The organism is Clostridium hominis, from assembly GCF_014287825.1.
Classification (GTDB): Bacteria; Bacillota; Clostridia; order Clostridiales; family Clostridiaceae; genus Clostridium; species Clostridium hominis.
Window position 1 is genome coordinate 1 of record NZ_JACOOO010000033.1, and the last position, 57671, is coordinate 57671.

Below are 57671 nucleotides of genomic sequence, written 5' to 3' on the forward strand. Positions count from 1 at the left end.
AAATCTTTTAAATATAATCTAGTAATTTCTCTTTTAGAAAACAATGTATATCCACTTATAGTAATATCCTCTATTTCTAAAGAGCTACTATCTAAAAGAGCTATATATCTATCTATTATAGTTTTAAATATTAGATTTCCCTTTACCTTAGAGGAATTAACCATAAATTTTCTTAAACTCTCATCTTCTGTTTCAATAATATCCTTTAACTTATCATCTTTAGACCTTATCTTTCCTTTTAATTTTAATTCTTTAACAACTAAATCTTGAAAAGTAGTTTGGGCAACATCTTTACTACCAAGGCTAGGTAAAATTTCTGATATATAATCTAAAAATATTCTATTAGGTGCTAAAACTAATATATCTTTACCTTCCATAGATTCCCTATATCTATATAAAAGATATGCCAATCTATGTAATGCTATAGTTGTTTTACCTGATCCTGCTGAACCTTGGACTATAATAGGTAAATTTTTAGGCCATCTAATTATATCATTTTGTTCTTTCTGGATAGTAGCTACTACTTCCTTTAACTTTTTACCTTTACTTTCCTCAAGATTTATTTTTAAAAATTCATCTACAAGGTCTACTCCCTCTTCTTCAGCTATAAATAACTCATTTATACCCTCATCAAAGATTCGCTCAATCTCATCATCATTATAAAGGAATCTTCTCTTTAAATATAATTCACCTTCTATAACTCCTGATGGTGCTTTGTAATAAGCTTCTCCACCTGTCCCACTATAATAAAGATCTGCAACTGGAGCCCTCCAATCTACCACTACCTCATCTCCATCTTTGCTAGAAGATATTCCTTGTTTTCCTATATATATTTCCTCTAAAGCTCCTAATTTTTCTCTAAAATCAACTCTAGCAAAATAGGGAGTCCTTATAGCCTCCTCATAGCTTTCTATATCCTTTTTCAATACATTATATATTTTCTCAGTGTTTTCTTTCTCTTGGTCATAGCTTCCTTTTGCAGCTTTTGTTAAAGCTTTAAGCTTTGACTCTATTTCTTGCTCATATTTAAGCTTTTCATTTATTTCATGTAAAATTAATTCTTTTTTTTCTTTCAGCACTTGCTTTGCTTTACTTAAATCATCCATCCTTATATTATCCCTCTCAAATAATTACAATATGAAACAAATTATGAATACATTCAACATCACCATTCTATATAACTATTATAACTATAATTTGTTATCATTTACCATATACTAATTATTTTTAACATTTTAACTTAAAAATATAAGCATATAGTATATTTTCTTATATTAACAATAATATCATAAAATATATTTTCTTCAATTAAACATACTAAAAAATAGAGGATGGTGTTAAAATGACAGACAAAAATTTAAATAACAACTCAATACCTATATCTCAAGTTGGGAATTTTACAAAACATGCCATAGAAACCTTTGAGGAAAATATAGTTAATCAACATAATTATTTAGAAAAAGTGCAAAACAATTTATCAAATAAGAAATAATATATAAAATAGGCTGTACTAATAAGTACAGCCTATTTTATATATTAATTAAATGCTGAATATAAATCTTTTCTTTGAGCTTTAGCCATTGCTTTACATAACACAAATGATATAACAGCATCCATAGCATGATGTATTATAGTTCCTAACGCTACTACTACTAACATTTCATATAAATTAAATCCAAAAGGAATTACTATTAACGCTTCAAGTATTCCATGTAATGGTGCAGTAATAAGCATAGCTTTCTTAAAGTTTTTTTCCTTCTGAACAATTTTAGCTCCAATAAATCCTACTGGTGCATGCATTAATGCTCTCGCTGCAATATAAGGTGGTAACCCAGTAATAAAAAATCCTATTCCAGATCCTATCCCAACAACAATAGCAACTACTGGTGAAATAAGCATTGATAGGAACATAGGTACATGTGAACATAATGTTGCACTAAAAGGTCCTAAGACTATCTTTAGAAATCCAAATTGTACCGGAATTATTATTGCTAGCGCTACTAATAAACCTGCTAAAACTATTTTTTTGACTCTGTTATTCATTTTAAATCCCCCATCTAAAAACAAAACATTTACACTATATATACTAATGTATATACACTAGTATATATTTATATTTCTCCATTGTAAATAGATGAATGTCATATTTCTTATAATTTACTTAATTTTTCTTTTATCTTTTTTGTATATCTTGGTGTAGTGCCACAACATCCACCAATAATTTTTGCTCCTTTTTTAATGCATTTTAATATTTCCTCGGAAAATTCATTTTCAGATATCTCTATAAAATCCTTTAAATTATCTATATAGCATCTAGTATTAGGTTGTACCATAATCTCTTTTTCTGTTAACTCTTTTATTTTTTCAACAATTATGTATATATCCTTTACTCCTGGTGAACAATTTATTCCTACTGCTTCTATATCTAGTTTATTCACTTCCTTTATTGCATTTTCAATAGAATTTCCATCAAAAAGTTCTCCATCCACATTTAATGTAAATGTACAAAGTACTGGTAATTTACTGTAATCTTTCGCAGCTTTAATTGCAGCCTTACATTCTTCTAAATTAAGTATTGTTTCTATTAAAATTAAATCTACTTCATTTTCTTCTGCAATAATAATTTGCTTTTTAAAAATTTCATAAGCTTCATCAAAAGTAAGAGTTCCTACTGGTTTAACACCAACTCCTGTAGGTCCAATATCGTAAGCAATTAATATTCTATCATTACCATCTCGTGCTTCTTTAGCAATTTTAATTCCCTTACTTATTACCTCTTCAATATCATATTTATCATTTTTAAATCTAATTTTATTTGCTCCAAAGGTATTTGTAGTTATAATATCTGCTCCTGCTTTAATATAGTCTCTATGAATTCTCTTTATTGTTTCTTCCTCAGTAAAATTGTAAATTTCAATGCTATTATTTATATTCAGACCATAACTTTTTATCATCGTCCCCATTGCTCCATCAAAAAGTAATACTTTATTTTTCTTAACCACTTGATAATTCATACCTAGCCTCCAATTTATTTTATTATTTATATATTACCATTTTATAGCTTAATAACTTCCTAGAATAAAGTAAGTAAACCATAAAATATATATTTGATCTAATATACAGAAAAACTCATAGATACCTTACATATCTATGAGTTACTTTAAAACTTAATTATTAAAATTATTATTGATATTATACTAAAGGTTAAACTTATTAAAGTTATTGAAGTAACTACTTCCGTCGTAGTTAATCCTTTCTCTTGTAACCTATAATGTATTTGACTTCTATCTGCTTGGTAAACAGGTTTTCCTTCTGAAAACCTCTTAAATATAACAAAAATATTATCAAAAATAGGAACTGCTAAAGCTAATATAGGTATTAACAAACTTAATATTGTAGCTTGTTTAAATGCTCCATCTAAAGCTATTATACTTAAAATAAACCCTAAAAAGTTAGCGCCTGAATCTCCCATAAATATTTTTGCTGGATATTTATTATATAATAAAAATGCTAATACACATCCGGCTGTTATAAGCGAAAATATTAGTGATGGCGGTTGAGCTAAAACAACTGCAGTAGCTGCAAATGTCATTGCAGATATAAATGATAACCCTCCAGCTAAGCCATCCATCCCATCAGACCAATTTATAACAGTTGTAACTCCAAATATCCAAGTAACAGTTAATATATATTGAACTAATATAGGTAACGATACATATGCCTCTGTAAATGGATTAGTAAATCCGTTAAAAGATACTCCAGAAAAGAATACTATTGTAGCTGCAAATAACTGTACTATAAGTCTTGGCATAATTCCAAATTCTTTTCCTATACTCTTATAATAATCATCAACAAGACCTATTCCAACAATTAAAGTTGCTCCAATAAAAATTCCATACTTTTCATCAAATGGGTGATTCCAAAAAGAAATGAAATAAGCAATAAAAAAACCTATATACATAGCCATACCACCACACAACGGTGTCTCTCCTCTATGTATTTTTCTCTTTGTAGGCTTATCTGTAAAATTATATTTAAATGACATTTTCATTAGTATAGGTATAATAAAATACACTATAGAAAATGCAATAATCATCGCTAGTAAATAATTCATCAATAGTACTCCTTAATTAATTTAGTCTATAACTTTTGTCAATCGTCTATTGTATATAAGAATTATACTATTGTTTTCTATCTTTAGCAATTACAAAAGTGTTACAATAGAAAAAGCTGTGTTTCCACAGCTTTTAATTATCCTCTTGATTGAATCATGTCTTTAACCTTCATTAATCTAGTTAAAGCTCCTCTTTCATTTTCATCTAACTTCATTCTTATATATTTTATAGTTTCTTGAAGCTGAGGTATAGTCATATACTCAAGAGCATTAACTCTTCTTCTTGTCTTTTCAATTTCATCAGCCATAAGCTGAGTAGATTTTTCAACTTCTGCAAGTTCAAGTAATTTAGGTAATATTGTATATAATTTTGTTATAGCATCATCTAATTCACTTGAAGTATTTGCAAAACCATATGGGAATATACTTCCCTCATCATCTTGAAGTTGTCTACGGAAAGTCATTTCTGGAACATTAACACTCATTATATTCTTAGTTCCTACTTCAACAGATATACTTTCCTTAGGATAAGCTACTGCTTCCTCTAAGAATTCAGAGCTCATTACAGCACTTGCCATAACGAAATCTTTAAATGAACCCTCAAGTTCTTTTTCTACTGACTTTCTAAGTTCATTATTATATTTAACAAGATTAATAAATTGTCTCATTAGCTCATCTTGCTTATCCTTAAGAAGTTTGTGCCCTCTTGTAGCTGTAGATAGTCTTTTCTTCAGCTTTGTGAGTTCCATTCTAGTAGGATTGACATTTAATCTTGCCATATTCTACTCTTCCTCTCTTAACATATACTTTTCAAGATATTCATCTCTAATTCTCTTAAGCTCTGTCTTTGGAAGAATCTTAAGTAATTTCCAACCTAAGTTTAATGTTTCTTCTATAGTTCTATTAGTTTCAAATCCTTGAGAAACATACTCTTCTTCGAAAGCTTCTGCAAATTTAGCAAATTTTTTGTCTGTATCTGATAAAGCTGATTCCCCTAAGATAGCAGATAATTCTTTTGCTTGCTTACCTTGTGCATAAGCTGAGAATAATTGGTTCATTGTATCAGCATGGTCTTCTCTTGTCTTCCCTTTACCAATACCTTTATCTTTAAGTCTTGATAGCGAAGGAAGTACATCTATCGGAGGCATTATACCTTTTTTATATAGCTCTTTTGTAAGAATTATTTGCCCCTCTGTAATATATCCAGTTAAATCTGGAATTGGATGAGTCTTATCTTCTTCTGGCATTGTAAGTATCGGAATTTGGGTTATAGATCCTTTTCTACCTCTAATTCTTCCTGCTCTTTCATATAATGTAGAAAGGTCAGTATATAAATATCCTGGATATCCTCTTCTTCCTGGTACTTCTTTTCTTGCAGCTGATACTTCTCTTAAAGCTTCTGCATAGTTTGTTATATCAGTCATAATTACAAGAACGTGCATGTCTTTTTCATATGCTAGGAATTCAGCAGCTGTTAATGCCATTCTTGGAGTAGCTATTCTCTCGATAGCTGGATCAGATGCTAAGTTCATAAATAGAACTGCATTATCTATTGCTCCAGTCTTTTTAAATTCATCTACGAAGAATTGAGATTCTTCGAAAGTTATACCTATAGCTGCAAATACAACAGCAAAGTTAGAATCTGAATTTAAAACCTTCGCTTGTCTTGCTATTTGAGCAGCTAATTGTGCATGTGGAAGCCCTGCTGCTGAGAACACAGGTAACTTTTGCCCTCTAACAAGAGTGTTTAATCCGTCTATAGCAGATATTCCAGTTTGAATAAATTCAGCTGGAAAATCTCTTGATACTGGATTTATAGCTTCTCCATTTATGTCTTTATAAACTTCTGGAATAATCTTTGGTCCTTTATCTATAGGGTTACCCATACCATCGAATACTCTTCCTAACATGTCTTCAGATACGCCCAGTTGAAGAGGCTTTCCTAAGAATTTTACCTTTGTACCTTTTAGGTTTATTCCTGTAGAACCTTCGAATAACTGAACCATAGCTCTAGATCCATTTACTTCTAGAACCTTCCCTCTTCTCTTCTCGCCAGTTTGTATTTCAACTTCTACTAGCTCATCAAACTTTACACCGCTAACTCCTTCAACAACCATTAAAGGACCTACAACCTCGGTTACAGTTCTATATTCTCTAAGCATTTAGAACCCCTCCTTTGCTTATCAAATCATCAATAGCATCTTTAAGCTCTTCTGCAATTTCATCTGTTCTCTTTATATCATCTTCATTAATGTACTTAGCTCTCGCTATCTTATCTCTTACTTCTAATTCTAATATCTTATTTAAGTATACACCTGCTTCAAGGGCTCTTTCTGCTTCTTTTTTAAATAAAAGAACTAATTTTAACATTCTGTATTGCTTTTCTAATGAAGTATAAGTATCAATTTCATGGAAACTATTTTGTTGTAAATAGTCTTCCCTTATTGATTTAGCTACTTCTAATTTTAATCTATCTTTTTCAGATAATGCATCTATACCTACTAATCTAACTATTTCATCAAGGCTAGCTTCTTCTTGTAAAAGTGCCATAGCTTCTATTCTTAACTCTGACCAATCTTCAGCAACTTCCTTATTAAAGTATGCATCTATTGTATCAGCATATAAAGAATAAGAAGATAACCAGTTTATTGCAGGGAAGTGTCTCTTGTATGCTAATTGTGCATCTAATCCCCAGAATACTTTTACTATTCTTAAAGTAGATTGTGTAACTGGCTCTGAAAGGTCTCCACCTGGAGGAGATACTGCACCAATTGCAGTTACTGATCCTTCTCTACCATCTTTACCTAAACAAACAACTTTACCAGCTCTCTCATAATATTCAGCAAGTCTTGATCCTAAGTATGCTGGATATCCTTCATCACCTGGCATTTCTTCAAGTCTACCAGACATTTCTCTTAATGCTTCTGCCCATCTTGATGTTGAGTCTGCCATTATTGATACAGAGTACCCCATATCTCTAAAATATTCAGCTATTGTTATACCTGTATAAATAGAAGCTTCTCTAGCTGCAACTGGCATATTTGAAGTATTAGCTATAAGAACTGTTCTCTTCATTAAGCTTTCACCAGTTTTGGGGTCAATAAGTTCTGGGAACTCATTAAGAACGTCTGTCATCTCATTTCCACGTTCTCCACATCCAACATAAACAACTATTTCAGCATCTCCCCATTTAGCAATTTGATGTTGAGTTACTGTTTTCCCAGCTCCGAAAGGTCCTGGTACTGCAGCCGCTCCACCTTTAGCTACTGGGAAGAAAGTATCTATAACTCTTTGTCCTGTAGTCATTGGAACTGTTGGCTTTAATTTAGTTTCATAAGGTCTACCTTTTCTTGCCGGCCATTTTTGCATCATAGTAAGTTCTTTATCACCTTTTTCAGTTTCTAAGACACAAACTATATCTACAACTGTAAACTCACCTGATTTTATTTCTTTAACTTTACCACTAACTCCGTATGGAACCATTATCTTGTGTAATACAACTGTAGTCTCTTGAACTGTACCAATTATATCTCCTGAAGATACTTCATCCCCAACTTGTACTGTTGGCTTAAAATCCCATACTCTTTCTCTATTTAATGAGTTAACTGAAATTCCCTTCTCAAGGAAAGGAGAATTTGCAGCTTTCTCAAAAGCATCTAATGGTCTTTGAATACCATCAAACATTGATTCTATAAGTCCTGGCCCTAGCTCTAAGCTTAACGGTTCTCCAGTAGTTTCAACTGGGTCACCTGTACCTATACCTGTTGTTTCTTCATAAACTTGGATTGAAGCCTTATCTCCTCTCATCTCAATAATTTCACCGATAAGACCTTTTTCTCCAACTTTAACCATATCATATATATTAGCTTCATCCATCCCTTCAGCAACTACTAAAGGTCCTGAAACTTTAATTATCTTTCCAGTCTTCAACTCTCTAACCTGCCTTCCTATAATATATTGACTCCTACAGCTTTCTCCACTGAATCACTTATCCTCTTTGAACCTATATTTAAAGTTCCTTGATTGCTTGGAATTAATATTACAGCAGGAAGTACTTGTTTATTATAACGCTCTATTGTTTCTTCTATTGTAACTGCAACTTGTTCTGTTATAAATATAACTGCGTAATCATTCATAGCCATCTTATCTACTGCTATTCTAGCTTCATCTTCATCAACAACTGGAAATACATCTATTCCTAATGCCTTAAATGCTAAAACTGAGTCCTTATCTCCAACTACTCCTATTTTCTTATACATAACTATCACGCAGCCTTTCTCTTATTACTTCCTGAGAAATATTATTAAGCTTACCTACCATAATAATTCTAATAATTTTAATCTCTGTTTCCTTTGCATAGATATATGATAATATTCTATCTGGTCCAAAAGTAACTAATCTAGCACCTTTCATTAAATCCATAATATAATTATCACTTAACTTTTCTAAAAGACTTGCAGAGTTAGATTCCTTAAAACTTTCTATTCCTTCTTTTATAATATCTGAGTATATTGTAGTACTTAACTTAGTTATTATATTTTCAGGAGTTTCATTTATAATTGATATTAAAGTATCTTTATCAATTGCTCCACCAGATATTAATACTTTTGCTGCAAATTCTCTTCCTTGCCCTTGCTTCTTAAGTCTAATTAGAGTTCTAATATTAGTTAGATCGATTGTTGCTAAGACAAGTTTATCAGTAAATTTATAGTCTAATTTTTTCTTTATATCTTTCATCTCATCAAACATATATCTATCTACAATAATATCTATTTTTTGTGGATCTTTATTTTCCTCAAAATCTTTTACAACTTCAATAACAGCTTTTTTAGTATATCCTTTTAAATCATCAAAGTTATCTAAATCAATTATACTTTTTAATTCCTTTAAATCTTCTATCCCTAAATCTATTAAAAGATTAGATAAATCCTTTGAAAGAAACTTTCCTTTTAGTAATACTTTTAAGTTATGATATCTATATTTTACACTCATTAAATCTACTACGTCTTTAACTGGACAAAGTTCATACATTAATTCGTAAACTCTCTTTAATTCATAAGATAAAATATTTTCGTAATCATTAACTCTTTTTGCTTTACTTAATATATTAGAATATTCCGTTTCATTAAGAATCTTTAAAGCTTCTTCTGCTGAAGGTGCTTCGATCATTCTTTCAATTTTAGTTCTATCAAGGAGTCTAGTTTCAAATACCCAAATTCTTGAAAGAGCTTGAGTAAACTGCATTACATCCATAGTTACCCTCCTTAACTAAATAACACCTTTGCAACTTCAAATTCTAATTCATCTCTTAATGAGCTTATTAAAGCTTCGTATGTGTTATTAATTTCTATACCATTTTTTTCTAATATAAATCCACCTCTAAAACTTCCTTCTTTTTTAAGAAGTCTTATTTCACCCTTAAGTCCTTTATCCTTTAGGTCAGCATTTAATGAATCCATAAATTCTAAGCCAATCACTTTTAACCCTTCATGGTTTAAAACTAAGTTCTCATCACCTTCTAAATCCATTGATAGAATGCTTCTTCTAATAAAGTTACTTAATTCATCTTCAGATAGTGTACATAATTTATTTAAAGCTTCATCAAAAACGCCATCTATTACTGATTGCTTTTGAGCTAGCTTATCATTCCTTACTTTTAATTTTGCTGAAGAAATTATTCTATCTTTTTTAGACTTTCCTTCTTGCTCTGCCTTAGATAATATTTCACTTTCTAAGGCTTTGGCACCATTAACTCTTTTAGAGATTATTTTATTCTTCTCATCCTCTGAAGCAGCTAAAATACTATCCCTTTCTACTTCAGCGTCCTTCAGGATCTTAGAAGTAATATTCTTCACATCTGACATAGCTTTCTATCTCCAATCCTAGAATGTTTTCATAACTAACATAAATGAAATAACGAATCCTAATAATGCATATGTTTCAACCATAGCTGATAATATAATACCTTTAGTGTTATGTTCTGGTCTCTTAGCTAATATTTGAATACCAGCAGCAGCAACTCTACCTTGAGCTATAGCTGAGAAATATCCTGCTAAAGCAATTGGAAGGCAAGCTCCAAAAATATATAATCCTTGAGAAAGTGTCATACCTGCTGATAATTTAGTAAATGCTAAAAATCCAACAACGAATCCATATAGACCTTGTGTACCTGGTAATAATTCTAGAACTAATGCTTTACCAAACTTTTCTGGCTCTTCTGTTACAAGCCCTGTAGCTGCTTCCCCTACTAATCCAACACCTTTTGCTGAACCTATTCCTGATAATCCAACAGCTAAAGCAATACCTAATGCTGCAAAAATTATTCCTCCACCATTTTCCATTAAAAATTGTATCCATGTCATATTATTCATTTTTTATTCCTCCTAATTATTCTTTAAATTAATATATTTTTCTGATGATTTAAATGGAGTAAATGGTTTTCCTCCACCTTCGTAGAACTTTGAGAAGTATTCTACATATTGTAATCTTGCTGTATGAACATAAGCTCCTAATAATCCTAATAAAAGATTAAATACATGAGCTAAAACAAAAATTATTGGTCCTATTATTATTGCTACTATTCCTTGTGGTAATTGTGCAATAAGCATATTTAATGCTCCTGCAATACTTCCACCAGCTAAACCTAACGCCATAAGTCTTGTATATGAAACTAAGTCTGATACATAACCAGTAATTCCATATAATGCATAAAGTCCTTGACCTATTTGTGCTCCCTTAGTTTTTTCTGTTCTACCACCAGTTAAAACTATAACTACAGAACCAAGTATTAATCCACCTATACTTACATATTTCATAATTGGCGGCCATTTAAGCATAATGCTTCCTGCTAATAGTCCTATTGATATTAAAGTTATAAGCCATGCACCTACATCATAGAATGCATCCCTCTTCTTACCAGCTTTTATAAGAACAAATGCTTTTATTCCAAGTCCAAAGAATATTTGAATTACTCCTAGGACTATTGACATCCCAAGTATTGTATTAATATCCCTTGAAGGATCTATAAGTCCTGGTATTTTCACTGCATCACCAAAGAATGATCCATAGATAAAACCAAAAAATATAGTTGGAAAACTTAAATAGAAAAAGAATCTTGCAAAATCTTCATTTTTCTTTGTAAGCTTTATAAATTTCATTGCACAAAATGATGCTATTAGCATTACAAGGCCATATCCAGCATCTGCTACCATCATTCCAAAGAATACAAGGTAGAAAGGCACAAGTAATGGTGTTGGGTCCACTTCATTATATTTTGGATAACTATACATTTCTGTAACAGATTCAAATGTTCTACTTAACTTATGATTGCTAAGCTTTATAGGAACATCATCAATTTCTTCTTCTTTTACATCTTCAAAAGTTATATAATAATCATCTTTTAACTCTTCATTACATATCTTTTTTAAAGTTTCATTATCCTCAATTGAACACCATCCTTGAATTGTAATAGTGTTATTTGTTTTTAGGAAGTTTGTTGATACAGTTTTTCTACCTAACTTGTTAGAATAATAATCATATACTAACCTTAATATCTTATACTCTTCCTCTAAAGAAGCTATTTCTTCCTTTACGAAGAAGATATCAGATCTTATTTTTTCAATTTCTGCAGTATAATCCATAACTAATTTTTGCGGACTATCCTTATGTTCTGTTTTAAATGGGCTAAATCCATATCCTCTAATAGTAGCTAATACTTCATCTTCCTTATCCTTATTGGTTATTACTAATATATTAGTACCATTTGAATTTCTAGATATTATCTCAACATATGAATCTTGTAACTCTTCCATTAACTTTTCTTCATATTGTTTTGCAATACTACCTAAAAAGTAAGATGTCTTTTTTAATTCTTCTAAAGCTTTGAAGGTTGTATCAAGTGGTTGCCATGGAGTTAATACCTCTATTTCTCCTTGAAGCTTAACTATTATATTTTCTAGAGACGTTAGCTTCTCTTCCTGTTCCTTCACCTTAGTATAAATATTAAGCCAATTAGATGATTCTACTTTTTTGTCTAACTCATCGATAGTCAAATACTCTTTATCATCTTCAAAAGCCTTAATTCCAGACCTTTTAGGCATATAGCTATTTAAGAATTCAAGAGCGGATTTAGCTTTTGATAAATTTTCCTCTAACTCTGCACTCTCAGGACTAATCTCATCCTTTGCAAGATCTTGTAACTCCTCATTTTTCTCTAAGATATTTTCATCTTGTAAATTTATAAATTCAACCTTTGAAAATTCCTGTAGTTTACGAAGAAGTTCTTCCTTATGCGATTTAAAAGTTAGCAAAGTGAATTTATTCATCTTAACTATTGCCATAACTCTTCACTATCCTCTCAACAACTATATTTACAGCATTTTCTTTAACATCATTAGCTATATTTTTAATAGCATTAACCTCTTCTGCACCTTTTTCTAATATAGGCTTAGCTTCTGAATTTCCTTCTTCAGTAGCAAGATTTATTATCTCATTAGCTTTTTCCCTTGCTTCTTTTAGAATTTCATTATACTTAGAATCAGCTTCACTTTTAGCTTTTTGAATCATTTCTGATGCATTTTTCTTAGCTTCATTAATCATTTCATCAGCTTTTTGTTCAGCATTCTTAATTTCCTTAATTGCTTCTATCGCCAAAATATCACCACCTTTTATTAACTTTTAATGATATAAATATTAATACTTTATATAGTATTAATTACTTTTTAATATTTATAATTATACACTCTTTTCCTTATTATTCAACTAATCTTTTGTAAAGAAATTATTATAATTCTTCAAATTACATAATAAGTAAACGATTTGTACTCTGTTTTTTATCGCTAAACTACGATATTTTATCTGTTATTTCAACACTTCCACCATTATATCCAAATAAATAATAAGTATTTTTGTTAATTATTGTGTTATTATTTATAAATTCTTTTATATCTATGCAGAAGCTTTCAATATAGTTTTCTTTAAATGAATAATATTCTCTTAGCTTATTTTTTATTTCTATTTCCTCCTCCTTAGTCATCCTACTTTCTAAAAATTCAGGCATACCTCTTCTTTTATTAAAAGTTAGATAATCATATTTAATTATATCTCTTAAAATAGAATTATCACTTTTTAACACTTTTTCATTAAACTCTAGGAACACTTTATAGTATTCGCTATTACCTATATTTCTATTAAAATAATCTTTCATTTCAAAAAATTCTCCTAGACTTAAGAAAAAATCAAAAGGTGTTTCAAACTTATCTATAAAGAATTTAATTACATTATTAAATTTTTGTGAATTATAATATTTATCAACCATATGTTCTACTTTTTTAAGCACCAATAATTCATCATATGAAATATCTTTTGTAGAAAGAATCTCATAAGGTGGATATGGTGAATATTTCATATCATAAAGTTCAGCTTCTTCCCTCATAGAAGAACCTCTAAGTAGCTTTAAGAAACCTAACTGAATCTCTTCTGGCCCTATACTATATACGTCATTAAATGATTTTTTAAAAGATTTATAATCTTCTCCAGGAAGACCTGCTATTAAATCTAAATGTTGTTTTATATTTTTTATAGCTAGTAGCTCTAGTACTTTTTCTTTTATATCACTAAAGTTTACAAATCTATTGATTTGTCTCAATACATCATCGTTAGTAGTTTGAACTCCAACCTCAAATTGGAACCTATCTTTTGGAGCTTTTCTTAAAATCTCTAACTCCTGTGGCTTTAATATATCCGCAGAAATTTCAAAATGGAATTGAGTTTTTGTATCACTATTAATTAAAAACTCCCATATAGCTGTGGAAAATTTAAAATTACAATTAAAAGTTCTATCAACAAATTTTACTAATCTTACTTTTTTGTCTATAAAAAATTGCAACTCTTTTTTTACTCTTTCTATATCCAAGAATCTAACTCCATGAGTAGTAGATGATAAACAATATTTACAATTAAATGGGCATCCTCTAGATGCTTCATAGTAAACTATCTTATTGTCTAAGTTTTCATCTTCTTTATAGGGGAATACTATTTCATCCATATTCATAAGCGGCCTATTTCCGTTAAATATTACATCATTACATTTTTTAAAATATAATCCTCTAATAGATTCTAATTTCTTCTCTCCTAACTTGTACTCTACAAACTCTCTATATGTTTTTTCCCCTTCTCCTTGGATTATATAATCTCCATTTAGCTCCTTTAATATATTAAAACTATCATAAGATACTTCTGGTCCTCCATAAAGAATTTCTATATTCTTATCTACCATTTTTATTAAGTTAGATAGTCTAGTAATCATCTCTATATTCCATATATAAGTTGAAAATGCTACTACATTAGGCTTTTCTTTAATTATCTCTTCTAATATCTTCTCTTCTCTATCATTTATAGAAAACTCCCTTATAGAACACTCATAAGATAAATCATCCGTAAATGCTTTTAGGTATCTAACAGCTAAATTGCTATGAATAAACTTTGAGTTTATAGCTGTAAGTAAAATCTTCATATTTCTTCTTCCTTTCTTTCTCACTGGTTATAGTTTTTCACCTTTTACAAAGTAAATATCTTCCCATATTTTTTCTTCTGTAATCTTGTAATTAGACTCTAACAACTTTTTTGTGTCTTCTAAGTTAGACTTTGACATTATATTTAGGTTTTTAAAATCAAACTCTTTAACATTTTTAGATGGTAACACAGCTCTTATTTTATTATTAAAGACCTTTCCTATATCTTTATTAATATCCCATATATAAACACTTCCACCTTTTTTAACGAATCTAGTTACATCGTCAATAAGTTTAGCTTTCCCACCTTCTCTCCATATATTGCTTAGATAAAAGAATATTGTACATGTATCATACCCTTCCGATAATAATATTTCTTTATTATCATCTTCTATATAATCTATAGCTAATTCATCAAAAGCTTCTTTAGACAGATTATATATTACTCCATAACTTTCACCAACATCTAAAATATCTCCTTCTAAAATCACATTAGATAAATTTAATATTATTGTTTTACCCATAATTTCTCATCCCCTTTAAAATAATTTTACTATAAGTGAAAATCTAAAGCTAGGATTTACTTTATTCTGTATTTTATAGATAAAAAGAACCAGCATTATTTGCCAGTTCTTCTTATCTTCTTATTGTATTTTATTACTTCAGTTATTATTAATGTTACAACGAATATTACTACAAATCCCCATATTATTAACGGCAAATTAAATATAGTAGTATTAACTTTACTTTCTAACTTATATAAAAATCCAACTTTACTATCTAAAACATATATACCATCCTTATAGCATTTAATAACCTCGATTTTGCTATTATCCCCTAAATCAACAATTTTATTAGCTACATTATTTTTTCCTAAAGAGTATAGATAATTCTCCTTATTATCAGCAAAAACTATTACATCTTCTCCTAAAACATCTCCATTTCTATCTACAGCTAATCCTTTTAAAGAAGATAAATTATAATGTTGATAAGTTGGTCCATAAGGTGTTTTAGTAGGAGGATTGCTTATAACTGCCTCTAATTTATTTTCGTTATCTGAAAATCTTGGTGAATTAATTGGATCCCCTCCACTATAATCTGGCCATCCATACCAAGCATTTTCCTTTATTTCATATATATAGTCTTTATCATCTTTAACAGCCCTACTTCCTTCATCTTCCATACCACCAACAATAGCAACTATGTTCCCATTATTATTAAAATCTATTCCTTCAACATTTCTAATCCCAGTGGCAAAGGTGCTTACCTTTCCAGAAGATAAGTCATAAGATATAATACTTCCGTTGCTAATTATACCCTCTTTTATTTTTTCACCACTTTTGTTTTGTATTCCATATTCAACAAAAGCTCCTGTGTTATTTGCTCCATAGTTCTTACCTGTAAGAATCCATTCAAATGATGGTACATCACATTCTGTGCTATCTTTATCTAATATTCCAGAGTTTGTGTTTGTTCCTATAGTTATATAAAGTTTCTCATCTTTTACTAATAATTTAGTATACTTATTTTCTCCTAAATTAGGTAAATCTTTTATAAGCTCTACTATTTCATCATTTTCATAATTATACTTAACTATATCTCTACCTGTTGCAAGTATTATTTCATTTTTATAGATTACCATATCGTAGATATTAAAATCTTTTCTTTTTATTAAAGTTTCTTCTTTGTTATCTTCCTTTATAATTTTAAGAGAATCACTAAATGCTATGTATAAATTGCCAGCCTCATCAAACTCAAAACTTTTTGCATCTTTTATTCCTTTATGATTTATGCTCCATTCAATATTTTTATTTATTATGTCTATAGTATATTTATTATTTATTTCGTAGACTCCAAAAGATATTGATACAACTAGTATAGAAAATGCTAAAAACTTCAAAAATCTTTTCATAATAATTCACTCCCTCTCTAATTAATTTATATTTAGTTACCTATATAAATTATTACTTAATTTTCACTATAATTTATTTGACTTAACAAAAAAGAAACTGCCTATTAATAAACAGTTTCTTTTTTTGTTTTTCTTTTATTTACTTTTATCTTTATAATGAGTATGCAAAAGCTCATGAGCTTTTTTACTATTTGGTTTACCTAAATACTCATCATAAAGCCTTAATATTTCAGGATTTTCGTGCGATTTTCTTAGCTTCTTATCTTTATCCTCATTGTATAAAACTTCCATTCTCTTTTCTAAGATATCTATATCTGCTCTAATAAACGGTTGCCCACCTCCGTCTATACATCCACCAGGACATGCCATAATTTCTATGAAGTCATACTTATTATGTCCCTCATCAATGTCATCCATTATTTTTTTAGCATTGCCTAAAGAATTAACTACAACTATACTAACATTTTTATCTCCAACCTTTATCTTAGCTTCCTTAATTCCATCTAAACCTCTAATATTTTCAAATTCTATTCTATATAACTCATCTCCAGTTATCCATTCATATGCAGTTCTTAGGGCAGCTTCCATTACCCCTCCTGAAGTACCAAAAATAACTCCAGCCCCTGTAGACTCTCCTAAAGGATTATCAAAATCCTCTTCCTTCATATTTCTAAGATCCATTCCAGCTTCTTTTATCATCTTAGCTAATTCTCTAGTAGTGATAACTATATCAATATCTTGTATCCCATCTCTTCCCATCTCTTCTCTAGAGGCTTCATATTTTTTAGCAGTGCAAGGCATAACTGATACTACAACTATTTTTTCTACTGGAACCCCTAACTTTTCTGCTAAATACGTTTTAGCTATAGCTCCAAACATTTGCTGAGGTGATTTACATGTTGATGGTAAATTTAAATGTTCTGGATAATTTTTTTCTATAAAGTTTATCCATCCCGGACAACAACTAGTAATCATAGGCAAATTTTCACCTTTAGTTACTCTTTCAATAAATTCTTTTGCTTCTTCCATTATAGTTAAATCCGCTGCAAAGTCTGTATCAAAAACCTTTTTAAATCCTAATGCCTTTAATGCTCCAACCATAAGCTTTGTTACAGATGTTCCTGGCTTTATTCCAAATTCTTCACCTAAAGCCGCTCTTACTGCTGGCGCCGTACTAACAACAACATATTTATCTGCATCGCTTAATGCTTCCCATACCCTATCATAGTCATAAACTTCTCTTAAAGCTCCTGTTGGACACACTGAGACACATTGCCCACAATAGGTACATTCAGTTTCACTTAATGGTTTGGAAAAGAATGTAGATATAGTTGTATCAAATCCCCTATCTATAGGTGTTAATGCATGAACTTTTTGTATATCATTACATACCGTTACACATCTTCTACATAATATACATTTCTCCATATCTTTTACTATTGCAGGTGAAGAATAATCTCTTCCATAAGTATTTCTTTCACCTTCATATTTTATTTCATATACTCCTAAATCTGCAGCCATCTTTTGAAGTTCACATTTTAGATTTTTTTCACACTTTAAACAGTCCATTGGATGATTTGAAAGTAATAACCCTACGATATTTCTTCTTGCTTGAATTGCCCTTGGTGTATTTGTCTTTATTACCATTCCATCAAAAACTGGAGTTGAACATGCAGGAGCTAAATTTTTTCTACCTTCAACTTCTACAACGCAAACTCTACAAGTACCCTTACAATTCTCACTTTTACCATCTTGCATATACATATGACAAAGTGTTGGTATTTCTATATTCATTTGCTCTGCAACCTTTAATATCATAGAGCCGTCTTCTACTAAAATATTCTTCCCATTAATATTAACTGATACCATATTCATACTAACACCTCCTATTCTCTAACTATTGCCTTAAATGGACATATAGCTTCACAAGCACCACATTTAATACATTTACTTTGATCTATAACATGTTTTTCTCTTGGTTTACCTTTTATACAACCAGATGGACATCCCTTTGCACACTTAGTACATCCAAAACACTTATCTGTAATTCTATATTTTAATAGCTTCTTACAAATTCCTGAATAACACTTATGCTCTTTAACATGAGCTTCGTACTCATCCATGAAATACTTCATAGTTGATATTATAGGATTTGCAGCTGTTTGCCCTAGTCCACAAAGTGCTGTATCTTTTATTGATTCAGATAAAACTTGAAGTTTTTTTAGATCTACTAATGTAGCCTTTCCTTCAGTTATTTTCTGTAACATTTCAAGTAACCTTTTACAACCTACTCTACAAGGTGTACATTTTCCACAGCTTTCATCAACTATAAATTCCATATAGAACTTAGCTATATCAACCATACAGTTATCTTCATCCATAACAATCATTCCACCAGAACCCATCATAGACCCAATCTTTAATAAAGAATCATAATCTATTGGCACGTCTAGTAATTCAACAGGAATACAACCTCCTGATGGTCCACCAGTTTGAACAGCTTTTAACTTCTTACCATCTTTTACGCCTTCACCTATTTCATATATTATTTCTCTTAATGTAATTCCCATAGGAACTTCAACAAGCCCAACATTATTAATCTTTCCAGCCAAAGCGAAAACCTTAGTTCCCTTTGATTTTTCTGTTCCTATAGAACTATACCAGTCTGCACCTTTATTTAATATTGCAGGAATATTGGCAAAAGTTTCTACGTTATTAACTGAAGTTGGCTTACTCCATAATCCTGAAACTGCTGGAAATGGTGGTTTATTAGTTGGTTCACCCCTTGAACCTTCAATTGACTTTATAAGAGCTGTTTCTTCACCGCACACAAATGCTCCAGCTCCATATTTAATTTCAATATCAAAATTAAATCCCGAATTCAAAATATTTTCTCCTAAAAGTCCAGCTTCTTTTGCTTGCTTTATTGCAACTAACAATCTACTTACTGCTAAAGGATATTCTGCTCTAATATAAATATATCCATTTGAAGCACCTATTGAATATCCTGCTATTGCCATAGCCTCTAAAACAGAGTGTGGATCCCCTTCTAGTATTGATCTGTCCATGAATGCTCCTGGGTCACCCTCATCTGCATTGCAAATAATATACTTAACATCACTTTTACTCTCACGAGCAAATTTCCATTTAACTCCTGTTGGGAATCCTCCACCCCCTCTTCCTCTAAGTCCTGATTTAGTTATTTCGTTAATTACCTCAATAGGCTCATAGTTTTTAAGTACATTTCCTAAAGCTTTATATCCGTCTGCTGCAATATACTCTTTTATATTTTCCGGATCTATTACACCACAATTTCTTAATGCTATTCTCATTTGCTTTTTATAAAAAGGGATATTATGCTGAGATTTTATTTTTGAATTATCGCTTGGGTCTGTAAATAGCAATCTTTCTACAACGTTTCCATAGACAATATGATTTTTAATAATATCTTCTGCATCTTCTGGAGTAACTTGAATATAAAAAGTATCATCTGGTTCTATCTTTACTATAGGCCCTTTTGCACAAAATCCAAAACACCCTGCCATAATTACTTTCACTTTATCTTGTAAGCCATATTTTTCAATACTTCTATTTAATTCACTTAATATTTTGTCTGCATTCGCAGATTTACACCCTGTTCCTCCACAAATAAGTATATGTTTTTCTCCATTTTCGTTCACACAACTTTTATCTACTCTTAAACTTATATACTTTTTATATTTTTCAGCTTTGTCTAATAACTCCTCATAAGATGATATTCTTCTCATATTACACCTCCAAACGTTTATGCTCGTTTATAACTTCTTCAACATTTTTCTTAGTAAAATGTCCATAAACTCTATTATTCACCATAACTACTGGTGCAAGTCCACAAGCCCCTACACACCTTAATGTATCTAAGGTAAATAATCCATCCTCTGTAGTTTCACCTACTTCAATACTTAAGTACTTTTTAAACTCATCTATTATTTCTCCAGCACCTCTTACAAAGCAAGCTGTCCCAGCACATACGTTTATTACATATTTACCTTTAGGCTCAGTAGTAAAAAATGAATAAAATGTTATTACTCCATAAACTTTTGATACTGGCACCTCTAACTTTTCTGATACAAATAATTGTACCTCTTCTCCTAAGTATCCAAATAATTCTTGAGCTTTATGAAGTACTGCTATTAAGTCATTCTCCCTTAAATCATTTTTGTCGATATAATCTCCTAACTCTTTAAATTTCTCTTTGCTTACATTAGAAATACACATACTTTTTCCTCCCTTCATTTTATTAATTTACTATACGTTAATTTTATCACAATATAATATATATTTTCCAGTTATTGTAATAATATTCATAATATTATGTTTATTATTAATGATTTTTATATTTAAAGAAAACTTTATATATAACATAATTATTAGTTTTCCAGAATATGTATTAAGGAAACACAGTATTCATATTTCTCTACAGAGATAAGTTCAATCTAATATATCTTAGATTTTGGGTTTCGTTTAATGTAAATCAAAGAGGTGAATTAATTGGAAAAAGATAATTTCTTTAAAAATTCGTTTTTTTTAACAGCAGCAAATATCACAACAGGTATCTTAGGATTTATCTTCTCTATATACCTATCAAAATTAATAGGACCAGAAGGAATAGGACTTTATGGACTAGTAATGCCTATCTACAATCTATTTATCTGTCTTATGACAGCTGGAATTATAGCTGCAATTTCTCAAAGAGCCGCTATATATACTTCTAAAAAACAATATAATAATCTTTTTAAGACTATAAATACTGTAGCCTTTTTTAATATTATTTGGTCAATAGTAATAGGTATTTTAGTTTTTATAGTAGCTCCATACATAAGTGAATACGGGGTTAAGGATATGAGAACCTTAAATGCTATAAGAGTGACATGTCCTGCAATGGTATTTATAGCATTATCTAATATACTAAAAGGCTATTTTTATGGAACATCTAAAATTACTATGCCAGCATTTATTGATATCTTAGAAAAAGCTATGAGAATAATAACAATAGCATTGCTAATATTTATATTTAAAGCTAATACACTATCATCATTAGTTACACTTGCTTATGTCTCTTTAGCTATTGGTGAACTTCAAAGCCTATTATTGCTTTATGCTTATTACAAACATTTAATAAAAAAAATTCCTCCATCTTATGAAAAGACTGAAAGAAAAGCTCAATTACTTTTTAATGTTTTAGTAGTCTCATTACCTCTATGTTTAAATGGATTTATGGGAAATATATTTTCAACTATGTCTACTTTAGTTGTGCCACGAAGACTTGTATCCCTTGGTTTTGAATATTCCACTGCTATTGGAATGATTGGTAAATTTAATGGAATGGCGTTAACAATAGTAACTTTTCCACTTATCGTAGTTAGCTCCATTAATATGCTTTTAATGCCTGACCTTTCAGAAACTTTAAGTAAAGGTGAATATTATAATGCATCTGTTAGAATACGTAAGGTTTTAAAAATTGCATTTTTACTTGGTATCGCTACTTGTATAATATGTTTAATTATTCCTGATTCTTTAGGAAAAATGTTTTATGATAGAGATGATTTAGGCTTATATATTAAGGTTTGTGCTTTATCTGCTCCTATATATTTTACTTCTAATACAATGTTTGGAATTCTAAATGGCTTAAATAGGCAAGGAATAATATTAAGAAATTCTCTAATTATTTCTTCTATAGAACTTATTTCTTTATATATACTTACAGGAATTAAAATCATAAATGTATTTTCAACAGCTATAACAATATTTATTACTTCTATAATAAGCTTAGTAATTAACTTACATGAAGTTAAAAAACATATTGATATATCATTATCCTCTATAAATATTATAATTTTTTCACTTATAGGTTTATTAAGTTACCTTGTTCTAAGACTGTTAACTAATACAATACTACGTGACTTATTCATAGCTAAAAATATAATAATTATTCTATTAACCTTTGGGCTATTTGCATACTTTAGCGGCTTTGGAATAGATGAAGACTAATATAGTTAATAATTAAGATTTTATAAAAAACCCAGCAAATGCTGGTTTTTTATTTTTTACTGAATCTTATAATCCTATATTTATATTTTTAATTTACATGTCCTAAATCTTATATGCTAAAATGTATTTATTAATATTTTAAAGGAGACATCTATGATTGCTTTTATTATTATAAGTTTGATTATTATTATTCTTTTTCTTTTGATAGGTTATGCCAATAAATTATGCAAAATAGTAGTTTATCCTAAAAAGAAAAGTTATGAAGATGGTTATGAAAATCAAATTAAGAAACTTAATCTTGAAGATTTTTATAACAGCTTAAAAAAAGAAGAAATAACCTTAAAATCTGATTATGGTTATGATATTAAAGGTATTTTTATTCCAAACTCTAACTCAAATAAATGTATAATACTATGTCATGGTATTACAGTAAATATAAATTACTCTGTTAAATATATAAAACCATTTTATAATCGTGGTTTTTCAATTTTTATGTATGACCATAGAAATCATGGATTAAGTGGCGGTGACTATACCTCAATGGGATATTTTGAAAAATTTGACCTTAAAACTTGTGCTAATTATATCTTCAACAAACTGGGAGATGATATATCTCTAGGCGTATTAGGCGAATCAATGGGTGCTGCAACTGTACTGCAATATTGCTCTATAGATAAAAGAATAGATTTCTGTATTGAAGATTGTGGCTACTCAGATGTTTTTGATTTATTTAGACATAGACTTAAAGAAGATTATAAAATAAACTTCATACCCCTATTGTATATAGCTGATATTCTTATGAAATTTAAATATAGTTGGAACTTTAAATCTGCTTCTCCAATAACCTTTATAAAAGATATTGATATACCTATATTATTTATTCATGGAGATAAAGATGATTATGTACCTACCTATATGGTTTATGACTTATTCAATTCAAAAACTACTGGTATTAGAGACATATATATTGCTAAAGACGCTAAACATGCAGATGCTTTAATCTCAAATCCAAATAAATATGATGCTGTAATAGGAAGTTTTCTTGATAAAATTAGAATGAGCTAAGATTAGAAAAAAATCTAATTTTAGCTCATTTTTTATAATTTTGTTAAATCTTTGATTATTGTAAACGATATGGTAAAATATAAGTACAAATTCCCATTTTTTAAATAATATTGAACCTATATTTTGATAAGGAGGATATTAAATGATCTCTTTAAATAGTAATTTATACTCATTACTTCTGAATGAAATTGAAAAAAATACATCAAGTGTATTTTTATTAAAAACAGCTAATAGAGATGCTTTAGAAAAACTTTATAAAGAGAAGAACTTAAACGAAAGTAATCATAACTATTTTTACAAAAATTATTCCTCTTCCTCTTTGTCAGAACCTTATGATCCTATAATATCACTAGTAAAAAAATATCTCTTTAGTGAAGATATCATTGATGAAGTTTTCAGCGATATAAATATATATCCATCTCATAAGGAGCTTCTAAAAAATTATCTAATTAATGGACAAACTAATCGAAACGAAGAGGTATTACATTGTGATTATCATTATGAAAAAAACAGGCTTTATTTAGGCTTATTTAATATATTAAATTACATTAGTAAAGATAGAACATTAATTATTTTTCTAGATAATCTCAATTTAGCAAATTACTCAACAATCTTATGGATTAAATGGATTTTATCTAATCAATTAAAGTCAAACTTTAAAATAGTAGCTTCTATTGATGACTATAATTACTATAACTCAGATTATCAAATTGAATTTGATAATTTAATCCAAATGCTTCAGCTTAAAAGCTTAATTATAGAAACTAATAAAACTCATAGTACAAAGCTTGACTTAAATTTTAAACCTTCAGATGAGTTTTCAATAACCATAGAATATGCACATAACTTTTTCAACTTATTTGCATTAGAAGAAGCTATTGAATCTTATAAAAACTATTATAATCTACTAAAACTTAAAAATTCTCCTTTACTAGATTTCTCTGAAGTGATTTCTTATTTAGGAGATAGCTATTTTTTTCTTAGTGACTTTGATACAGCTCAGGAATACTATGAAAGTCTACTTAACATAGGCTTAGATATTGATAGTACATATATAAGAATACTTGCCACTCAGAAATTATCAATGTTATTTATTATTAAAGGTAAATATACTATAGCTGAAAATTTAGCTAATCAAAGCTACAAATTAGCACTTAAACTTAACAACGAACCTTTAATAATAAATTCTTTTTTTCTTATATTTTTAATAAATGAAAAAGCTAAATATAGAACAACCATCAGCCACTATAACTTTGAAGAAGATTTTATTTGGTTAGCTGCTAAATATAATAAAAAAAATATGCTTTCATACTTTTTAACTCATACTTATAACGGAATCTCTTATGCTAGCCCTGATGATGAGAAAATAACTTATTACAATCAAGGTCATCACTTAGCAACAGAATTAGATAATCAAAACTGTATTATTTCAGCTCATTTAAAAACAGCTTTAGTTTATGCTGTTAGAGGATATTACAATATTAGTATTCAGTTTTATAAAAAGGTTGAAGATCTTCTTATTCAAATGAAAGATTACTTTAGATTAGCTCAGACATACAACGGAATTGGCTATTATTATTTAACTAGTGGAGATTATAAAAATGCTAATATATATTATGATAAGGCTTTAAAAAATTTAAAGTCTAGTTGGAATTTTGATGAGATATGTATGACATTAATAAACTTAGGTTTAAACTCTCTTTTAGCTTGCAATTACAAAAATGCTGAAAATTGTTTTAATATTTTTCTTTCAATTGTGAATGAACTAAAAATCGATAGACTTCGTTTAAGCACTCTTTCTAGAATTTATGGAATTATAGGTTTAAATAATTATTATTTAGGCAATTATTATAGGTTATTTTCATTATTATCTAAGATGACACCAATAGATACCCCTATTAAAAGAAAATATCTAGAAGAAGATGATGATGAATTTTTTTTGTATAACTTTTTGCAAGGCTTATTACTTAAATCTGAAGGCAACTTTTTAGATGCTAGAAAATATTTCAAAAAAGCTGAAATTTACTTAAATCGAATAGAAGGGTCATTAAAATGTTTATATCCTAAATTTTCTCATGAATATTGCTCTTTATTAATTGGCTTAGAATATACTGATGATGCTAAAAAAATAAAAACTAATGCAATAGATTTCTGCATTAAAAATAACTATAGTTTCTATCTTGATTTATTAAGAAATAATAATACTCCAAATCTCTTTTTAAAAAATAGTACAACCCATTTACAGTGGGTTGTTGAAGCAGCAAGACAACAAGCTAATATAGATAATCTTAACTCAAAAATATCTGAAATTAACTTTTTAAATCTTTTTCAAGAAAACTTAAGCTCATCAGATAATATAAAGACAGTAAAAAAGCTTTCATTACAGTTGATTGAAAATCGTTTTGCATTAGATCATACAATATTAATATCTTTAGATGACTACAACGATACTTTTATCAAGTTATCTGAAGAAATAACTATTTCAAAGGAAAAATTAATTCAACTTGAAAATTCATTTGATAATATTAATACCTCCTTTATTAGCTCTAGAAAAGATTCTAATTATGCTATTTTAGATAAAATAGGAAGTATTCTTAATATTGAAATCTATTCCTTAGTATATATTCCGATAACTAAGGATAATGAGATTAAATGCTTTTTCTTAGGTATAACTAAAATATCTAAAGATATATTAAGTAGCGAAATTATTATAAACTCAGATAATATAAGAATCCTTAACATTGCAATTAAACAACTTTTTGAAACAACTCAACGAATAAAAGGACAAGAAAAACTATTATCTGCTGCAAATACAGATGTTTTAACAGGCTTATATAATAGACAAGGATTTTATAATAATATTTCTTCATTTATAAATAATGATAAATCTGATTTTTCATTTGATCATCACTTTTTAATATATATAGATTTAGATAATTTTAAATTCTATAATGACACCTTCGGTCATAAAATTGGTGATAACGTTTTAAAACTATTTGCAAATATATTAAAATTAAAGATCACCTCCACTAACATGGCTATTCGTTATGGTGGTGATGAATTTATACTTTTTCTGAGTAATTCTAATAAAAACAACTGTACTACTCTAATCAAAAGTATTTATGAAGAACTTTATATGAAATATGGCTTTAAATCAGAAATATCAGCATTATTAGGTAGAGATGTGTCTATACCTGAAGATAGGCTTCTATCATTCTCAACAGGCATTATTGATTTATCTTCTAATAAGAACTTAAATATATCGGAATTAGTAGAGATTGCAGATAAAGCTATGTATAAAGCAAAAAAGAACGGAAAATCCTGTTATATTTTTTCATAAAATAAAATCAGAATAACTTATTACGGTTATTCTGATTTTTATGCCGTCTATTTAGCTTTGTTTTTTATTGACGTTGTATTGAAGTTTCAACTTGTGATGTTGTATCCTTTATAAATGTATCTATATCTTTTATACTACCAGTTACATATGCATCATATTTTTCTTGGATTATTTCCCTAGCTGATTGTGCATTATTTACTGCTGGAGTAAAGTATGCATATTCTAAACTACTTTGTGCTACTGGATAAATCTTTGTAAATAAAGCATTTGGATCATTTAATGCATCTTTCATAATTTGTGTATCAGCTGCTGATTTACGAACTGGTAAATATCCTGTTGCTACTGCAAATTTAGCTGTATTTTCAGTATTAGTTGCATACTTAATAAATTCATAAGCTGCAAATTGTGCCTCTGGAGATACATCACTTGTTACAAATAATGATGCTCCTTGTTGAATAACAGCTTTGTTTTTTCCTTGGAATACAGGAACTTCTACTACATCAACTTCAAAAGTTCCATCTGTTTTGATATGAGCTGCACCTGCTGATGATCCTTGATACATTAATAACTTTTGATTTGAAAATGGCCCTGAAAGATATTTATCCTCTCCAGGAATACGGAAGTCACCTGAACCTACTTCATCTTTATAATAATTCATAAATGTTTTTACCCAATCATTATCGACATTTATTTTTCCATCAATAGTTACAAAGTCTAAGTTATCCATCTTTAAAGTAGAAATAAATGCATTAGAACTTGAATCAAACCCAAATCCTACGATTCCTAACTCATCTTTACATTTTTTAGATATCTCAGCTAACTTTTCTACTGTTAGACCTTTTAAATCTTCCATTGTATATCCTAATTGTTCTAACATAGTTTTATTAACATATAAAACTTCTGTAGATTTAGTCATAGGAATACCATATACAGAACCTTTAGTCCATTGAGATACCTCATTTATAAATGTTGTATAGAAATCATTTTCTATATCACTTTTCATTCCTATAGTTGAATCATTAACATACGGTGCTAAATCGACTATTTTGTTTTGGTTTATTAATCCTGTGGCTATATCTGGGTATACATTTATTATTGCTGGTAAAGAGTTAGATTGTGAAGCTGTTATAACCTTCTTGTTTAAATCTCCAATATTACCTTGATTTACAGCACTTACTGTAATACCCATATTATTATTGCCGTTAAAGTCTTTTACTATTGAGTCTAGTACTTCTGCTTGTTTTCCATTTAAATAATGCCACATTTCTATAGAAATAGGTGACTTTAATTCAGTTATTATTTCAGCTGAAGTATTATTTTTTTTACCGCATCCAACAAACATCCCTATCCCTAGAGTAGCTGTTAAAATTGAAGCTAAAATTCTTTTATTCATTTCTTCACCTCTTAAATTTTATTTATCCTTAGTTTTTCTTAAAGTTTATCCTTTAATACCTCCAATAGAAATTCCACTCATAATTTTTTTATGTAGGAAAATATAAACTACCACTATTGGCATAGTAATTATTGTTGATGCAGCCATTAACAATTCATATTGATTTCCTGCATCAGATTGGAAAGCAGTTAATCCATTTGCTAATAACCTCATTCTTTCACTATTTGTTACAAGTAGTGGCCATAAAAATGCATTCCAAGAATTTATACCTACTAAAATACAAATAGTTATAATTGATGGTTTAGCCATAGGAACTATTATTTTCCATAAAAATTTCCAATCACTTGCTCCATCAACTTTAGCTGCATAATATAATTGTTTTGGTATTTTAAAGAAAAACTCTCTAAGCATATAAATATACAATACATTTGCCATATATGGCACAAATAGTGCTTGATAAGTATCAATCCATCCTAAGGAAGATATAGTCTTAAAATTGGTAACTATTAAAACTTCCCCAGGTATCATCATTGAAGCTAAAAAGATTGAAAATATCATATCTCTTCCTGGAAACTCCAAATGAGAAAATGCAAATGCAGTTAATATTGCTATTATTACAGTGCTAATTATACTTAAAATAGTAACTATAATTGTATTAAAGAAATATCTAGCAAAAGGTGCCATCTTTAAAGCAACATTGTAATTGTGCCACATTATTTTACTTGGAAATAATGTTGGAGGTGTTTGAATTACCTCAAATGATGATTTTAACGATGATGCTATCATCCAATAAAAAGGAAATAACGTTACTATTGCAAATAGTACTAATAATAAATACTTTAATCCTGTCCCTAAATTATTCTTATTCATTATCTCACCTCCTAATAATGAATCTTATTTCTTGAAGCAAACCTTTGTAACATTGTTACAGTTAATATTATTATTAACAGTACAACGGCTGCAGCAAAAGCTAATGGAAAATCTTGATCCCCATAGAATCTATCGATTATATATCTTACTACTGTAGATACAGCCCCATCTAAAGTTCTTCCCCCAAATAAAACATATACCTCTGTATAAACTTTAAATCCTGCTATTAAACTTATCATATATGTATATGCTATTATAGGAGACACCAACTTAACAGTTATCTCTCTAAATATAGTTCCCTTAGATGCCTGATCTAATTTGGCTGCTTGATAATACTGTGGGTTAATAGATGCTATTCCAGTTGTTAAGATCAAAGTATTAAATGCTAAGCTCTTCCAAACTGCAAATATTATAAGTGCCGGCATAGCCCATTTAGGACTTCCTAACCAATTTATTGGATTTATTCCTATAAAGCTTAACAAGTAATTTATTACTCCATATTCACTATTAAATAGCCATGACCATACTATTCCTATAGCAACTAGAGAAGTTACATAAGGTAGAAAGTATATACTTTGAAACATACCTCTTATTTTTTCATTTTTTAAATTTACCAATGTATTAGCTAGTAATAATGAAATAAATACAGATATTATTGGTACTATAGCAGCATAAATAACAGTATTAAATAAAGATGTTAAAAATCTCTTATCTGTAAAAAGATATTTATAAGATCCGAATCCAAATTTAAAACCACTTGCTTTAGTTTCATCAAAACTAAAAATGATAGTATTTATTATTGGATAAAACACAAATATGCCTAGTATTATTAATGCTGGTAATAAATAAATATACCCTTTATAATTTCTTTTTAGCATTTCTTTAAAAACTCCTCACTATCTACATCAAAGACATAAGCTTTTCCTTCTTTAGGTCTTATCCTTATTTTTTCTCCTTCTGCAATATCACAAGTGTTTTCAACCAGCATTTTATATTTATTATCTCTGTGCTTTAAAGTTAATAATCTCTCTCTTCCTAATATTTCTACAGTTACTACATCTACTTCAAGACCATCATCACATAATTCAAGGTCCTCTGCTCTAAACCCCAAAGTGACTTTCTTCTTATTCTCAGGTAAATTACTTATTTTATGAGTATCTAAAAATGCTACTCCATCTGAAACATCTACATCTATGAAATTCATCTCTGGACTTCCTATAAAAGATGCTACAAACTTATTTACTGGATTTAAGTATATCTCGCTTGGAGTAGATACTTGTTGAATTGCTCCATCCTTCATTAAAACAATTTGATCTGATATACTCATTGCTTCTTCTTGGTCATGAGTTACAAATATTGCTGTAACTCCAGTTTCCTGTTGAATCCTTCTTATTTCCTGCCTAGTTTCAACTCTTAATTTTGTATCTAAGTTTGATAATGGCTCATCTAATAGCAATATTTCTGGATTTTTAGCTATTGCTCTTGCAATAGCTACTCTTTGTTGCTGACCTCCTGATAGTTGAGCCGGCTTTCTATCTAATAGAGGATCAATTTTTACTATCTTAGCAACTTCTATTACTCTATCTTCAGCCTTATTCCTATCCCACTTTAAATTCTTCAGTGGAAACATTATATTTTCTCTCACTGTCATATGAGGATATAATGCGTAATTTTGAAATACAAGTCCTATTCCTAACTTTTCTGGTTCTAATCCTGTTACGTCCCTATCCCCAAAATATATTTTCCCTGAACTAACTTTATGAATTCCTGATATAGTAAACAATGTTGTTGATTTTCCTGATCCAGATGGACCTAATAATGAAATCAACTTCCCTTTTGGAATTTCTAAAGTCACATTATTTATAGCAGTAAAATCTCCAAACTTTACTACTAATTTATCTAATTTAATTCCCATTTACTTTTCACCTCATCTTACGTTTACCCATAACAATAGGGTGTTTATTTTTTATCTTTTCTATTCACAATCTATTGAATTAATAAATAAAAAAAGACAACTTATCCTTTATAGTTTAAGTTGTCTTTAAAAAAATTATTTAATTTTTTTACGTAAAATTCTTGGCATAATTTCGTATAATCTTGGTGATATTAAATCTAAGTCTTCTTTTCTTAATCCTTGAAGCAGAATCATTGCTATTAAATATACTAATCCACCTATAGCTACTGAAACAATAGCAACTATCCCCATAGCAATTCTTCCACCCTCCAAAATATTTACTAGTCTTAAAAGTGGTCCCTTACATATAACTACCACAACTCCCATAATTATTGATGATATTAGTGGAATCATTCCTTGTCTAATTATAGGAATTCTTATTTTAAATAACCTTTGAATTCTTTTATGATTTATTATAGCAGGTATTAAAAATGCAAATACTGACCCTATAACCGCTCCAAAAATATTAACATCCTTTATTCCTACTAAAATAAAATTAACTACAAACTTTATTAAAATTCCTATACTTGCAGTAGTGAGTACTAAATACAACTTATTAACTCCTTGAAGTATTGTATTTTGTATTGATGTAATAGACATAAATATAAGCACTATAGATCCATATGCAAGCATTTGATATCCATAAGAATCATTTAGTAAAAATAAAAATATCTCTTTGCTTAATACAGCAAGCCCTACTGCTGCTGGTATAGTTATTAGATAGGTTAATCTATAAGAATAACTTATTTGATTCTTAAGCTCTTTTCTATTCTTCTGAACATAAGATGCAATTATTCTCGGGAAAATAGCTGTACATAAAGCAGTAACAATAGTTAATGGTACATAGATTAAAGTATTAAAATAATTTAAAGTTCCGAATAACTCATCAACTCTTATTTGCTCGAATCCTGCTGCTAATAACCTACCTTTTACTATTATTGCATCTACTAATCCTGCTGAATTTTGAACTGCAGCTACCATAGTTATTGGTAATCCATATTGTATTATCTTATTTACTATCCTCTTTTTACTTATTCTCTTACCTTCTTCATTACTTCTAATAGCTTCGGTATAATAGTCATTTTTATTAAAAATATAAATAACATACACTATTGCAATTAATGCACCTATGGTTGTACCAACAGTTCCTCCAGCACTACCCCATTCTAAGCTAATATTCTTTAATAAAAATGCAAATATTAAACTAAATGCTACATTAAAAACCTGTTCAATAACTTGTGAAACTGCTATTTCTTTCATTGAGTCTACACCTTGCATATATCCACGATATGCTGCAAGCATAGCTGATAATAATATAGTAGGTGCTAAAAACTTTAAAGATAATGCCGATGAAGGTGAATTCATCCCATTGGCGATACCATCTCCAAAAGCTATAAAAATCACCATAAATGCAAAGCCAAAAATAGCTAGATAATTTCTAGCTATTTTCATAGCATTATAAGCATCCTTATGGTATCCTAAAGCTTTTAATTCAGCAACTACTTTAGTTATAGCTGGTTGTGCTCCCATACTAGTTACAGCTAATATAAAAACAAAAGCGCTATAACTACTAGAATATATACCATATCCTGCAGGACCTATTATTAAAGTTAAAAGTGGTATATATACAGCTGATAATATCTTAACTAGCACCCCTGCTAGTGATAAGATTAAAAAACTTCGTCCCACTGACTTCTCTTCCATAACTTTCCCCTTTTATACTAAATCGTAAATTTAAATACTTCGTTCTTTACCTTCTTAAACATTGGTGGAAGTGCTTCTACAACTGTCTTATTCTTTAAATACTCAAGTTTTCCTTCTCCACCTTTAAATATTAGCTTATACGCATATAAAAATTGATAATTTAACCCGAACTTATTATCAAAATATGAATTTATCTTTTTATCACCATATTTAAAATCTCCTATAATAGGATTTCCTAAATGTGAAAGATGGGCTCTTATCTGATGGCTTCTACCAGTAATTAAATCTATCTCTAGAAGTGAAAATGCACCATTACTTTGTAGCGTTTTAACTTCCATTGCTATTTCTTTTGTATTAGGAACTTGTTTATCATATACCTTAGATATATTTTCATTTTCATCCTTAGAAATATATCCTTTATATAATCCATCCTTTATTCTTCCTTTTACAAGAGCTTGATAATACTTCTTTACCTTACCTTCTCTTATCATCTCATTAACGCCTCTTAGCGCTTCAAAGTTTTTACCGAAGATTACTACTCCTGAAGTATTTCTATCTAATCTATTACATGGAGCTGGGGTAAATGTAATTTCCTTCTCTGGAATATAATCACCTTTTCCATTTAAATATGAAAGAACATAATCTGTAAGTGATGGTTCCGCTCCTTTTTGATCAGGATGAACTAGTACTCCTGGCCACTTTTCTACAACTACTATGTTATCATCTTCATAAGTAATCATTAATGATCCAGCATTTACTTTTATAAAACTGTCATCCTTTTTCTCTTTTTTACTTTGGATATATCTAATCTCGATAACATCTTCAATCTCTAATTTATAGTTCTCTTTTTGCTTTGAACCATTAACTCTAATATCCCCTTTTCTCATTGCCTTAAATATTGCACTTAATGGTACATCTTTTAAATACTTTCTTAAAAATTTATCTAATCTTTGGCCTGCTTCATTAGCACCTATTTCAATCTTCAAAAAAACAACTCCTTCTTTTGTGTTTAATTTACTTTCCCCATCTTATTAGATTAATATTGTTTCGTCAATTTGTCAAATAATCTAACACCATTTGACACTGAATAGCTACCCCTATCATTAAGGCATCTTCATCTATGTCAAACAAACTACTATGAGCTGGATGAATTATTCCCTTTTCTTCATTTCTACACCCTAAAAAATAAAATACTGATGGTATTTCATTTGCAAAATAAGCAAAGCTTTCAACACCCATATGAGGATATTCTTGCTCTAATACATTTTCTTCACCTATGACCTTTATTGCAGCATTCCTTAATTTATTAACAGAGTTTTTATCATTTATTAACATAGGATAAGATTCTTCTATTTCTATTTTTACCTTTCCTCTTAATGTTAAACCTATTCCTTTTGCTATTTCATCAACTCTTCTTGTAACTAACTGTCTATCCTCGCTATTTAAAGTTCTAATTATTCCTGTTAATGTAACTTTTTCTGGAATTATATTAGCACCAGTTCCTCCATGTATACTTCCAACTGTTATCACTGCTGAATTTAATGGATTTACTTCTCTACTTACTATATTTTGCAATGCATTTATAATATTACTTGATATTACTATAGGGTCTATCGCACTAGAAGGATAGGCTCCATGTCCACCTACTCCCATCACCTCAACCTTAAATGGATTAGATGCTGCATTTACAGCTCCAAATTTAACTTCAACTTGGCCACAATTTATATTTTCATCCAAATGTAATCCACACATAATATCTACATTGGGGGCTGTTAAAACACCTTCCTCTATCATATATCTAGCTCCACCAATAGTCTCCTCTGCAGGTTCAAATATAAGTTTAATAGTTCCACCAAACAACTCTCTATTTCTATTTAAAATTTTTGCTACGCCTAATAATATTGCAGCATGTCCATCATGACCACAAGCATGCATTTTACCTTTTACAGTAGAGATGTACTCACATTTGTTATTTTCTTCTATCGGTAGCGCATCTATATCACTTCTTAAACCTATCACCCTATCTTTCTTTTCCTCTAAATCTCCTCTAATAATTCCACATACCCCTGTTTTAGCATAGCTTTCATAGCTTATTCCTTCTTTATCTAAATACTCTTTAATAAACTTTGAAGTTTCATATTCTTCAAATCCTAATTCTGGATTCATATGAAAATTCCTTCTTAATTTTATAATTTCATCTTTTATGCTTATTACTTCATTCTTTAAATCCATATTATCCTCCAAATAAAAATAGTATAGTGAGTAAAATTCCTCTCCTATACTATAATCATTTATAATATTAATTTATTCCTTTTATTTCTTTTTCTAATTGAAAAAGTCTTATTCTTTCATCTTGATTGAATTCTTCCTTTGTAGCTCTCTTTGTTATAAGCTTTGAATATTCTTCAAACTTAACATCACCTAATTTAGTTCTAATAATTTTTAAATCACAGTCTCTTATAAAATCCACATCTTCTTGGCTTAGTACTTGATAATTTTTGAGTTTATCTTTAAGTCCTATTAAACTTTCTCTTTCTTGTTCAGATAATGCTCCAGACTTATCTTCTAATATCTCATCAATCTTTATTACTTCTCTCGGCGATGAATATTCATTTATATTTAAAGTAGTTTCTACTTTATCTTCATATTCTAAATTATATGGAACTTCAGCAAAATTAAATAACATCATTAAAATTATAATACCTCTTATCATTATATTATACCTCCATACATACTGTAACTATTATTAGTATGTCTAAATTTAGGTAAAATAATTATAATTTCATCGAATAGTTTTTTAATTCTTCAATAACTAAGCGTTAGAATAGTTTATTTTTATTTCATAATAATTATCAAGTTATTCTCCATTAAAACTCTTAGTGAAAATGATCTTTCTTCTCCATCTTTAAACTTTATGCTTATTTTATCATCCTTTAATCCTTTAACTATGCCTTCAGCATAAGTTCTATGATATATAGAATCCCCTTTTTTAACTCCATATTCTACTTTAAGGCTCTCCTCGGTAAATTCACCTTCTGCAATAAATCTAGAAGGCTCATAGAACTTACCTCTTATAGTTTTAGGTGAAAATATGTAAAGATTATGTATAGCCCTTGTCACAGCTACATAGAACAGTCTACGCTCTTCTTCAATATTTTCATCTATAGAAGATTTATGTGGTATAGTCTCTTCATCACAATTTATAATATAGACATTCTTAAACTCCATCCCTTTTACACCATGAATTGTACTTAAAATCACTCCATTTTTGTCACCCTTTGACTTTTCTATCTCCTCTTCAACATTTTGTACATGCACTAAAAACTCTGTTATAGTCTTGAAGCCTTCAGCCGCCCCTTTAAACTCTTCTAGCATATCTTCAAGTTCTTCGAAGTTTTGTCCATATTTACTTGCATATTCTCTTAAGTAATCTATGTACCCTAAACTAGAAATTATATATTGTATGGCACTTCCTAAAGATATCTTATTTAAATATAAAATCTCTTTTCTTAATTCATCTAACTTTTTACATTGAAATGGTGGAGTATCTTCTTTATTTATAAGTATTTGAAATGGATCAATATCTTCTTTATAAGTATTTACATAACTTATATTAGATTTACTTATATATCTAAAAGGTTTGTTTATAACACTTAAAAATAACTCCTTATTCTTTATATCTATAGCTAGCTTAAGGTAGCTTATTATATCCCTTGATATGAAATGATTAAAAAAGTTATATCCCTTATCTAAAAGAATAAAAGGTATTTTCCTTCGTGTGAAGGTATCTATTAAACTTCTGGCTTCCATATTAGTTCTATATAATATTGCATTATCTGTATATTGACCTTCTTTAAAATTACCGATTATATTTGCAATCTCCTCACCTTGCATAAATTCATTATATGGAGTCAAATATCTTATTATCCCATCCTTATTATGAAACTCTTCAATTTTTTTGATGTTTCTATTTTTATTATTTAATATTATTTTTTTAGAGCTACTCACAATGTTTTTGCTACTTCTATAATTTATTGATAAATAAAGCTTTTTGCTATCTTTAAATGTTTCACAAAAATTCACCATATACTGTGGTTTAGATCCTCTAAAGGAATATATACATTGATCTTCATCTCCAACAGCAAATAATTCATTCTCTCCATTTATCAATCTTAAAAACTCTATCTGCAACTCATCGCAATCCTGGAACTCATCTACTAATACATATTTAAAAATATTTTTATATTTCATCAATATTTGTTTGTTAATTTTTAAAAGTTGAATAGCGTTAAGAGATAAGTCATCAAAATCCCACAGATTTTCTCTTTTTTTATAGTTTTCATAAGCATTAAAGCATTCTATAAATATATCTTTAGAAATACTAGACTTAAACTCTTCTATATTCGTTCCTGAAGTCTTAAATCCTGATATATTATTAACTACCTCTTTAACTTTATCTTCATTTACATCATCAAAATATTTCCCCAATACACCTTTAACTATATTGGAACATTTATTATCATTAATTATATTTATCTCATGGCCTTCCCTTAAAAGTATCTTATAAAACAATCCATGAAATGTTCCAAAGAATGGTGCTATATTTTTATTAAAAGTATTTTTGTATCTAGTTTTCATATTTTCAGCTGCTGCCCTAGTAAAAGTTATAACTATAATATTTCCAACTTTAGCTTTTCTATCTTCTATAAGATGATTTACTCTATTAATAATTACAGTAGTTTTACCTGATCCCGGTGCTGCAACTATTAAAGCATTTTTATATTTTGTATAAACAGCCTTCTGCTGATAGTTATCTAAGGTTATTTTCAAAATCTCTTCTCCTTCTTACACTTATATTTATCTAAAGTATTACCTTTAATATTTTTTCTATTAACTACTATATTGTAATAATTTCTATATAGATGTACAATATTTTTAAGAATTCAAAAAGGAGACTAATTATGGAAACTTTAATTAAATTTGATGTTCAGAATGAAAGAAATCTAACAATGCTAGTTGACTTCTATGAACTAACAATGGCAAATGGCTATTTTAATAAAGGTGTAGAAAACAGAATAGCCTACTTCGATATGTATTTTAGAAGAGTTCCCGATGGTGGTGGATACTGTATAATGGCTGGTGTTGAGCAATTAGTTCAATATTTAAGCAACCTGAAATTCACCTCATCTGATATAGATTATTTAAGAAGCAAAAATATATTTTCTGAAGAATTTTTAGAATATTTAGCAGATTTTAATTTCTGCTGTGATGTCTGGGCAATCCCTGAAGGGAATCCTGTATTTCCAAATGAACCTTTAGTACTAGTAAAAGGTCCTGTTGTTCAAGCACAATTTGTTGAAACAATGATTCTTTTAACTATAAACCATCAAACTTTAATTGCTACAAAGGCAAATAGAATATGTAGAGCTGCCGAAGGTAAAACTGTTATGGAGTTTGGTTCAAGAAGAGCTCAAGGTTATGATGGTGCTATATACGGAGCTAGAGCTTCAATTATAGGTGGATGTGATTCAACAGCTTGTACAATTGCTGATAAATACTTCAATGTTCCTGCTGTTGGTACAATGGCACATAGCTGGGTTCAACTTTTCGATACAGAATATGAATCATTTAAAGCTTGGGCTGAAACTTATCCAGATAACTGTTCTTTACTTATAGATACTTATAATGTATTAAAATCTGGTTTACCAAATGCAATAAAAGTTTTTGATGAAGTATTAAAGCCTCTTGGTAAGCGCCCGAAAGGAATTAGAATTGATTCTGGCGATATAACTTATTTAACTAAAAAATGTAGAAAAGCTCTTGATGAAGCTGGGTATCCTGATTGTAAAATAATTATATCTAACTCTCTTGATGAACATATTATAAGAGATGTATTAAACCAAGGTGCTTGCATAGATTCCTTTGGTGTTGGAGAAAGACTTATAACAGCTAAATCTGAACCTGTTTTTGGCGGTGTTTACAAACTAGTTGCTGTTGAAAAAGAAAATGTTATAATTCCCAAAATAAAAATTTCTGAAAACAATGAAAAGATTACTAATCCAGGTTTCAAAAAAATATACAGATTATTTGATAAGGATACTAATGTTGCTATAGCTGATGTATTAGCATTAAGTGATGAAGTTATAGACGACAGTAAAGAGTATGAAATCTTTGATCCTATACACACTTGGAAAAGAAAAAAAATCACTAATTTCTACGTTAAAGATTTATTAGTCAAGATCTTCGACAAAGGTAAGTTAGTATATACTTCCCCATCTGTTCTAGAAATAAAGGAATTTGCTAAAGCAGAAACTAACAAATTATGGCCTGAAATATTAAGATTTGAAAATCCTCATACTTATTATGTAGATCTTTCAACTAAGTTATGGTCATTAAAACAAAAATTATTATTAAATCAATCAAAATAATAAAAAAAGGAGTTGCTAAGATTAGCAACTCCTTAATTATCTTTTAATCATAATTTTTAATCCCCATATAAGCTAAATCATAAACATTACTTTGAGAATACCCAAAATCATCAAAATCATTTATACTTACTTTATTCGGATTTAAGTGCTCTATAAATGGACATACCTCGTCATCTTTAGATACAGGGTACATTGGGCACTCGTTATAACAATTTACCTTCTCTTTTTTTGTAGACCAAAATGGACATTTACTCACAAACCCCACCCCCAATGATTGTAATCGAAATCACAAGGCCATTATAATCTATTTCTTAACAAAAATAAAGCATTTTTTAGCAAAAATATAAAATATTTAATATTTTACAATTTTTTAATTATTATTTTTCTATTTTAAATGTATTTTTAGATACTGATATATTTATTATTTCATTTTGAAAAGCCTTTAGCAGTGCCTTTTCTAGTACCATTTCAGTATCAAAATTATCTACATCTAAGCATTCTGCAAAAACTTTATTTAATTTTCCATCTACATTTCTATAAGTTAATGTTATATATGGTTTGTCATAATCAACACTTATTATTTTTATTCCCCACGATATTTCTGCGTATTCCCCATCTACAACTAGCTTAGTCATATCTTTTAGCTTTTGTCTTTCCTCATTTGGGTCATTTACTATTATTAATTCATCTCCAACTTTATACTTAGACATAACATCTCCTCCTATAACTCTCTCTATATAATAATAAATATTATTTTTACTTGAACATATGCTTATAAATAGTTATTTTCTCAAATATTATTCAGTAATTGTATTCATTTAATTATTTTTTATCTATAAACTACTCTCTATTAATATTAATTATTGACAAATATCAATTTCCCAACATATAATATAATTAAATAAAATAGAAAGGTGGAAGTATATACATGGATAATATTACTTCTATATTTAAAGAAAAGAAGCTTAAACTTACTCCTCAAAGACTTGCTGTATATCAATACTTAATGGGAACTAAAGAGCATCCTTCTGCAGAAGCAATTTATAAAGCTCTTCAACCTGTATATCCTACAATGAGCTTAGCTACAGTTTATAAAGCACTTAAAACATTAGTTGAGGTTGAATTAGTACAGGAAATAAACGTAGGTGAAGGAAACTTTAGATATGATGCTACAGTAAATGATCATGCTCACATACAATGCTTAAAATGTGGTAGAGTTGATGATTTAGAAGTTGATTCATTCCCAAATTTAAATCAAATAGCAGCAGAAAATTCTAAGTACGAAATAAAATGGAATAAACTTTTCTTTTACGGTGTTTGTGAAGGTTGTCAGTAAGTATTGTTTAATACTTACTGTTTTTTTATTATGAATTTATATTAATATTGTCTCATATAATTTATTGAGGTGATATTATGGTAAAGCTTATTATATTAGAAAAGCACAAACTCTTTAAATGGATTTTTATAATTCTTCTTCTTTTATTATTAGTAGCTATATCTTTTTCTGTTTTCTTAAAAAATGATTCTTTAGAATCCTTTATCTCATCAACTATACATAATCCAAACGATAAAGACTATGATGGAGATGGAACTGTAGATAGTATATTAATAGATAAAAAAAATTCTCATTATATTGTAAAAGTAAAAACTTCTAAACATGATTATGTACTAAAAAGTGAGTCATATGGAGATGCTTTAATCGATTTATATGATTCTGTATCTATAAAAGTTACTTCTTTAGATTTATCTAGAGATGGTATACCTGAGTTAATTTTAACTGGATATAAAAACCAAAAACCTATAACCTATATTTTCCAATGGAATAATGATGAATTTAAAGAGGTCTTTTCTTCCTCAAAAAATATTTTTGGTATTATTGACTCTCAAAATTCTAGAACTCCTAAAATATTATATTCTCTTTCAGAAAAAGGAGATGAATCAACAGAATCATTTATTTTTAGCGGTAAAACAATTAAAGATACTTCTTTTTCAAAACTTCAGATTCCAGCATTAGGTGTTATACAAAAATTTATTGATTTAATTCAGCTTACTTACGAAATAGAAGATGCTCCTGGCATTTTCACAGAATATATAGACTCTGAGGAACTAGGAATCCTTTGGAATTTAAGCAAAGAAAACTATAGATATTCATTCCAAATTGGATATTTCTACGATATAAATTGGGATAAAAATGCACTTCCCTCTTCTGTTATTTGGAATTTATCTTTTGAGAAGGTCAATTCAACGGATTCTTCAAAACCTAAAGAAGAAATCATTTTCACGGTAAAAACAGATATAAATCAATTTGGCGAATATAGAATCTCTAGTATAAAGAAACAAAATTAAAAGGCCGCTCAACGCGGCCTAAAAGGGGGATGGGGGGGTTTAGCTTTAATGAAGATATAATCTTCATTTGCTATAGGAGAATACTTCTCCGGTACAATTATATTATTAACCCTATTCCCTTCTTTTATACATATTAATAAATTAATCTTCAAATGCACCATCATTATATAACTTTATAATTTTATCTATAAAGTCTTTTTTCTCTTCTCCAACTATACTCCTAAAGGAATTTAACAATTGTATGTTGTCATCTTCATCATTAAACTCATCAAAATTTTGTTTATGATTCATCTCATTATTATTTCTTTGAGTATTTTGCTGCCCTTGTCCATTATTTTGAAAATTTTGCTGTTGTCCTGGATTTCTGCCCATTCCATTCATTAAATTTTGTATTGATCCTAAATTGAAATTATTGAAATCAAATCCATCTGCTCCCATAGATTGTAACATGCTATTTATTTGATTCATATCTATATTACCAAACATACTTAGTAATTGATTTGGATTAATTCCAAAAGGATTATTGTAATTCATCTGCTGTTGCCTATTATTATTGTTATTACTATTATTTGTGTTACTTACTTCTTGCCTCTTTCTATGTCTTTTTTTAGACATAAGCCCTCCTCCTAGAGATTTCTTTACTTTCATTATATGTATTTTAATTATTTATGTTATAATTTTAGATATTTTTTTGGAGGGCCCATAAGGCCCTCCATCCTCTATACTAGCAGCAACAATCGCTTTCGCAGCAACATCCGTCTCCACCGGCATTATTTGTTCCAAATAAATTACCGAAACAGCCTCCGCATAGTAAGAATAATAGTATTATCAAGAAAGATCTATTGTTTCTTAAAAGACCTGATCCACATGCTATCAATAGGAATATAATTGGAGAAACACAGCTGTTTAATCCTGCAAATTGACTTCCACAGCATCCATTTCCGCCATAACCAGCATTATTACTTGGGCAACAGCATACTTCTTCACAACAACATCTATTTTTTTTCTTTGACATTTATACTCTCCTCCTTCCTATAACCTAGCAGCATCCGCCCAAAGCATCAAAGCCTTGATCGAATCCACATCCAAAAGTATTACATCCTCCAAAGTTATTACCACAACCGCCACATAAGAATAAGATAACTAATAAGAATAAATATCCTCCACATCCGCTACCATATCCAGCGTTATTGTATCCACTATTTCCACAGCAACAGCAATCTTTTTTACGTGGCTTACAGCAGCATCCTCCGCCACCATAATTAGCTCCTTGATTAGTGTAGAATAAAATTAACAATATCCATATCCAGCTTCCAAAACCACAACCTGATACGCTATTGAAATTTGTACCTTGTAAGCCTGTTGGACAATCACAAGAATTTAATCCATCAATAATGTCATTCATTTGCATACTTACTTCCTCCTAAGGATTTTGTTTTTTTCTTTTTATACTATATACTATTCGCCTTTTTATAATTTGACACTAGTTTTATTTTAAAGAAAAACTTTTTAACAAAAAAAACTGCCTTTTTGGCAGTTTTTTTATTTATTCTTCTACTAAATCCCCGAATATATTATCTATTAATTCTTCTTTCCCATTTTTCTTTACTGATGAAAATAAATAGAATTCATCTTCTGGTCCTAGTTTTAATGTTTCTTTAATTAGTTTTTTGCTTTTTCCTATTTCATTGTTAGATAGTTTATCACTTTTTGTTGCAATTACTATAACTTTATACCCAAAATGCTTTATCCATTCATGCATAAGAATATCATCAGCAGTAGGCTTATGCCTAGAATCAACTAATAAAACTACTTTTTTTAATTGTTCTCTTTCAATTAAATAGGTTTCAATAGTTTTTCCCCAGCTCTCTTTTTCTTTTTTTGATACTTTTGCATATCCATATCCAGGCAAATCAACTAAATACATTTCATCATTAATTAAAAAGAAATTTATAAGTCTAGTTTTACCTGGTGTTTGTGAAACTTTAGCTAATTTTTTTCTATTAGTTAAAGCGTTTATTATAGAACTTTTACCTACATTAGATCTTCCAACAAAGGCAACTTCTGGTCTTACATCTACAGGATATTGATTTCTTTTTACTGCAGACGTAATAAATTCTGATGTTTTAATTATCATTATTTTCAACTCCAATTAATGCATTCTCTAATACCTTATCAATCTTATCAGCAAAGATTAAGTTTAATTTAGATTTAACTGATTTAGGTATTTTATTTACATGCTTTTCATTTTCTTTAGGTAATATTATAGTATCTATTCCTATTCTATGAGCAGCTAAGCATTTTTCCTTAACTCCCCCTATAGCTAGTACTCTTCCTGTTAATGTTATTTCTCCAGTCATAGCAACATTACTTCTAACCTTTTTATTGGATAATGCTGAAACTAGAGCTGTAGTCATTGTAACTCCCGCAGAAGGACCATCTTTTGGTACCGCTCCTTCAGGAACATGTATATGGATATCATTTTCCTTATAAAAGTCTTCTGGTATTCCATATTTATTAGCATTAGCTCTTACGTAACTATATGATGCTTTTGCGGATTCCTGCATTACAGATCCTAATTGGCCTGTTAAATCTAACTTACCTGAACCTTTCATAACACTAACTTCAACAGGTAATGTATCTCCACCATAAGCCGTCCAAGCTAGTCCTGTTACAACACCAATCTTATCCTCTTTATCTATTTTTTCATATTCAAATATCTTAGGCCCTAAATACTTTTCAATTTTAATAGTAGATATAGTAATACTCTTACTATTACTCTTTATAAGATCAGTTATAGCTTTACGAATTACTTTATTTATTTGTCTTTCAAGAGTTCTAACACCAGACTCCATAGTATAACTATTTACTATTTCTTTTATTACTGAATCAGAAATTTTAATAGTATTCCTATCTAAATTATGTTCTTTTAGAACTTTTGGTATAAGATGATTTTTAGCTATATTAAACTTTTCTTCATAAGTATAGCCTGATATCTCTATAACTTCCATTCTATCTAATAATGGTCTTGGTATAGTATCTAAAGAGTTCGCAGTTGTAATGAATAGTACATTAGATAAATCTATATCTACTTCCATAAAGCTATCTCTAAAGCTCATATTTTGATTAGGGTCTAATACTTCTAATAAAGCATCTGCTGGGCTACCTTTATAATCTTGACTTAGCTTATCTATCTCGTCTAATAAAATTAACGGATTGCTAGCCCCTGCTTCTTTTAAAGCATATGTAATTCTACCTGGAATTGCGCCAATATAAGTCCTTCTATGACCTCTAATCTCTGCTTCATCTTTAACTCCCCCAAGAGAAATTCTTGCAAATTTACGATTTACTGCATTGGCTACAGATTTTGCAATAGAACTCTTACCAACACCTGGAGGCCCTACTAAGCATAAAATTGGACCTTTTATACTCTTAGTATATTGTTTTATAGCAAGATATTCTAATATTCTTTCCTTAACTTCTTCTAATCCATAATGCTCTGAATTTAATACTTCTTCAGCCTTTTCTATATTGAATGTATCCTTAGTAGACTTATTCCAAGGAAGCGCTACAATCCAATCTAAATAAGTTCTTATATTATTACCATCTCCAGAATTAGATGTTTTTAATCTAGAAAGTTCATATTCAGCTTTTTCCCTAACAACCTTAGGTAACTTTAACTTAGCTAATTTTTCTTTATAATTTTCAATTTCATTTTTCTCTTCATCTTCACCAAGCTCTTCTTGAATAACTTTTACTTGTTCTCTTAAGAAGTACTCCTTATTAGCTTTATCAACTTTATCTTTTACTTTATTACCTATTGATTTTTCAATATTAATAATTTCGATTTCCTCAGTGATATAAAGAATTAACTTTTCAATTCTTTCGTAAACATCAAGCGTCTCTAAAATTTCTTGCTTCTTATCATCTTCAAGTTCAATAAAAGATGCTACTAAATCAGTTACTTTGCTTAAGCCTTCTTCTTTAGTTATTATTAAAGGTGCTTTATTCCCTTCAACCTCTGCTGCTTCTATATATTGATTAAATGATTTTGTTAAAAGATTTCTATATGCTGACTCTTTAGCATCATCAACTTTAACATTTTCATCTTCTATTTTAACAATATTAGCTTTCATAAATTTTTCTTCATCTACAATATCAATAATTTCAGCTCTCTCAATACCTTCAACTAACACTCTTGTAATTCCTTTAGGCATTTTTAATATTTGCTTAATTTTTGATATAGTTCCTATGAAGTAAACATCATCCTTAGTGGGATCCTCTATTTCTGGATCTAATTGTGATACTAAAAAAATCTCTCCATTTTCTTTCATTGCTTCTTCTATAGCTGCTATGGATTTTTCCCTACCAACATCAAAATGTATAATCATATTGGGAAAAATCGTAATGCCCCTTAACGGAATAACAGCTAAAGTTATTTGACTCTTTTCCATTTTCCCCCTCCATTCTTTCTAATAAAAATTATCTAACCAATTTAGTATACACATAATTATATATTTTTTCAACTTTTCTATTTATGTAAAAAATACAAAACCACCCAAAGGGTGGTCTTTAATCTTTATTCAGCTTTTGCCGATAAAACATCTATATTTCCATTTAATTTTTGAGATAAAATAGCCAACTCTATTACTTCCTTAATATTTCTTACAGCAACTATCTCTATCCCTTCATAGTTTTCAAAGCTGTCATTCCAATTGTCCTCTGGAATTATAACTTTTTTAGCACCTGCCTTTTTAGCTGCCAATATTTTAGCTCCTACTCCACCAATAGGTTTAACATCACCTAATAAAGTTATCTCTCCAGTCATAGCGACCATGTTATCTATTGGTTCTTTCATTATACTACTATAAATAGCTGTAGCTATAGTAATACCTGCTGAAGGTCCATCTACAGGAACTCCACCTGGAATATTAATGTGAATATCATAGCTATCACTATTTATATTAAACACATTATTTAATGCAGTTAGAACATTATGAACTGATGAGTAAGCAGTACTTTTTCTTTTAATCTTTCTATTATTTGATGTAATCTCCTCTTCTTCAATAATTCCTGATATTTTTATTTCTCCTTTTCTAGTTGTAATCTTTTTAGCTGTAGCTTCTAAAGACATAATCATCCCTATATTAGCTCCATATACAGCTAATCCATTAACAACTCCAACCCTATTATGATTTTCTTTCAACTTTACATCTGGAATTTCTGAATATTGTCCGTTTTCAATTACCCACTTTATATCATCTTCAGATATCTCTGCCCTATTATCATTTATAGCCAATCCTGAACATAACTGAATTAAATTCACTACCTCCCTACCATTACTACAATATCTACTTATTATGTCTAAACCTTTGTCAGAAACAGTTAAGCCAACTTTCTTAATTGAATTTTCAGCTATTTTCTTAATTTCATCTGTATGAAGTGCTCTAAAAAATATTTCTACACATCTAGATCTTATAGCTGGAATAATCTCTTCTGGACTTCTCGTAGTAGCTCCTATTAATCTAAAATCCGCTGGTAATCCATTTTCAAAAATTTCTCTAATATAAGTAGGCATATTGCTATCTTCAGAACTATAATATGCACTATCTAAAAATACTTTTCTGTCTTCTAAAACTTTCAAGAGCTTATTTAATTCTATTGGATGTAATTCCCCAATTTCATCAATAAAAAGAATTCCACCATGAGCTTTTGTAACTGCTCCTGGTTTTGGTTGTGGAATTCCTGCTACTCCTAGTGATCCAGCGCCTTGATATATAGGATCATGTACCGAACCTATAAGAGGATCAGCTATTCCTCTTTCATCAAATCGTATTGTAGTCGCATCTATCTCTACAAATTTGGCCTCTGTTTTAAATGGTGAGTTAACTTGTTTTTTCGCTTTATCTAAAACTAATCTTGCTGCAGCTGTCTTACCTACTCCAGGAGGCCCATAAATTATTACATGTTGGGGATTAGGTCCACATATAGCTGCTTGTAACGCCTTAATTCCTTCTTCTTGGCCTATTATTTCACTAAAATCTTTAGGTCTACTTTTTTCAGTTAAAGGTTCTGATAGCTTTATTGATCTTAACTTAAGCAATTTATCCATTTCTTTTTTATTTTCTTTATCTATAACTACCGTTTTAGTTCTATTAGCCTTATTGCTATTAAATAAATATATTATGAAAAGCACTATCATTATTAATTGTAAAATCATCATTATTTGGTTCATATTTCTCTACTTTTAGATACCTAAAAGTTTCTCCCTCCCTTTAATAAAACTATTTGTATTATTGACTTATTTAAATAGTAATATTCCAGAGATAATTTATATTATTATAATTTTTTCACTATATAAGAAATATAGTATCTAAAAATCAATCAAACAAAATAAAATAAAAAAATCACCCTAAATCTCGGGTGATTTTACTTATGCTGTTTCCATACCTTTTTTCTTTTTAGCCTTTTTTGGCTTTAAAACTAAACGTTTTTCATTTTCAGGTAATCTAACAACTTCAGGTAGTTGTTTGTTTTTTACAGTATCTTCCTGAATAATTATTTTTGATATATTTTCATCTGATGGTATATCAAACATAATTTCTATCATCATATCCTCTACTATAGATCTTAGCCCTCTAGCACCAGTTTTTCTTGCTATAGCCTCATCAGCAATAGCCTTAAGAGCATCCTCTGTAAACTCTAATTCAACATTATCCATTTCAAATAATTTTGTATATTGTTTTACAAGTGCATTCTTTGGTTGGCTTAAAATATTTATTAAAGCATTTTGATCTAATGACTCTAAAGTAACAACAATAGGTAATCTTCCTACAAACTCAGGAATTAATCCAAATTTTAATAGATCTCCAGGTAGTATTGACTTTAAAAGAGTTCCTACATCTTTATTAGCCTTAGATTTGATATCTGCACCAAACCCCATAGAACTAGATTGTGTTCTCTTTTCTATTATCTTATCAACACCATCAAAAGCTCCTCCACAAATAAATAATATATTTGAAGTATTTATTTGAATAAACTCTTGATGTGGGTGTTTTCTACCACCTTGTGGTGGTACAGATGCTGTAGTACCCTCTAAGATTTTTAATAAAGCTTGTTGAACACCTTCACCAGATACATCTCTAGTTATAGAAGGGTTCTCAGATTTTCTAGCAATCTTATCTATTTCATCAATGTATATTATTCCTTTTTCAGCCTTTTCTACATCATAATCAGCATTTTGAATTAATTTTAGAAGGATGTTTTCTACATCTTCTCCAACGTATCCAGCTTCAGTTAATGTAGTTGCATCTGCAATAGCAAAAGGAACATTTAAAAACTTTGCTAAAGTTTGAGCTAAAAGTGTCTTACCTGAACCAGTTGGTCCTAAAAGTAAGATATTACTTTTTTGTAGCTCTACATCATCTTCAATCATATTTGATTGGATTCTCTTATAGTGATTATACACAGCAACAGACAATGCCTTTTTAGCCTTATCTTGACCTATTACATATTGATCTAAATAGTTTTTTATTTCTGATGGCTTTGGTAACGAAGTTGTATCTAACTCAACATTTTCCTCGAATTCATCTTGTATAATCTCAGAACATAAGTCTATACATTCATCACATATATATACACCTGGCCCTGCAATTAATCTCTTTACTTGGTCTTGATTTTTACCACAGAAAGAACATTTTAATTGTTTTTTGTCATCAAATTTAGCCATAAACTCACCTCACTTTAGCTCTGGACTCTTTTAGCTCTTCTTTATATCATTTCTAACTATAACGTCATCTATTAAACCAATTTCTTTAGCTTCTTGTGCAGACATAAAGTTATCTCTTTCACACATTTTAACCATAGTTTCAAAGTCAACTTTTCCATTTGTTGATTCAGCCATAGCTCTAGTTAACGTTTCTTTAATTTTTAATATTCTTCTTGCATGTATATCAATATCTGTTGCTTGCCCTTGGAATCCCCCTAGTGGTTGATGAATCATCACCTCACTATTTGGCAAAGCAAATCTTTTTCCTGGTGCTCCTGCAGAAAGTAAAAATGCTCCCATAGATGCAGCCATTCCTATACATATAGTACTAACATCTGGTTTTATATAGTTCATAGTATCAAATATAGCCATTCCTGCTGTAATTGACCCACCAGGACTGTTTATATATAGATATATATCCTTATCTGGATCTTCACTTTCTAAGAATAACAATTGAGCTACTATTAAGTTTGATGTAACATCGTTTACTTCTCCACTTAACATTACTATTCTATCCTTTAATAGTCTAGAAAAAATGTCATAAGATCTTTCTCCTCTTCCAGTTTGCTCGACAACCATTGGAACGTAATTACTCATGTAAATTCCCTCCTATTTCTCTTTAAACCCTTCCTTAATAATATATCCAAATAAATAAAAGTAATTATACTTAAATTATATCTAATTTACATTATTTTGTTAAAGAAATATTTTAAATAATTGCCAGAAAAAACTTTTCTGGCAATTAACTTAATACTTATTAATTATTTTCCATTAATAACTTAACAGCTTTTGATGTGATTACATCACTCTTTAAAGCTTCTCTTTGACTGTTCATTAATAAATCAATCATCTTTTCATCGCTATTTGCTGAATACATCTTAGCAACTTCTTCAGCTTTTGCTCTTAATTCTTCTTCTGTAGCATCTATGTTTTCTGCTTTTTCTATAGCTTCTAATACTAAGTCTGTCTTAACTTTTCTTTCAGCATTTTCCTTCATGTATTCTCTCATCTTTTCAGCATCACTACCAGTAAATTGGAAGTATTGCTCTAAAGTTAAGCCTTGGTATTGTAATCTTTGCTCAAGATTTTGAACCATTTTATCTATTTCTTTTTCAATCATTATTGCAGGAATTTCAACATCAGCATTTTCAGTTGCTGCTAAAATAACAGCTTCTTCAAATTCTCTTTCGATTCTTGAATTGTTAGCTTCTTCTAACTTCTTAGTTATATCAGCTTTTAAATCAGCTAATGTATCAAATTCAGATACCTCTTTAGCAAATTCATCATCTAAAGATGGTAATTCTTTCACTTTGATTCCCTTTATTGCAACTTCAAATTTAGCTGGCTTTCCGTTTAATTCTTCTCTTCCGTAGTTTTCTGGGAATGTTACATTAACTTCTACATTGTCATTAACATTCTTTCCTACTAATTGCTCTTCAAAGTTTCCAATGAAAGTTCCTGAACCTATTTCTAATTCATAGTCAGTACCTTCTCCACCTTCAAATGCTTCACCATCGATGAATCCTTTAAAATCGATAATAGCTATGTTTCCATTTTCTATGCTACCTTCTTCTTTAGTTTCAACTCTAGCATTCTTTTCTTGCATTTCTGTTAATTTCTTATTTACTTCTTCTTCAGTTACTTCGTAAGAGTTCTTTTCAACTTTTAAACCTTTATATTCTCCTAGTTTAACTTCTGGGTAAACAGTAACTTCTGCAGTGTATATGAAATCTTTACCTTCTCCAACTTCAACAACGTCGATTTGTGGATAATCTACAGGTATTATATTGTTTTCTTTTAATACTTCTTTATATGAACTATCAATTGCAAAATTTATAGCATCTTCTAAAAGTACTTCTATTCCGTAGTACTTTTTAACTACTGCCATTGGCACTTTACCTTTTCTGAATCCTGGTACATTGAATTTATTCATGTTCTTTTTATAAGATCTAGTTAAAGCTTCGTTGAACTTTTGTGCTTCCACTTTTACTTCAAACTTAACAACATTAACGTCTTTTTTTTCCATTTTAGCTTCCATTGTATATATTCCTCCTAAAACTAAGCTATTGTATGCTTATTTCGACTAAGTTATTATAACATAAACATTTAAATATTTTCAAATATTTGTTTCACAAAATTAATTTTCCCAATATTATTATATTAATTTTACTCTACATACTTAATATTTCCATCTATTACAGCTTCTAATCCACCATCTAAGTTTTCTTTTAAAATAATGTTATTACCATTAAGCCCCCACATTGTTGTATGTTCTTTTGAGTATATATCTATAACATTTATAAATTGGCTTAATCCATAGCCAAAGTAAGGCAAATTGCTTACATATGCAATTTTGTTATTATTTAAAAACTTAACTTGTGAATGCCATATATAATCATTATAAGTTGATAATATTTCATCTTTTTTAAAAACCTCTCCATAAGGAGATACATATTCATTTAAAGTTAAATCTATTACATTTCCTTCTATATCACATAAAAATATATTTTGATCTTTATCTAATATAATTACTTTCTCTCCATAATTATCTATGCAATATTTTTCTGACTCTAGATTTTTTACACTATTAACAACCTTCTTACCATTATTTTCAGAGCAATTTAATTCAAATTCATTTCCATTTAACAATATTTTTATATTATTATCTAACTTTGCCGTTTCCATTTCTTTTTCTTTGCTTAATACTTCTTTTTCCTGTTCTTTTTCAATATTTTCTTCATCTTTCATCCAAGCAGTTAAATAGCTTTCCCCTTTCCCAAAATTGTATCTACTGATAAAAACAATAATTAAAGCCATAGATACAATTGATAAAGAAATTGAAGCTACCAATATTCTTTTACGTTTTCTCATTATTCTTTCGTAATCCCTACTGAATATACTTGGCTTTCTCATATACACCTCCAAAATCCGACTTATTTTTTCTATATATTTACACTGTAACAATTTACCTCGTGTTTTTTCGACATTCTATTTTTTTGTCTTACAACAACCATTTTTCTTTGAGCACCCATCACCTGAAGAACAACATCCTCCACACTTAAGCAACCCTAATTCCCTCATTTCTGCCACTGATAGCTTAGCTTCATTAACTGTGTATTCTTCATAGTCAGGTGCATCTTTTAAAACATCTTTGTATTTATCCATATACATTCATCCTCCTATTTCTTTTTTTCTATTATATACTCTTATATATATTTATCCATCTTTCTAGTAAAAAAAATGAATTTTATTAATTTTTTTCAAAAAACTATTTGAATTTGTTGAAATATGATGTATAATGTCATTGTAAGGTAAATTACATTTAACAAAAGCCCATACCACTCTTTAATAATTTTATTAAAGAGTTATAATAAAACCCCACATATGTTCGTTTATTCCCTTTCTTAAATGAACATAAACCCTTTAACCTGCACAATAGTGCAGGTTTTTTTTTATAAAAAAGACTTTAAAGAATAAATATTTTGTCATCCTTTAAAATCTTAAAGCTAAGTAGTTATTTAGTACGGAATATAACCAAAAGGATCAACCGGTTGTCCATTAACTCTTATTTCAAAATGCAAATGAGGTCCAGTGCTCATTCCTGTCGATCCAATAAGAGCGACTGTTTCCCCTTGTTGCACAGAATTTCCTACAGATACAATAAGCTGACTTGAATGTGCATATAGAGATTTTATACCATCACCATGATTTAAAATTATAGTATATCCATACCCCTCTATCCATCCTGAGTATTCAACAACTCCACTTTTAGTAGCTCTAATAGCTTCTCCAGTATTACCTGCATAATCAATACCATTATGAAATCCTGCTTCAAATGTTACCGGATTAATTCTTGGCCCAAATTCACAAGTAATAACTCCATCAACTGGTCTCAAAAAGCCACTTTCATTACCACTCTCCGGTGTTGCTCCATTATCTGGTGAACCATTTTCAATATCTTCAAATATTCTATCTAATTCAGCTTGTAACTCCTCGTTGTAAGATAATAAATCTTCTATCTGATTTTGCAAACTATTCTGTACTCCTTCAAGCGAAACTATCAAGTTATTCTTTTCACTTTCTAAAGCCTGAAGTTCATACATCTGTTTTTCTTCTTTTTCTTTTATTACAATAAATTCACTTTGCTTATCTATTAATTCGATCTGTTTCTTAACAACGTCATTTTTACGAATCTCTTCTTCTTTTAAATATTCTTCTATAGCGTTTTTTTCTAATGTTATATTTTCTTCACTTTCCTTATTAGATTTCATAAGATCCCTATCAATCTTCATCAATATAGTAATATTATATAATTTATTCAATAGTTCAAAAATATTTTCACTACTTAAAATCATATACAAGTATTGATTTGATATATCCAACTTATAATAATTTCTTAATCTATTAGCAAGTAAAACTTTTTGTTTTTCCTGTTCTTTAATTAAATTCTCAATTTTCTCTTCCTTTATAGATATTTCTTCTTCTATTTTTAATATTTCGTCTTCTATTTTATCTACTTCTTCTTGAATCAAATCTATTTCATTTTGAAATACTTCTACCTCTTTACTAACTTTTAAAAGTTCTTCTCTTTTTTCTTTTATCTCTTCCTCTATCCTTTTCAGAGCCTCTTCTTCACTAAGTATTTCATCTTGTATTTCTTCTTTTTCTTTTTCTAACTCTTCTATTCTATCTTTATTATTGTCAATTTCATTTTTAATACTTTCATTATTTTCTGCCAATACTCTTGTAAAGCCAAAAGATATCGATATTATCAAAAAAGAAATACAAACTCTAACAAACCCTTTCTTCAACTTCATCCCCCTTTTTCTTTATTGTCAATCAACTAATACACTTCTATTCGTCATACATATTAAATCTTTGGATACTATTTGATACCCATTTCCCATCATCATATATTAAACCTACTAAAAATGTTTCCTCACGACTTTCCTTTACAAATGGTAATATCTTTTTATAAATATCATAATTAATCTTAACCACTATATTTCCTTTATAAATAGAATCTTCATACTTAAACTCACTTTTTTCTATATTCAAGTTCATATCTGAAATCTCATAATTATTAGTAAAGAATAATGTCTTTTTAAAAATATCATCATATATTTTATTTCTAGTAGATTCATCTGCATTTTGAATTAAAGTTTTATCCCCTCCATTAAGAGCATCAAAAACAGAATTAAAGAACGTATTTAAAGATATTTCAATTTCATTCATTAGCTTTTCATTTACCATATTAATATCTAATTTGATAATTCCATTATTATTTATAACCACTGATTCACTCTTTATTTTCCCCCAAGGAAAATCTTGTTCTATATATAGCTCGATATCTCTATTTAATGGAATAGGACCGAAATCAACTATGTCTGATACCTTTTTTTCTATATTTTTATTATCTATAAAAACATCCGCATCTTTATAAGCCGAATATAAAGTTATATTTCCAGCATCAACATGTATATTTATATTAGCATCTTCAGAAACAGTTACCTCTTCCTCTCCAGTAACCTCCCCAAACTCAGTATTTAATTTATACCTCGCTATATAAGTTCCTGGTATAATATCTTTTAAGGTTTCACCAGACTTAACACTTCTATTATCTATAAATATTTCAGTATTATTAAAATTCGATTTTACCAATACTGAAATTCTACTGACATTTATATAGTATTTTTCTCCAAAGATATTTTTTTTACTTTCTATATTTAGCATACCACTTTTATTTTCTGCTCTTAATTTTTTAGTTATATCTAGTAATGTATCTCTCTTATCATCATAATAATCAATTAACGGTACCAAGCTTTCCGAATCAACTTTCTTCCCATCAATTTTTAGAGTTTTTGACAGTAATTTTTCATCTTTATTTTCAATCGCTACTTTAAAATTGCTTATTACCTCTTCTTTTGTAGGTGCGCCATTCAAAATACCTACAGTAATAAATGTAAAAATCATAAATATAACTATAAAGATAATAACTATTTTCTTTTCTATAGTTAATGCATTGAATTTCCCTATTACTTTTTTTAAATACCCATTAAATTCAGATAACTTTTCTTTAAATTTTTCTTTCATTCTTAATACACCTATTCTAAAATATCAATTATCCACTTTCCACATTCTACACATTTATAAACTCTAATTATGAAGGGATCTAATCTAGCTCCTTCTATATTTGCACCACTTTGAATCAACTCTTCTTTTGTGTAAAACTCATCTTCATCATCTAAATACCCTTCAATTTCTACTATATAATTCTTATCAGTTTTACTACAACAATCATTATCACCTACACAGTTAATTTCTTCATAAGTTAAATTTTCTTGTAAATCTTTTATTATAGGTATTAAATCTTCAAATTCCTCAATATTATCTAAAAATTCCTCACTATTAAATGCTAAATCTTTAATTTTAAATAATTCCATACTTCATTTCTCCTTTTTTCTCTTTTGTTCCTTTTAATTGTATATCATTTCCTTATTTTTCATCAAGATATTTTTAATTTTTCTTTCAAAAGAAAAAACTATGCATATGCATAGTTTAATTTCTAAAACATAGGATTAGTTTTCTCAAAGAAATACATAAATATTATTAATCCTATCATTATTATAAATGGTAATACCATCAATATCATCCCTATTGGATGAGCTAAATTAACAGTCCACCCAACTCCTACACGCTTTTCAACCATTAACGCAGGGTCATTTTTATTATAGTATATCGAACCTAAAATATATCTATCATCATCATCTCTGTAATTTTCTTCTCCTTCTTCAGTTGTCTTTATGTTTCTTCCGCCTTGACCAAAATAATAGCTTATTAATATAAATACTCCAATACTAATAAATAATATTACCATTGGAATAGTCATAATTTCAGTACCTAAATCAAATAATATAGAAACTTGAGGAAGCGACATTATAATTAAAGTCTCTAAAGCTAAAATCCAAGTGAATATAGAAATATACTTTTTAAACAAAAGCTTTTTCTCTATTGTCCCTTTAATCTTTCCACTAAACAAATCCGATTTAGAGTTTACTGTAATTTTATTTATAAGCACAAAGAAAAATATCATCAAAACTAGCATAAAAGGTATACCTGCTAAATTCATATATGCCGCTGTTGTCCCTTTTTCAACTACTTTATCTACAACTCCTGCAGCATTATAATGAACAGGAATTAGTTCAGGTAATTTATTGTAATTTATTAGTGTTAATATACTTATTACAAACGGTATAATTAAAAGAATTAAATAATGCTTGGTCTCCAAAGCTTTTATCCTCGAGTTTTTTTTAGGTTGTCTTAATCCAGTTTCAACAATAATTACATTCTTGCTTAATACCTTCCAACCTCTTTCATTTTTAATTCTCTTCATCTTTTTCCAATATATTATCGGTAATATTTGTGTAATTCCAATAGATATAAATGTATATGTTAAAAGCAACCACATCTTTATATTAAAAATATATAATATATTTAATAATATTATTAATGGTAATACAAAAACAATATTTTCCTTTTTATATTTCTTTTCTAATCTTAATATATCTATATCATTTTTATATTCTAGCGGAACTCTAACTCCAAAATATATGCCATTATTAGAAAATCTATTTAAATTAAACACTTGAATATATAGTGTTACTGTAATAAAAGGAAATATAAAATATTTAATTAAATCTTCCATCTTATTTCTTCTCCTTAAACAAACCATATTTTTCATCTATAATCTTATTTATATCATCTTTAGATATTCCTCTGTTGCAACACTCTGCAATATAATACTCTAATTCTTCTTCAAAATTTCTTTTAAACTTATTATTTGACTCTTCTAAATTTAAGCTTATGAAAGCGCCTTTTCTTCTATCAATTTTTATATAGCCTTCATCTTTTAAAATGTTGTATGTTTTATTAACAGTATGCATATTAACTTCTATATCTGACGCTAATCCTCTTACAGAAGGTAATATTTCCCCTTCTTCTATTTCACCTCTAGCAATTCCCTTTATTATCTCTGTCTTGATTTGATTATATATAGGTATATCTGAATCAAAATCTATTTTAAGTAACATTACTTCACCTCTCACTTTACTTGTTATATAAAATATATAACAGCATCTATATTTTTTCAATATTTATCACATTTTTTTATTAAAGCCATTTTATTCATTTCCCTATTAGTTTTTCCTATTTTGGACACTTTTTTATAGTTTATTAA

At 28.9% G+C, this 57671-nt stretch carries 53 protein-coding genes; 7 read left to right on the forward strand and 46 right to left on the reverse strand.

Features of this window, described 5'->3' with window-relative positions:
* The coding region (locus H8S20_RS14155) for a helicase domain-containing protein (RefSeq protein WP_186860520.1) at positions 1 to 1106 on the reverse strand (1106 nt) is incomplete at its 3' end.
* 236 nt (positions 1107 to 1342) lie between these two features.
* On the opposite strand from H8S20_RS14155, the gene H8S20_RS14160 reads away from it, so the two are divergent.
* Positions 1343 to 1492 (forward strand): hypothetical protein, encoded by a 150-nt coding sequence (locus H8S20_RS14160; RefSeq protein ID WP_186860521.1) that lies wholly within the window; start codon positions 1343 to 1345, stop codon positions 1490 to 1492.
* 44 nt (positions 1493 to 1536) lie between these two features.
* Here H8S20_RS14160 and H8S20_RS14165 read toward each other — a convergent pair whose 3' ends face one another.
* The 18 genes from H8S20_RS14165 to H8S20_RS14250 all read right to left on the reverse strand — a co-directional run bounded on the left by H8S20_RS14165 (position 1537) and on the right by H8S20_RS14250 (position 20794).
* Positions 1537 to 2043, reverse strand: coding sequence for an ECF transporter S component (locus H8S20_RS14165; RefSeq protein WP_032119224.1), 507 nt, complete (start codon positions 2041 to 2043; stop codon positions 1537 to 1539).
* A gap of 107 nt (positions 2044 to 2150) precedes the next feature.
* Positions 2151 to 3014, reverse strand: a complete 864-nt coding sequence (locus H8S20_RS14170) for a homocysteine S-methyltransferase family protein (protein WP_186860522.1) — start codon at positions 3012 to 3014, stop codon at positions 2151 to 2153.
* 146 nt (positions 3015 to 3160) lie between these two features.
* On the reverse strand, positions 3161 to 4114 hold the full coding sequence (locus H8S20_RS14175; protein ID WP_032119226.1) for an MraY family glycosyltransferase: 954 nt from the start codon (positions 4112 to 4114) through the stop codon (positions 3161 to 3163).
* Between the two features lie 137 nt (positions 4115 to 4251).
* Entirely contained in the window at positions 4252 to 4893 is a 642-nt protein-coding gene (locus H8S20_RS14180; protein ID WP_032119227.1) for a V-type ATP synthase subunit D, read from the reverse strand.
* A 3-nt stretch (positions 4894 to 4896) separates the two neighbouring features.
* Entirely contained in the window at positions 4897 to 6276 is a 1380-nt protein-coding gene (locus tag H8S20_RS14185) for a V-type ATP synthase subunit B (RefSeq protein ID WP_032119228.1), read from the reverse strand.
* Positions 6269 to 8044 (reverse strand): V-type ATP synthase subunit A, encoded by a 1776-nt coding sequence (locus H8S20_RS14190; RefSeq protein WP_032119229.1) that lies wholly within the window; start codon positions 8042 to 8044, stop codon positions 6269 to 6271. The genes H8S20_RS14185 and H8S20_RS14190 overlap by 8 nt, the downstream gene beginning before the upstream one ends.
* Positions 8045 to 8061: 17 nt before the next feature.
* Entirely contained in the window at positions 8062 to 8373 is a 312-nt protein-coding gene (locus H8S20_RS14195; protein WP_032119519.1) for a V-type ATP synthase subunit F, read from the reverse strand.
* Positions 8366 to 9367: a V-type ATP synthase subunit C gene (locus H8S20_RS14200; protein WP_032119230.1), complete on the reverse strand. Its 1002-nt coding sequence runs from the start codon at positions 9365 to 9367 to the stop codon at positions 8366 to 8368. The genes H8S20_RS14195 and H8S20_RS14200 overlap by 8 nt, the downstream gene beginning before the upstream one ends.
* Before the next feature lie 11 nt (positions 9368 to 9378).
* A complete protein-coding gene (locus H8S20_RS14205) occupies positions 9379 to 9978 on the reverse strand; it encodes a V-type ATP synthase subunit E (RefSeq protein WP_186860523.1) in 600 nt (199 codons plus the stop codon).
* An 18-nt stretch (positions 9979 to 9996) separates the two neighbouring features.
* The gene (locus H8S20_RS14210; RefSeq protein ID WP_032119232.1) at positions 9997 to 10485 is read right to left on the reverse strand and encodes a V-type ATP synthase subunit K; all 489 of its coding nucleotides are present in this window, start codon (positions 10483 to 10485) and stop codon (positions 9997 to 9999) included.
* Positions 10486 to 10497: 12 nt separating this feature from the next.
* Positions 10498 to 12453 (reverse strand): V-type ATP synthase subunit I, encoded by a 1956-nt coding sequence (locus tag H8S20_RS14215; RefSeq protein WP_186860524.1) that lies wholly within the window; start codon positions 12451 to 12453, stop codon positions 10498 to 10500.
* Positions 12440 to 12766, reverse strand: a complete 327-nt coding sequence (gene ahaH / locus H8S20_RS14220; protein ID WP_032119234.1) for an ATP synthase archaeal subunit H — start codon at positions 12764 to 12766, stop codon at positions 12440 to 12442. Before ahaH ends, H8S20_RS14215 begins: the two co-directional genes overlap by 14 nt.
* Before the next feature lie 190 nt (positions 12767 to 12956).
* Positions 12957 to 14627: a B12-binding domain-containing radical SAM protein gene (locus tag H8S20_RS14225; protein ID WP_032119235.1), complete on the reverse strand. Its 1671-nt coding sequence runs from the start codon at positions 14625 to 14627 to the stop codon at positions 12957 to 12959.
* Positions 14628 to 14654: 27 nt separating this feature from the next.
* Positions 14655 to 15149: a hypothetical protein gene (locus tag H8S20_RS14230; protein WP_032119236.1), complete on the reverse strand. Its 495-nt coding sequence runs from the start codon at positions 15147 to 15149 to the stop codon at positions 14655 to 14657.
* A gap of 95 nt (positions 15150 to 15244) precedes the next feature.
* Positions 15245 to 16537: a PQQ-dependent sugar dehydrogenase family protein gene (locus H8S20_RS14235; protein ID WP_186860525.1), complete on the reverse strand. Its 1293-nt coding sequence runs from the start codon at positions 16535 to 16537 to the stop codon at positions 15245 to 15247.
* A 135-nt stretch (positions 16538 to 16672) separates the two neighbouring features.
* The gene (locus tag H8S20_RS14240) at positions 16673 to 18412 is read right to left on the reverse strand and encodes an NADH-dependent [FeFe] hydrogenase, group A6 (RefSeq protein WP_186860526.1); all 1740 of its coding nucleotides are present in this window, start codon (positions 18410 to 18412) and stop codon (positions 16673 to 16675) included.
* Between the two features lie 11 nt (positions 18413 to 18423).
* Positions 18424 to 20304 (reverse strand): NADH-quinone oxidoreductase subunit NuoF, encoded by a 1881-nt coding sequence (gene nuoF, locus H8S20_RS14245; RefSeq protein WP_186860527.1) that lies wholly within the window; start codon positions 20302 to 20304, stop codon positions 18424 to 18426.
* 1 nt (position 20305) lies between these two features.
* Positions 20306 to 20794: an NADH-quinone oxidoreductase subunit NuoE family protein gene (locus tag H8S20_RS14250; RefSeq protein ID WP_032119240.1), complete on the reverse strand. Its 489-nt coding sequence runs from the start codon at positions 20792 to 20794 to the stop codon at positions 20306 to 20308.
* 273 nt (positions 20795 to 21067) lie between these two features.
* Between H8S20_RS14250 and spoVB the strand changes: the two genes are divergently transcribed.
* The 3 genes from spoVB (at position 21068) to H8S20_RS14265 (ending at position 26972) form a co-directional block, all read left to right on the forward strand.
* Positions 21068 to 22567, forward strand: a complete 1500-nt coding sequence (gene spoVB / locus H8S20_RS14255) for a stage V sporulation protein B (protein ID WP_186860528.1) — start codon at positions 21068 to 21070, stop codon at positions 22565 to 22567.
* 153 nt (positions 22568 to 22720) lie between these two features.
* Positions 22721 to 23632, forward strand: coding sequence for an alpha/beta hydrolase (locus H8S20_RS14260; RefSeq protein WP_042281899.1), 912 nt, complete (start codon positions 22721 to 22723; stop codon positions 23630 to 23632).
* Between the two features lie 142 nt (positions 23633 to 23774).
* The gene (locus H8S20_RS14265) at positions 23775 to 26972 is read left to right on the forward strand and encodes a tetratricopeptide repeat-containing diguanylate cyclase (protein ID WP_186860529.1); all 3198 of its coding nucleotides are present in this window, start codon (positions 23775 to 23777) and stop codon (positions 26970 to 26972) included.
* 64 nt (positions 26973 to 27036) lie between these two features.
* Here the strand turns inward: H8S20_RS14265 and H8S20_RS14270 are convergent, their stop codons facing one another.
* From H8S20_RS14270 to H8S20_RS14310, 9 genes are all read right to left on the reverse strand, one after another.
* On the reverse strand, positions 27037 to 28365 hold the full coding sequence (locus tag H8S20_RS14270) for an extracellular solute-binding protein (protein WP_032119243.1): 1329 nt from the start codon (positions 28363 to 28365) through the stop codon (positions 27037 to 27039).
* 45 nt (positions 28366 to 28410) lie between these two features.
* Entirely contained in the window at positions 28411 to 29235 is an 825-nt protein-coding gene (locus H8S20_RS14275) for a carbohydrate ABC transporter permease (protein WP_186860530.1), read from the reverse strand.
* Positions 29236 to 29246: 11 nt separating this feature from the next.
* A complete protein-coding gene (locus H8S20_RS14280) occupies positions 29247 to 30113 on the reverse strand; it encodes a carbohydrate ABC transporter permease (RefSeq protein WP_032119245.1) in 867 nt (288 codons plus the stop codon).
* Positions 30107 to 31150, reverse strand: coding sequence for an ABC transporter ATP-binding protein (locus H8S20_RS14285; RefSeq protein ID WP_186860531.1), 1044 nt, complete (start codon positions 31148 to 31150; stop codon positions 30107 to 30109). Before H8S20_RS14285 ends, H8S20_RS14280 begins: the two co-directional genes overlap by 7 nt.
* 135 nt (positions 31151 to 31285) lie before the next feature.
* Positions 31286 to 32893, reverse strand: coding sequence for a putative polysaccharide biosynthesis protein (locus H8S20_RS14290; RefSeq protein WP_032119247.1), 1608 nt, complete (start codon positions 32891 to 32893; stop codon positions 31286 to 31288).
* 17 nt (positions 32894 to 32910) lie between these two features.
* Complete coding sequence (locus H8S20_RS14295; RefSeq protein ID WP_032119248.1) at positions 32911 to 33879, reverse strand: RluA family pseudouridine synthase; 969 nt, start codon at positions 33877 to 33879, stop codon at positions 32911 to 32913.
* A gap of 64 nt (positions 33880 to 33943) precedes the next feature.
* Positions 33944 to 35125 (reverse strand): M20 metallopeptidase family protein, encoded by a 1182-nt coding sequence (locus H8S20_RS14300; RefSeq protein ID WP_186860532.1) that lies wholly within the window; start codon positions 35123 to 35125, stop codon positions 33944 to 33946.
* Between the two features lie 67 nt (positions 35126 to 35192).
* A complete protein-coding gene (locus H8S20_RS14305; RefSeq protein WP_032119250.1) occupies positions 35193 to 35606 on the reverse strand; it encodes a hypothetical protein in 414 nt (137 codons plus the stop codon).
* Between the two features lie 122 nt (positions 35607 to 35728).
* Positions 35729 to 37723, reverse strand: coding sequence for an ATP-dependent helicase (locus tag H8S20_RS14310; protein ID WP_186860533.1), 1995 nt, complete (start codon positions 37721 to 37723; stop codon positions 35729 to 35731).
* 131 nt (positions 37724 to 37854) lie between these two features.
* Here H8S20_RS14310 and H8S20_RS14315 point away from each other — a divergent pair, with 131 nt between their 5' ends.
* Positions 37855 to 39321 (forward strand): nicotinate phosphoribosyltransferase, encoded by a 1467-nt coding sequence (locus H8S20_RS14315; protein ID WP_186860534.1) that lies wholly within the window; start codon positions 37855 to 37857, stop codon positions 39319 to 39321.
* A gap of 43 nt (positions 39322 to 39364) precedes the next feature.
* Here H8S20_RS14315 and H8S20_RS14320 read toward each other — a convergent pair whose 3' ends face one another.
* Both H8S20_RS14320 and H8S20_RS14325 read right to left on the reverse strand, forming a co-directional pair.
* Positions 39365 to 39577 carry a hypothetical protein gene (locus tag H8S20_RS14320; RefSeq protein WP_032119253.1) on the reverse strand — a complete coding sequence of 71 codons (213 nt, stop codon included), beginning with the start codon at positions 39575 to 39577 and terminating at the stop codon, positions 39365 to 39367.
* A 121-nt stretch (positions 39578 to 39698) separates the two neighbouring features.
* A complete protein-coding gene (locus tag H8S20_RS14325) occupies positions 39699 to 40031 on the reverse strand; it encodes a hypothetical protein (protein WP_032119254.1) in 333 nt (110 codons plus the stop codon).
* Between the two features lie 218 nt (positions 40032 to 40249).
* Here H8S20_RS14325 and perR point away from each other — a divergent pair, with 218 nt between their 5' ends.
* Together perR and H8S20_RS14335 are read left to right on the forward strand one after the other, a co-directional pair.
* Positions 40250 to 40657, forward strand: coding sequence for a transcriptional regulator PerR (gene perR / locus H8S20_RS14330; protein WP_032119255.1), 408 nt, complete (start codon positions 40250 to 40252; stop codon positions 40655 to 40657).
* 77 nt (positions 40658 to 40734) lie between these two features.
* A complete protein-coding gene (locus H8S20_RS14335; protein ID WP_186860535.1) occupies positions 40735 to 41667 on the forward strand; it encodes a hypothetical protein in 933 nt (310 codons plus the stop codon).
* Positions 41668 to 41808: 141 nt separating this feature from the next.
* On the opposite strand, the gene H8S20_RS14340 is transcribed toward H8S20_RS14335, so the two are convergent.
* The 16 genes from H8S20_RS14340 to H8S20_RS14415 all read right to left on the reverse strand — a co-directional run bounded on the left by H8S20_RS14340 (position 41809) and on the right by H8S20_RS14415 (position 57525).
* Positions 41809 to 42282, reverse strand: a complete 474-nt coding sequence (locus tag H8S20_RS14340; protein ID WP_032119257.1) for a hypothetical protein — start codon at positions 42280 to 42282, stop codon at positions 41809 to 41811.
* 109 nt (positions 42283 to 42391) lie between these two features.
* Positions 42392 to 42682 carry a hypothetical protein gene (locus tag H8S20_RS14345; RefSeq protein WP_032119258.1) on the reverse strand — a complete coding sequence of 97 codons (291 nt, stop codon included), beginning with the start codon at positions 42680 to 42682 and terminating at the stop codon, positions 42392 to 42394.
* 24 nt (positions 42683 to 42706) lie between these two features.
* Entirely contained in the window at positions 42707 to 43078 is a 372-nt protein-coding gene (locus H8S20_RS14350) for a hypothetical protein (RefSeq protein ID WP_042281909.1), read from the reverse strand.
* 135 nt (positions 43079 to 43213) lie between these two features.
* Positions 43214 to 43804, reverse strand: coding sequence for a ribosome biogenesis GTP-binding protein YihA/YsxC (gene yihA, locus H8S20_RS14355; RefSeq protein ID WP_032119259.1), 591 nt, complete (start codon positions 43802 to 43804; stop codon positions 43214 to 43216).
* Positions 43794 to 46121, reverse strand: a complete 2328-nt coding sequence (lon, locus tag H8S20_RS14360) for an endopeptidase La (protein ID WP_186860536.1) — start codon at positions 46119 to 46121, stop codon at positions 43794 to 43796. The genes yihA and lon overlap by 11 nt, the downstream gene beginning before the upstream one ends.
* Positions 46122 to 46246: 125 nt before the next feature.
* On the reverse strand, positions 46247 to 47902 hold the full coding sequence (gene lonB, locus H8S20_RS14365) for an ATP-dependent protease LonB (protein WP_186860537.1): 1656 nt from the start codon (positions 47900 to 47902) through the stop codon (positions 46247 to 46249).
* A 198-nt stretch (positions 47903 to 48100) separates the two neighbouring features.
* Positions 48101 to 49396, reverse strand: coding sequence for an ATP-dependent Clp protease ATP-binding subunit ClpX (gene clpX / locus H8S20_RS14370; protein ID WP_032119262.1), 1296 nt, complete (start codon positions 49394 to 49396; stop codon positions 48101 to 48103).
* A 30-nt stretch (positions 49397 to 49426) separates the two neighbouring features.
* On the reverse strand, positions 49427 to 50032 hold the full coding sequence (clpP, locus tag H8S20_RS14375) for an ATP-dependent Clp endopeptidase proteolytic subunit ClpP (RefSeq protein WP_032119263.1): 606 nt from the start codon (positions 50030 to 50032) through the stop codon (positions 49427 to 49429).
* Between the two features lie 160 nt (positions 50033 to 50192).
* Entirely contained in the window at positions 50193 to 51473 is a 1281-nt protein-coding gene (gene tig, locus H8S20_RS14380) for a trigger factor (protein ID WP_032119264.1), read from the reverse strand.
* Between the two features lie 128 nt (positions 51474 to 51601).
* Positions 51602 to 52348, reverse strand: a complete 747-nt coding sequence (locus H8S20_RS14385; protein ID WP_186860538.1) for a hypothetical protein — start codon at positions 52346 to 52348, stop codon at positions 51602 to 51604.
* A gap of 75 nt (positions 52349 to 52423) precedes the next feature.
* Complete coding sequence (locus H8S20_RS14390) at positions 52424 to 52600, reverse strand: hypothetical protein (protein ID WP_243177692.1); 177 nt, start codon at positions 52598 to 52600, stop codon at positions 52424 to 52426.
* 353 nt (positions 52601 to 52953) lie between these two features.
* A complete protein-coding gene (locus H8S20_RS14395) occupies positions 52954 to 54246 on the reverse strand; it encodes a murein hydrolase activator EnvC family protein (protein ID WP_186860540.1) in 1293 nt (430 codons plus the stop codon).
* A 43-nt stretch (positions 54247 to 54289) separates the two neighbouring features.
* Positions 54290 to 55528, reverse strand: coding sequence for a TcaA 3rd/4th domain-containing protein (locus tag H8S20_RS14400; protein WP_032119269.1), 1239 nt, complete (start codon positions 55526 to 55528; stop codon positions 54290 to 54292).
* 11 nt (positions 55529 to 55539) lie between these two features.
* On the reverse strand, positions 55540 to 55878 hold the full coding sequence (locus tag H8S20_RS14405) for a hypothetical protein (RefSeq protein ID WP_032119270.1): 339 nt from the start codon (positions 55876 to 55878) through the stop codon (positions 55540 to 55542).
* Between the two features lie 122 nt (positions 55879 to 56000).
* Complete coding sequence (locus tag H8S20_RS14410) at positions 56001 to 57140, reverse strand: DUF5808 domain-containing protein (RefSeq protein ID WP_186860541.1); 1140 nt, start codon at positions 57138 to 57140, stop codon at positions 56001 to 56003.
* A gap of 1 nt (position 57141) precedes the next feature.
* A complete protein-coding gene (locus H8S20_RS14415; protein WP_032119272.1) occupies positions 57142 to 57525 on the reverse strand; it encodes a GntR family transcriptional regulator in 384 nt (127 codons plus the stop codon).
* Positions 57526 to 57671 lie beyond the last annotated feature (146 nt).

What these genes read in the sequence shown, in the direction of transcription:
- H8S20_RS14230 (WP_032119236.1), bottom strand. Translation starts at nt 15,149, where the DNA reads ATGGGTAAAACAATAATATTAAATTTATCTAATGTGATTTTAGAAGGA.
- H8S20_RS14210 (WP_032119232.1), bottom strand. Translation starts at nt 10,485, where the DNA reads ATGAATAATATGACATGGATACAATTTTTAATGGAAAATGGTGGAGGA.
- H8S20_RS14300 (WP_186860532.1), bottom strand. Translation starts at nt 35,125, where the DNA reads ATGGATTTAAAGAATGAAGTAATAAGCATAAAAGATGAAATTATAAAA.
- H8S20_RS14280 (WP_032119245.1), bottom strand. Translation starts at nt 30,113, where the DNA reads ATGCTAAAAAGAAATTATAAAGGGTATATTTATTTATTACCAGCATTA.
- lon (WP_186860536.1), bottom strand. Translation starts at nt 46,121, where the DNA reads ATGGAAAAGAGTCAAATAACTTTAGCTGTTATTCCGTTAAGGGGCATT.
- H8S20_RS14250 (WP_032119240.1), bottom strand. Translation starts at nt 20,794, where the DNA reads ATGTGTATTTCTAATGTAAGCAAAGAGAAATTTAAAGAGTTAGGAGAT.
- tig (WP_032119264.1), bottom strand. Translation starts at nt 51,473, where the DNA reads ATGGAAGCTAAAATGGAAAAAAAAGACGTTAATGTTGTTAAGTTTGAA.
- H8S20_RS14225 (WP_032119235.1), bottom strand. Translation starts at nt 14,627, where the DNA reads ATGAAGATTTTACTTACAGCTATAAACTCAAAGTTTATTCATAGCAAT.
- H8S20_RS14180 (WP_032119227.1), bottom strand. Translation starts at nt 4,893, where the DNA reads ATGGCAAGATTAAATGTCAATCCTACTAGAATGGAACTCACAAAGCTG.
- H8S20_RS14305 (WP_032119250.1), bottom strand. Translation starts at nt 35,606, where the DNA reads ATGATAAGAGGTATTATAATTTTAATGATGTTATTTAATTTTGCTGAA.
- H8S20_RS14215 (WP_186860524.1), bottom strand. Translation starts at nt 12,453, where the DNA reads ATGGCAATAGTTAAGATGAATAAATTCACTTTGCTAACTTTTAAATCG.
- H8S20_RS14345 (WP_032119258.1), bottom strand. Translation starts at nt 42,682, where the DNA reads ATGTCAAAGAAAAAAAATAGATGTTGTTGTGAAGAAGTATGCTGTTGC.
- H8S20_RS14235 (WP_186860525.1), bottom strand. Translation starts at nt 16,537, where the DNA reads ATGAAAAGATTTTTGAAGTTTTTAGCATTTTCTATACTAGTTGTATCA.
- perR (WP_032119255.1), top strand. Translation starts at nt 40,250, where the DNA reads ATGGATAATATTACTTCTATATTTAAAGAAAAGAAGCTTAAACTTACT.
- H8S20_RS14285 (WP_186860531.1), bottom strand. Translation starts at nt 31,150, where the DNA reads ATGGGAATTAAATTAGATAAATTAGTAGTAAAGTTTGGAGATTTTACT.
- nuoF (WP_186860527.1), bottom strand. Translation starts at nt 20,304, where the DNA reads ATGAGAAGAATATCATCTTATGAGGAGTTATTAGACAAAGCTGAAAAA.
- clpP (WP_032119263.1), bottom strand. Translation starts at nt 50,032, where the DNA reads ATGAGTAATTACGTTCCAATGGTTGTCGAGCAAACTGGAAGAGGAGAA.
- H8S20_RS14275 (WP_186860530.1), bottom strand. Translation starts at nt 29,235, where the DNA reads ATGAATAAGAATAATTTAGGGACAGGATTAAAGTATTTATTATTAGTA.
- H8S20_RS14260 (WP_042281899.1), top strand. Translation starts at nt 22,721, where the DNA reads ATGATTGCTTTTATTATTATAAGTTTGATTATTATTATTCTTTTTCTT.
- H8S20_RS14315 (WP_186860534.1), top strand. Translation starts at nt 37,855, where the DNA reads ATGGAAACTTTAATTAAATTTGATGTTCAGAATGAAAGAAATCTAACA.
- H8S20_RS14290 (WP_032119247.1), bottom strand. Translation starts at nt 32,893, where the DNA reads ATGGAAGAGAAGTCAGTGGGACGAAGTTTTTTAATCTTATCACTAGCA.
- yihA (WP_032119259.1), bottom strand. Translation starts at nt 43,804, where the DNA reads ATGATAATTAAAACATCAGAATTTATTACGTCTGCAGTAAAAAGAAAT.
- H8S20_RS14205 (WP_186860523.1), bottom strand. Translation starts at nt 9,978, where the DNA reads ATGTCAGATGTGAAGAATATTACTTCTAAGATCCTGAAGGACGCTGAA.
- H8S20_RS14270 (WP_032119243.1), bottom strand. Translation starts at nt 28,365, where the DNA reads ATGAATAAAAGAATTTTAGCTTCAATTTTAACAGCTACTCTAGGGATA.
- H8S20_RS14335 (WP_186860535.1), top strand. Translation starts at nt 40,735, where the DNA reads ATGGTAAAGCTTATTATATTAGAAAAGCACAAACTCTTTAAATGGATT.
- H8S20_RS14160 (WP_186860521.1), top strand. Translation starts at nt 1,343, where the DNA reads ATGACAGACAAAAATTTAAATAACAACTCAATACCTATATCTCAAGTT.
- H8S20_RS14240 (WP_186860526.1), bottom strand. Translation starts at nt 18,412, where the DNA reads ATGAATATGGTATCAGTTAATATTAATGGGAAGAATATTTTAGTAGAA.
- H8S20_RS14200 (WP_032119230.1), bottom strand. Translation starts at nt 9,367, where the DNA reads ATGGATGTAATGCAGTTTACTCAAGCTCTTTCAAGAATTTGGGTATTT.
- H8S20_RS14350 (WP_042281909.1), bottom strand. Translation starts at nt 43,078, where the DNA reads ATGCAAATGAATGACATTATTGATGGATTAAATTCTTGTGATTGTCCA.
- H8S20_RS14405 (WP_032119270.1), bottom strand. Translation starts at nt 55,878, where the DNA reads ATGGAATTATTTAAAATTAAAGATTTAGCATTTAATAGTGAGGAATTT.
- H8S20_RS14165 (WP_032119224.1), bottom strand. Translation starts at nt 2,043, where the DNA reads ATGAATAACAGAGTCAAAAAAATAGTTTTAGCAGGTTTATTAGTAGCG.
- H8S20_RS14340 (WP_032119257.1), bottom strand. Translation starts at nt 42,282, where the DNA reads ATGTCTAAAAAAAGACATAGAAAGAGGCAAGAAGTAAGTAACACAAAT.
- clpX (WP_032119262.1), bottom strand. Translation starts at nt 49,396, where the DNA reads ATGGCTAAATTTGATGACAAAAAACAATTAAAATGTTCTTTCTGTGGT.
- H8S20_RS14175 (WP_032119226.1), bottom strand. Translation starts at nt 4,114, where the DNA reads ATGAATTATTTACTAGCGATGATTATTGCATTTTCTATAGTGTATTTT.
- lonB (WP_186860537.1), bottom strand. Translation starts at nt 47,902, where the DNA reads ATGAACCAAATAATGATGATTTTACAATTAATAATGATAGTGCTTTTC.
- H8S20_RS14390 (WP_243177692.1), bottom strand. Translation starts at nt 52,600, where the DNA reads ATGGATAAATACAAAGATGTTTTAAAAGATGCACCTGACTATGAAGAA.
- H8S20_RS14415 (WP_032119272.1), bottom strand. Translation starts at nt 57,525, where the DNA reads ATGTTACTTAAAATAGATTTTGATTCAGATATACCTATATATAATCAA.
- H8S20_RS14325 (WP_032119254.1), bottom strand. Translation starts at nt 40,031, where the DNA reads ATGTCTAAGTATAAAGTTGGAGATGAATTAATAATAGTAAATGACCCA.
- H8S20_RS14410 (WP_186860541.1), bottom strand. Translation starts at nt 57,140, where the DNA reads ATGGAAGATTTAATTAAATATTTTATATTTCCTTTTATTACAGTAACA.
- H8S20_RS14265 (WP_186860529.1), top strand. Translation starts at nt 23,775, where the DNA reads ATGATCTCTTTAAATAGTAATTTATACTCATTACTTCTGAATGAAATT.
- H8S20_RS14195 (WP_032119519.1), bottom strand. Translation starts at nt 8,373, where the DNA reads ATGTATAAGAAAATAGGAGTAGTTGGAGATAAGGACTCAGTTTTAGCA.
- H8S20_RS14400 (WP_032119269.1), bottom strand. Translation starts at nt 55,528, where the DNA reads ATGAAAGAAAAATTTAAAGAAAAGTTATCTGAATTTAATGGGTATTTA.
- H8S20_RS14170 (WP_186860522.1), bottom strand. Translation starts at nt 3,014, where the DNA reads ATGAATTATCAAGTGGTTAAGAAAAATAAAGTATTACTTTTTGATGGA.
- H8S20_RS14385 (WP_186860538.1), bottom strand. Translation starts at nt 52,348, where the DNA reads ATGAGAAAGCCAAGTATATTCAGTAGGGATTACGAAAGAATAATGAGA.
- H8S20_RS14185 (WP_032119228.1), bottom strand. Translation starts at nt 6,276, where the DNA reads ATGCTTAGAGAATATAGAACTGTAACCGAGGTTGTAGGTCCTTTAATG.